56 protein-coding genes (2 of these 56 cut by a window edge) are annotated in these 57,671 nt (G+C 30.0%); 7 read left to right on the top strand and 49 right to left on the bottom strand.

Annotation, left to right across the window (positions count from 1 at the left end; translation table 11 throughout):
* From wecB to OIO11_RS09775, 13 genes are all read right to left on the bottom strand, one after another.
* Positions 1-46, bottom strand: partial view of a non-hydrolyzing UDP-N-acetylglucosamine 2-epimerase gene (gene wecB, locus OIO11_RS09715; RefSeq protein WP_268071253.1) — the start only. Its footprint begins 1,070 nt before the window's first position; the window shows 46 of its 1,116 coding nt (coding positions 1-46); its start codon is at positions 44-46; its stop codon lies off the left edge, out of view.
* A gap of 20 nt (positions 47-66) precedes the next feature.
* The gene (locus OIO11_RS09720) at positions 67-1,095 is read right to left on the bottom strand and encodes an MraY family glycosyltransferase (RefSeq protein WP_268071254.1); all 1,029 of its coding nucleotides are present in this window, start codon (positions 1,093-1,095) and stop codon (positions 67-69) included.
* A gap of 30 nt (positions 1,096-1,125) precedes the next feature.
* Positions 1,126-1,614, bottom strand: coding sequence for a deoxycytidylate deaminase (locus OIO11_RS09725; protein ID WP_268071255.1), 489 nt, complete (start codon positions 1,612-1,614; stop codon positions 1,126-1,128).
* A gap of 414 nt (positions 1,615-2,028) precedes the next feature.
* On the bottom strand, positions 2,029-2,658 hold the full coding sequence (upp, locus tag OIO11_RS09730; protein ID WP_268071256.1) for a uracil phosphoribosyltransferase: 630 nt from the start codon (positions 2,656-2,658) through the stop codon (positions 2,029-2,031).
* Positions 2,659-2,682: 24 nt separating this feature from the next.
* Positions 2,683-3,132, bottom strand: coding sequence for a ribose 5-phosphate isomerase B (gene rpiB / locus OIO11_RS09735; RefSeq protein WP_268071257.1), 450 nt, complete (start codon positions 3,130-3,132; stop codon positions 2,683-2,685).
* A 52-nt stretch (positions 3,133-3,184) separates the two neighbouring features.
* Positions 3,185-3,634, bottom strand: coding sequence for a low molecular weight protein arginine phosphatase (locus tag OIO11_RS09740; RefSeq protein WP_268071258.1), 450 nt, complete (start codon positions 3,632-3,634; stop codon positions 3,185-3,187).
* 58 nt (positions 3,635-3,692) lie between these two features.
* Positions 3,693-4,742: an L-threonylcarbamoyladenylate synthase gene (locus tag OIO11_RS09745; RefSeq protein ID WP_268071259.1), complete on the bottom strand. Its 1,050-nt coding sequence runs from the start codon at positions 4,740-4,742 to the stop codon at positions 3,693-3,695.
* Positions 4,743-4,790: 48 nt separating this feature from the next.
* Complete coding sequence (locus tag OIO11_RS09750; RefSeq protein WP_442781287.1) at positions 4,791-5,519, bottom strand: ZIP family metal transporter; 729 nt, start codon at positions 5,517-5,519, stop codon at positions 4,791-4,793.
* Between the two features lie 54 nt (positions 5,520-5,573).
* Positions 5,574-6,146, bottom strand: a complete 573-nt coding sequence (locus tag OIO11_RS09755) for a hypothetical protein (protein ID WP_268071260.1) — start codon at positions 6,144-6,146, stop codon at positions 5,574-5,576.
* A gap of 28 nt (positions 6,147-6,174) precedes the next feature.
* The gene (gene prfA / locus OIO11_RS09760) at positions 6,175-7,251 is read right to left on the bottom strand and encodes a peptide chain release factor 1 (protein ID WP_268071261.1); all 1,077 of its coding nucleotides are present in this window, start codon (positions 7,249-7,251) and stop codon (positions 6,175-6,177) included.
* A gap of 85 nt (positions 7,252-7,336) precedes the next feature.
* Positions 7,337-8,197 (bottom strand): peptide chain release factor N(5)-glutamine methyltransferase, encoded by an 861-nt coding sequence (prmC, locus tag OIO11_RS09765; RefSeq protein WP_268071262.1) that lies wholly within the window; start codon positions 8,195-8,197, stop codon positions 7,337-7,339.
* Between the two features lie 117 nt (positions 8,198-8,314).
* Positions 8,315-9,352, bottom strand: a complete 1,038-nt coding sequence (locus OIO11_RS09770) for a DUF1385 domain-containing protein (RefSeq protein ID WP_268071263.1) — start codon at positions 9,350-9,352, stop codon at positions 8,315-8,317.
* A 116-nt stretch (positions 9,353-9,468) separates the two neighbouring features.
* Positions 9,469-10,059: a thymidine kinase gene (locus OIO11_RS09775; RefSeq protein WP_268071264.1), complete on the bottom strand. Its 591-nt coding sequence runs from the start codon at positions 10,057-10,059 to the stop codon at positions 9,469-9,471.
* A 220-nt stretch (positions 10,060-10,279) separates the two neighbouring features.
* Here OIO11_RS09775 and rpmE point away from each other — a divergent pair, with 220 nt between their 5' ends.
* Positions 10,280-10,486 (top strand): 50S ribosomal protein L31, encoded by a 207-nt coding sequence (gene rpmE / locus OIO11_RS09780; RefSeq protein ID WP_268071265.1) that lies wholly within the window; start codon positions 10,280-10,282, stop codon positions 10,484-10,486.
* 28 nt (positions 10,487-10,514) lie between these two features.
* On the opposite strand, the gene rho is transcribed toward rpmE, so the two are convergent.
* The 11 genes from rho to ilvA form a co-directional block, all read right to left on the bottom strand.
* On the bottom strand, positions 10,515-11,933 hold the full coding sequence (rho, locus tag OIO11_RS09785) for a transcription termination factor Rho (RefSeq protein ID WP_268071266.1): 1,419 nt from the start codon (positions 11,931-11,933) through the stop codon (positions 10,515-10,517).
* Between the two features lie 259 nt (positions 11,934-12,192).
* Complete coding sequence (locus tag OIO11_RS09790; RefSeq protein WP_268071267.1) at positions 12,193-12,537, bottom strand: hypothetical protein; 345 nt, start codon at positions 12,535-12,537, stop codon at positions 12,193-12,195.
* 246 nt (positions 12,538-12,783) lie between these two features.
* Positions 12,784-14,394, bottom strand: coding sequence for a CTP synthase (locus OIO11_RS09795; protein WP_268071268.1), 1,611 nt, complete (start codon positions 14,392-14,394; stop codon positions 12,784-12,786).
* A gap of 166 nt (positions 14,395-14,560) precedes the next feature.
* On the bottom strand, positions 14,561-14,854 hold the full coding sequence (locus OIO11_RS09800; RefSeq protein WP_268071269.1) for a ribose-5-phosphate isomerase: 294 nt from the start codon (positions 14,852-14,854) through the stop codon (positions 14,561-14,563).
* A gap of 59 nt (positions 14,855-14,913) precedes the next feature.
* Positions 14,914-15,330, bottom strand: coding sequence for a DUF1934 domain-containing protein (locus tag OIO11_RS09805; protein ID WP_268071310.1), 417 nt, complete (start codon positions 15,328-15,330; stop codon positions 14,914-14,916).
* A gap of 17 nt (positions 15,331-15,347) precedes the next feature.
* A complete protein-coding gene (locus OIO11_RS09810) occupies positions 15,348-16,331 on the bottom strand; it encodes a tRNA 4-thiouridine(8) synthase ThiI (RefSeq protein WP_268071270.1) in 984 nt (327 codons plus the stop codon).
* A gap of 35 nt (positions 16,332-16,366) precedes the next feature.
* Entirely contained in the window at positions 16,367-17,398 is a 1,032-nt protein-coding gene (locus tag OIO11_RS09815) for a D-alanine--D-alanine ligase family protein (RefSeq protein ID WP_268071271.1), read from the bottom strand.
* 217 nt (positions 17,399-17,615) lie between these two features.
* Positions 17,616-19,256, bottom strand: a complete 1,641-nt coding sequence (locus tag OIO11_RS09820; protein WP_268071272.1) for a SulP family inorganic anion transporter — start codon at positions 19,254-19,256, stop codon at positions 17,616-17,618.
* Positions 19,257-19,668: 412 nt separating this feature from the next.
* A complete protein-coding gene (gene ypeB / locus OIO11_RS09825; RefSeq protein WP_268071311.1) occupies positions 19,669-21,030 on the bottom strand; it encodes a germination protein YpeB in 1,362 nt (453 codons plus the stop codon).
* A 95-nt stretch (positions 21,031-21,125) separates the two neighbouring features.
* Positions 21,126-21,785, bottom strand: a complete 660-nt coding sequence (gene spoIIR, locus OIO11_RS09830) for a stage II sporulation protein R (RefSeq protein ID WP_268071274.1) — start codon at positions 21,783-21,785, stop codon at positions 21,126-21,128.
* 185 nt (positions 21,786-21,970) lie between these two features.
* Positions 21,971-23,194 carry a threonine ammonia-lyase gene (ilvA, locus tag OIO11_RS09835; protein ID WP_268071275.1) on the bottom strand — a complete coding sequence of 408 codons (1,224 nt, stop codon included), beginning with the start codon at positions 23,192-23,194 and terminating at the stop codon, positions 21,971-21,973.
* Between the two features lie 706 nt (positions 23,195-23,900).
* On the opposite strand from ilvA, the gene OIO11_RS09840 reads away from it, so the two are divergent.
* Entirely contained in the window at positions 23,901-25,088 is a 1,188-nt protein-coding gene (locus OIO11_RS09840) for a dicarboxylate/amino acid:cation symporter (protein ID WP_268071276.1), read from the top strand.
* Positions 25,089-25,137: 49 nt separating this feature from the next.
* On the opposite strand, the gene OIO11_RS09845 is transcribed toward OIO11_RS09840, so the two are convergent.
* The 10 genes from OIO11_RS09845 to OIO11_RS09890 form a co-directional block, all read right to left on the bottom strand.
* On the bottom strand, positions 25,138-26,316 hold the full coding sequence (locus OIO11_RS09845) for a Ger(x)C family spore germination protein (protein ID WP_268071277.1): 1,179 nt from the start codon (positions 26,314-26,316) through the stop codon (positions 25,138-25,140).
* Positions 26,313-27,407 (bottom strand): GerAB/ArcD/ProY family transporter, encoded by a 1,095-nt coding sequence (locus OIO11_RS09850; RefSeq protein WP_268071278.1) that lies wholly within the window; start codon positions 27,405-27,407, stop codon positions 26,313-26,315. The genes OIO11_RS09845 and OIO11_RS09850 overlap by 4 nt, the downstream gene beginning before the upstream one ends.
* A 25-nt stretch (positions 27,408-27,432) precedes the next feature.
* Positions 27,433-28,893, bottom strand: coding sequence for a spore germination protein (locus OIO11_RS09855; RefSeq protein ID WP_268071279.1), 1,461 nt, complete (start codon positions 28,891-28,893; stop codon positions 27,433-27,435).
* Between the two features lie 86 nt (positions 28,894-28,979).
* Positions 28,980-29,171 (bottom strand): CLC_0170 family protein, encoded by a 192-nt coding sequence (locus OIO11_RS09860; protein WP_268071281.1) that lies wholly within the window; start codon positions 29,169-29,171, stop codon positions 28,980-28,982.
* Between the two features lie 208 nt (positions 29,172-29,379).
* The gene (ispE, locus tag OIO11_RS09865; RefSeq protein ID WP_268071283.1) at positions 29,380-30,222 is read right to left on the bottom strand and encodes a 4-(cytidine 5'-diphospho)-2-C-methyl-D-erythritol kinase; all 843 of its coding nucleotides are present in this window, start codon (positions 30,220-30,222) and stop codon (positions 29,380-29,382) included.
* Positions 30,223-30,310: 88 nt separating this feature from the next.
* Positions 30,311-31,873 carry a DUF3794 and LysM peptidoglycan-binding domain-containing protein gene (locus tag OIO11_RS09870; protein ID WP_268071284.1) on the bottom strand — a complete coding sequence of 521 codons (1,563 nt, stop codon included), beginning with the start codon at positions 31,871-31,873 and terminating at the stop codon, positions 30,311-30,313.
* A gap of 130 nt (positions 31,874-32,003) precedes the next feature.
* The gene (locus OIO11_RS09875; protein WP_268071312.1) at positions 32,004-32,240 is read right to left on the bottom strand and encodes a Veg family protein; all 237 of its coding nucleotides are present in this window, start codon (positions 32,238-32,240) and stop codon (positions 32,004-32,006) included.
* Between the two features lie 233 nt (positions 32,241-32,473).
* Complete coding sequence (yabG, locus tag OIO11_RS09880) at positions 32,474-33,361, bottom strand: sporulation peptidase YabG (RefSeq protein ID WP_268071285.1); 888 nt, start codon at positions 33,359-33,361, stop codon at positions 32,474-32,476.
* 153 nt (positions 33,362-33,514) lie between these two features.
* Positions 33,515-34,456 (bottom strand): DUF975 family protein, encoded by a 942-nt coding sequence (locus OIO11_RS09885; RefSeq protein WP_326497933.1) that lies wholly within the window; start codon positions 34,454-34,456, stop codon positions 33,515-33,517.
* Between the two features lie 140 nt (positions 34,457-34,596).
* A complete protein-coding gene (locus tag OIO11_RS09890; RefSeq protein ID WP_268071286.1) occupies positions 34,597-35,601 on the bottom strand; it encodes a CotS family spore coat protein in 1,005 nt (334 codons plus the stop codon).
* Positions 35,602-35,743: 142 nt separating this feature from the next.
* Here OIO11_RS09890 and OIO11_RS09895 point away from each other — a divergent pair, with 142 nt between their 5' ends.
* Entirely contained in the window at positions 35,744-36,871 is a 1,128-nt protein-coding gene (locus tag OIO11_RS09895) for a glycosyltransferase family 4 protein (RefSeq protein WP_268071287.1), read from the top strand.
* Between the two features lie 61 nt (positions 36,872-36,932).
* Here the strand turns inward: OIO11_RS09895 and mnmA are convergent, their stop codons facing one another.
* From mnmA to OIO11_RS09915, 4 genes are all read right to left on the bottom strand, one after another.
* Positions 36,933-38,048 carry a tRNA 2-thiouridine(34) synthase MnmA gene (mnmA, locus tag OIO11_RS09900; RefSeq protein ID WP_268071288.1) on the bottom strand — a complete coding sequence of 372 codons (1,116 nt, stop codon included), beginning with the start codon at positions 38,046-38,048 and terminating at the stop codon, positions 36,933-36,935.
* Positions 38,021-39,199 carry a cysteine desulfurase NifS gene (gene nifS / locus OIO11_RS09905; RefSeq protein ID WP_268071289.1) on the bottom strand — a complete coding sequence of 393 codons (1,179 nt, stop codon included), beginning with the start codon at positions 39,197-39,199 and terminating at the stop codon, positions 38,021-38,023. The genes mnmA and nifS overlap by 28 nt, the downstream gene beginning before the upstream one ends.
* Before the next feature lie 135 nt (positions 39,200-39,334).
* A complete protein-coding gene (gene cysK / locus OIO11_RS09910; RefSeq protein ID WP_268071290.1) occupies positions 39,335-40,264 on the bottom strand; it encodes a cysteine synthase A in 930 nt (309 codons plus the stop codon).
* A gap of 156 nt (positions 40,265-40,420) precedes the next feature.
* Positions 40,421-40,858 carry an RrF2 family transcriptional regulator gene (locus OIO11_RS09915; protein WP_268071291.1) on the bottom strand — a complete coding sequence of 146 codons (438 nt, stop codon included), beginning with the start codon at positions 40,856-40,858 and terminating at the stop codon, positions 40,421-40,423.
* A 231-nt stretch (positions 40,859-41,089) separates the two neighbouring features.
* Between OIO11_RS09915 and OIO11_RS09920 the strand changes: the two genes are divergently transcribed.
* On the top strand, positions 41,090-41,221 hold the full coding sequence (locus tag OIO11_RS09920) for a hypothetical protein (protein ID WP_268071292.1): 132 nt from the start codon (positions 41,090-41,092) through the stop codon (positions 41,219-41,221).
* 269 nt (positions 41,222-41,490) lie between these two features.
* On the opposite strand, the gene pfkB is transcribed toward OIO11_RS09920, so the two are convergent.
* From pfkB to OIO11_RS09950, 6 genes are all read right to left on the bottom strand, one after another.
* Entirely contained in the window at positions 41,491-42,429 is a 939-nt protein-coding gene (pfkB, locus tag OIO11_RS09925; RefSeq protein WP_268071293.1) for a 1-phosphofructokinase, read from the bottom strand.
* 58 nt (positions 42,430-42,487) lie between these two features.
* Positions 42,488-43,468 (bottom strand): type I phosphomannose isomerase catalytic subunit, encoded by a 981-nt coding sequence (locus OIO11_RS09930; protein WP_268071294.1) that lies wholly within the window; start codon positions 43,466-43,468, stop codon positions 42,488-42,490.
* Positions 43,469-43,668: 200 nt separating this feature from the next.
* Positions 43,669-44,697 carry a CotS family spore coat protein gene (locus OIO11_RS09935; protein WP_268071295.1) on the bottom strand — a complete coding sequence of 343 codons (1,029 nt, stop codon included), beginning with the start codon at positions 44,695-44,697 and terminating at the stop codon, positions 43,669-43,671.
* Between the two features lie 15 nt (positions 44,698-44,712).
* Positions 44,713-45,471: a spore coat protein gene (locus tag OIO11_RS09940; protein WP_268071296.1), complete on the bottom strand. Its 759-nt coding sequence runs from the start codon at positions 45,469-45,471 to the stop codon at positions 44,713-44,715.
* Positions 45,472-45,482: 11 nt separating this feature from the next.
* Positions 45,483-45,686, bottom strand: coding sequence for a hypothetical protein (locus tag OIO11_RS09945; protein ID WP_268071297.1), 204 nt, complete (start codon positions 45,684-45,686; stop codon positions 45,483-45,485).
* A gap of 1 nt (position 45,687) precedes the next feature.
* On the bottom strand, positions 45,688-46,689 hold the full coding sequence (locus tag OIO11_RS09950) for a CotS family spore coat protein (RefSeq protein WP_268071298.1): 1,002 nt from the start codon (positions 46,687-46,689) through the stop codon (positions 45,688-45,690).
* A gap of 191 nt (positions 46,690-46,880) precedes the next feature.
* On the opposite strand from OIO11_RS09950, the gene OIO11_RS09955 reads away from it, so the two are divergent.
* Positions 46,881-47,999 (top strand): glycosyltransferase family 4 protein, encoded by a 1,119-nt coding sequence (locus OIO11_RS09955; RefSeq protein ID WP_268071299.1) that lies wholly within the window; start codon positions 46,881-46,883, stop codon positions 47,997-47,999.
* Between the two features lie 73 nt (positions 48,000-48,072).
* On the opposite strand, the gene OIO11_RS09960 is transcribed toward OIO11_RS09955, so the two are convergent.
* The gene (locus tag OIO11_RS09960; RefSeq protein ID WP_268071300.1) at positions 48,073-49,455 is read right to left on the bottom strand and encodes a radical SAM protein; all 1,383 of its coding nucleotides are present in this window, start codon (positions 49,453-49,455) and stop codon (positions 48,073-48,075) included.
* Positions 49,456-49,815: 360 nt separating this feature from the next.
* Positions 49,816-50,571 (bottom strand): ATP-binding protein, encoded by a 756-nt coding sequence (locus OIO11_RS09965; RefSeq protein WP_268071301.1) that lies wholly within the window; start codon positions 50,569-50,571, stop codon positions 49,816-49,818.
* Positions 50,572-50,723: 152 nt separating this feature from the next.
* Between OIO11_RS09965 and OIO11_RS09970 the strand changes: the two genes are divergently transcribed.
* A complete protein-coding gene (locus OIO11_RS09970; protein WP_268071302.1) occupies positions 50,724-51,401 on the top strand; it encodes a Crp/Fnr family transcriptional regulator in 678 nt (225 codons plus the stop codon).
* Between the two features lies 1 nt (position 51,402).
* On the opposite strand, the gene hcp is transcribed toward OIO11_RS09970, so the two are convergent.
* A complete protein-coding gene (hcp, locus tag OIO11_RS09975; protein ID WP_268071303.1) occupies positions 51,403-53,055 on the bottom strand; it encodes a hydroxylamine reductase in 1,653 nt (550 codons plus the stop codon).
* Between the two features lie 273 nt (positions 53,056-53,328).
* On the opposite strand from hcp, the gene OIO11_RS09980 reads away from it, so the two are divergent.
* Positions 53,329-56,103 (top strand): calcium-translocating P-type ATPase, PMCA-type, encoded by a 2,775-nt coding sequence (locus tag OIO11_RS09980; protein ID WP_268071304.1) that lies wholly within the window; start codon positions 53,329-53,331, stop codon positions 56,101-56,103.
* 73 nt (positions 56,104-56,176) lie between these two features.
* Here OIO11_RS09980 and OIO11_RS09985 read toward each other — a convergent pair whose 3' ends face one another.
* Positions 56,177-57,562: a sensor histidine kinase gene (locus OIO11_RS09985; protein ID WP_268071305.1), complete on the bottom strand. Its 1,386-nt coding sequence runs from the start codon at positions 57,560-57,562 to the stop codon at positions 56,177-56,179.
* Between the two features lies 1 nt (position 57,563).
* On the bottom strand, positions 57,564-57,671 hold the 3' portion of the coding sequence (locus OIO11_RS09990) for a response regulator transcription factor (RefSeq protein WP_268071306.1). The gene runs 585 nt beyond the window's last position; only the last 108 of its 693 coding nucleotides appear in the window; its start codon lies off the right edge, out of view; its stop codon occupies positions 57,564-57,566.

Here is a 57,671-nt window from a genome sequence, read left to right on the forward strand (position 1 = left end):
CTTCAGGTCTAGTTCCAAAAATGCTCATAACCTTTATCTTATTCATAATTTCAACTCATACCCTTTCTATTCTCTATGTTTAAAAAAGCCACATTTCCATGCCGTAAAAACTATTATTAATATAACAATAGTCAATAAAAAATATGACCTTGTTGTGCTCATCTGCATAGCTATTATTGAAATTCCACCCAAAACAGCACTAGTAAGATACATAATTATAACTACTTGCTTTTGACTTAATCCCATATCCAACAATCTATGATGTAAATGCCCCCTATCCGCCTGCATAATAGGTTTGCCATTAATTTTTCTTCTTATCATAGCAAAAAGTGTATCATATATAGGAAGTCCAAAAGCCAAAATAGGAACAGCTATTGCAAAAGCTGTTGCTGACTTTATTGTACCTTTTAAAGATATAGCAGAAAGTAAAAAGCCTAATAACTGCGCTCCCGTATCTCCCATAAAAATAGAAGCTGGATTAAAATTATATGGAAGAAATCCAAAAATAGCTCCACTTACTATAGCTGTTAACAAAGCTGCTTCTCTTCTACCATTTAATACAGCTATAATAAAAATTGTGGCCGAACAAATAAATGCCACTCCTGCTGCAAGTCCATCTACTCCATCTATTAAATTAATAGCATTTGTTATACCCACAACCCAAAATATCGTTATTGGTATAGATAACCAACCTAATTTTAAAAATAAGCTATTTGATGGGAAGGGATTTGTAACAACTGCTATCTCAACTCCAAATAAAATAAGAACTACAGCAGCAAGTACCTGAAATAAAAGTTTTTGCCATGGCCTAATATCTTTTAAATCATCAATCAATCCACCAATCACAATAATTGTAGCACCTATCAGTATTCCTATTTCAGATTTAGCCAAACTTCCTTCCTTCAAAAGCATTGTGATTACAAAAGAAATATATATTGCCATACCTCCAAGAAGAGGAATAGGTTTTTTATGTATTTTTCTTTTATCTTTCGGTATATCAACAGCATTAATGCGAATTGCAAAATTCTTAATAAAAGGCGTTAATATAAATGATATTACCGTGGAAATTATCGTCAAAATCTTTATACTATCCATAATTAAATTCTAACCTTCCTTTTGTTAACTTTAGTAAGAACCTTCTCCTATTAATGAATCATCTTTATCTATCCATTCCTGCACATCCGTAATTCTAAATTCTTTATCTGTATCTCTTACAATAACTCTACATATTCCAGCATTTATTATAAATCTTTTACAAAGTAGACATGGTGCAGCTTTTTCTACCAATTCTCCTGTATTCATTTCTTTACCAACAAGGTATATAGTTGATCCAATCATATCTTGACGTCTGGAAGATATGATTGCATTTTGTTCAGCATGAACTGACCTACACAACTCATATCTTGTACCTCTTTCAACTTTTAATTCTTCTCTTCTACAATATCCTAAATCCGAACAATTTTTTCTCCCTCTTGGAGCCCCTGAATAACCTGAAGCTATTATCTCATCATGCTTAACGATGATAGCTCCAAAATTTCTTCTAAGACAAGTTCCTCTTTCAAGTATTGTTTCACAAATATCTAAATAATAATTATGTTTATCTATTCTCTCCATCTTAAATCCCTCGTTTTTTTGTAATATATGTATGTATTTAAGCAATCATTTATATTTTATACTATAAACGCTATAATTGAAAGTGTTATAATATGTGTTAATAAAAAATAGAATAAAATTGCAACACACTTTTATTCTAGTAACCAGTAGCCAGTAAATGTTGATTTTCTTCCTTATGTCAGAAAATCTTTAAACTTAAAAGAACTTTTCACTCTTTGCGTAATCCGAAGGGCGTTGAGATTAGATAAACCTTTCTTTAATTAAAGAAATAGTAAAAAAGCTAGTGAAAAATCAAATTTTTCACTAGCTTTTGTTTTTTTAATTTAATTGAAATATTTTCTGACCTAAGGAAGAAAATATTCCTTCACTGGTTACTGGTCTCTGGTTACTAAAGAATGTTGCTTTGCAGCATTCCTATTTTGTTCCAAAAAGTCTGTCTCCAGCATCTCCAAGACCTGGTACTATATATCCAAGTTCATTTAATTTTTCATCAATAGCCGCAACATAGATATCAACATCTGGGTGTGCATCCATAACTGCTTTTATTCCTTCTGGTGAAGAAATAAGACACATTAATCTTATATTTTGAGCACCTCTCTTTTTAAGTGCTTCTATAGCATCTATAGCAGAACCTCCTGTTGCAAGCATTGGATCTGTAACTATAATTTCTCTTTCTTGTATATCTTGAGGTAATTTACAGAAGTACTCAACTGGTTTTAAAGTTTCTTCATCTCTGTACATACCTATATGCCCAACTTTAGCAGCTGGTATAAGTCTAAGCATTCCATCTACCATACCAAGGCCAGCTCTTAAAATAGGAACTATAGCAACTTTCTTTCCTGCAAGCATTTTACATTTTGTTTTGCATATAGGTGTTTCTATTTCAACTTCTTCTAATGTTAAATCACGAGTAACTTCATAAGCCATAAGCATAGCAACTTCTTCTACAAGTTCCCTAAAATCCTTTGAACCAGTTTCCTTATTTCTTATAAAAGCTAATTTATGTAAAATTAGCGGATGTGCTATTTGTGTTACTTTACTCATTTTAAATTCCTCCTATACTGATTATTATTTTGAATATTTTTTTTCAATATCTTCAATTTTATTAATTCTATTTTCATGTCTTCCACCTTCAAATTCTGAATTTAGGAATGCATCAACAATATCAAGTGCAAGACCTTCTCCAACAATTCTCTGTCCCATAGTAAGTATATTGGCATTATTATGCTGTCTTGTAGCATGTGCACTAAATGTATCATGGCATAATGCGGCTCTTATTCCTGGAACCTTATTTGCAGCTATACCTATTCCAATTCCAGTACCACATATTAATATTCCAAAATTAAAGTTTTTAGCTGCAACTTCCTCAGCAACTTGTAAACTATAATCTGGATAATCACATGATTCTTCATTAAATGTTCCAAAATCCTTAACTTCTATGCCTTTCTTCTCTAAATGCTTTATAACTGCATTTTTAAGTTGAAATCCACCATGATCAGATCCTATTGCTATTTTCATGTAAATTCCTCCTATTTTGTATTTATTGCAAAAAAAGAAGATACTAGCATCATCAAATACCATTATCTTCCTTTATTTTGTTTAGTAATAAACCTATACTCTTTTTAAGTATATCAAAAGTCTTTTGATATACTTCCATATCGCCCCCAAAAGGGTCAATTATATCTTCTTTAAGATCAACATATTCATTCAAAGTAAATAATTTATTTTTATATTGAGGAAATCTATCAACTAAAGCATCTCTAATATATCCAGTCATAGTCAATATTAAATCACTTTCAGATAGCATTTCTTCTTGTAATTGCACTGCATTTCTATCACTTAAATCCTTTGAAAAATTATCTTTTATTAAGGCAACAGTATTTTTAGATGCTTTAGTACCTGAAATAGCTGCAATACCTGCTGAAATAGCTTTAACATCATAATCTGACATTTGATTAAATATTGCTTCAGCCATACAACTTCTGCATGTATTTCCTGTACATATAAATAAAATCTTCATACTGTCCCTCCTGTCATCGTTAAAATTATTTTAAACTATATTATTCTCTAAATTTAGCTTAAACTTTTATTATGTCAAATCCAGCAGCCTTTTTTAATCTATTCATAATTGCAATTCCCATTTCTTTTTCTTCAAAGGCTTCAGATACTATTATATCCACATTTTCATCATCAAATTCTCTTAAAACTTTAAATAAGTTCTTTCCTATTCTATCTAACTGTTCTCTACTTCCTAATGATTTGATTATTGCATTAGAATAGTGCTTTGCAGTTTCATCTGTTGCCATTATTCCAACCTTCATACCTGCATCTATATAATTTTGCACTATTTCTTGTATTTTTGCAACACTTTTTTTCAAATCTCCAGCTATAATTTTTACCGGCGCCTTTGGAGCGTAATGTCTATACTTCATTCCAGGTGCTTTTGGCTTGAAATCCTTTTCTGGTTTTTTCATTATAGCAGGATCAATATATATTCTGTTATCAATCTCACTTAACATTTCAAGAGTAATTCCACCCGGTCTCAAAACACATGGCGGTTCCACTGTGCAATCAACAATTGTAGACTCAAGACCTACATTACACTTTTCTCCACCAATTATATAATCAATTTTCCCATTCAAATCCTGAATACATCCTTCTATATCTGTTGGACTAGGTCTTCCTGATATATTAGCAGAAGGTGCAGCTATTGGTACTCCCGCTTCTTTTATAAGCTCTCTTGCTATCTTGTTTGAAGGCATTCTTATTCCGACACTCTGAAGTCCAGCACTTGTTACATCAGGAATTTTTTTTGATTTCTTCATTATTAAAGTTAATGGTCCTGGCCAAAATTTTTCTATCATTTTTTTTGCTATTGAAGGAATTTCTTCAACAAATTCTTCAATATTAAAATCTCCTACATGAATAATAAGGGGATTATCTTGCGGTCTTCCTTTAGCTATAAATATCTTTTTTACAGCTTCATTATCTAAAGCATTTGCTCCAAGTCCATAAACTGTTTCGGTTGGAAATGCCACGAGTCCACCTTGACGAATGACTTCCCCTGCTTTTTCCAACACTTCTATATTAGGATTTTCTTTGTCTAATAACTCAACTTTTGTTTTCATTCACATTCACTTCTTTGCTAATAGAATTAATCATTACTTTGTATTTTATTATAATATATTAGTAATTACAAGTCCCAATATTATTCCGAAAAAAATACTAAAGGTTATATCCCTCCCACTTCTAAGCTTTAATGCCTCCGGAAGCATTTCACCAAATATTACATAAAGCATTATTCCAGAAGCAACACTTAAACAACCTCCTAAAAATGCAGGAGATATATTACCTAAACAAACTCCAAGCCACCCCCCTATAACAGTAGGTAATGCTGTAATAAATGCATATCTGATTATTTTTGAAATTTTAACCTTAGCCGCCATTAAAGGAGCTGCTATAGCAATTCCTTCTGGAATATCATGGATTACTATAAGTAAACTCATCTTGATTCCTAGATCTCCTCTAGCTAAAAAACCTACCCCCATTATAATACCTTCGGGAAAATTATGAATCATAAGACCTGCTGCTGCCATAAAGGCTATCTTGTTATGACTTGTCTTAAATGTTGCTCTGCCAGAACTCACTATATCTATTAAAGCAATACTCAAAACCCCAGCAAAGGATAAAAGAATAGAACTCAAATAATTAATGTTTATAATAGCCTCCGGTATCAAATCCAACATAACAATGGATAGCATAAGCCCTGCTGCAAAAGCATTTATATTACCTATTATCTTATTTGTTGGTTTTTTTATAATTATCCCTATAGATGCTCCAAGCATAGTCCCCGCCAAAGAAAATATACTTGCTATTGTTACTATAACTGTAAATTTATTAAACAAATAAATACCCCCCGTTTCTATTTTATAATATTTTAGTAAACGGGAGTTTATTCTCTACTTTCTATATTCTTTTATTTTCTCTATTGCTTCATCTGTAAAATAAGCCTTAACACAATACCTATATATCAGATTTAAAAGTTCATACTTATAATATCCACCTTTATTTATTATTATATAATAATATTTTTTTTGTAGATTTTCTACTTTAGAATTAATCTTATACCCATTTTTCAAAGTGTACTTTTCCATAAATTTCAAATCTATCATGTTAATATTTTTATTTCTCATTCCTGACTTCAAAATCAGTACTATTTTCATATCTTTTTTATCATTTATAGTATGAACAAACATAACATTATTACATATAATACTATATTTACCACACCAAAGACCGTTTTGAATCTTCAACTTACCGCTATATTCAAATTTTAATGTTTGTGTGTGAATGTGTACTAAAATAGAAATAACTATCAAAAACTCAATAACCACTAAATAAGTTATAATAAAAAAAGAAGCTTTTCTGGTTATAACTACCGAAATTGGAAGTAATAAAAAAATAAAGCTCATAGATAGCCAAAACCTTTTAAAAGACTTCTTTTGCTTTCTAATAGCTTTATTTATATTCATGATTCACCTCTATAAAAATTAATCAAATTTATTCATTGTTTCCCATAGCCTTCATTTTTTCAGCTTGTTCAACAGTTATCAATGCATCAATTATTTCGTTCATATCCCCATCAAGGAAAGAATCTAATTTATATAATGTAAGACCTATTCTATGCTCTGTAACCCTACCTTGAGGATAGTTATATGTTCTTATTCTTTCACTTCTATCTCCTGAACCAACCTGACTTTTTCTATCAGCAGCTATTCCAGCATTTCTTTCTGCTTCTGCCTTTTCATAAAGTCTAGCCTTTAATACCTTTAATGCTTTTTCTTTATTTTTAAGCTGTGACTTTTCATCTTGGCATGATACTACAATTCCTGTTGGTAAGTGAGTCATTCTAACAGCAGAGTCTGTAGTATTTACACACTGTCCACCGTTTCCAGAAGCTCTGAATACATCTACTCTTATATCATTAGGATCTATATCAATTTCAACATCGTCAACTTCCGGCAGTACTGCAACAGTTGCTGTAGATGTATGAATTCTTCCGCTTGATTCAGTATCAGGTACTCTTTGAACTCTATGAACTCCACTTTCAAATTTCATTTTACTGTAAGCTGAATCTCCTCTAAGCATAAATACAACTTCTTTAAATCCTCCAATATCTGTCTCATTGGAACTCATAAATTCTGTTTTCCATCCATGACGCTCAGCATATCTTGTATACATTCTGAAAAGATTAGCAGCAAACAATGCAGCTTCATCTCCTCCTGCACCTGCTCTTATTTCAATAAATACATTTTTATCATCATTAGGATCCTTTGGAAGCATTAATATTTTCAATTCTTCTTCAGATTTACTCTTATTTTCTTCAAGCTCTTTTATTTCTTCTTGAAGCATTTCTCTTAATTCTCTATCATTTTCTTCTTGAAGCATTTCCTTATCTACTTCTATATCCTCTAAAGCCTTTTTATATTCCTTATACTTATTAACTATAACTTCTAGTTCAGCATGTTCTTTACATAACTTTCGCCACTCATTTTGATTAGCCATAACTGATGGGTCACTAATTTTTATAGACAATTCATCATATTTATTTTCTATAAATTCCAGCTTATCTAACATTACTATATCACTCCGTATTCATATTTTCACATTTTATTATTATATCATAACTACATAGACTTTGACAATTCACGCTATAATCCTCTTAATTTTTAACTCTCAATATTCCTGTAACTACTCTGTCTAATCCTGCTAAATCTTTGATACATCTTATTTCTTCAAATCCATTTCCCATCAAAATATTGTATACATCTTCTTTTTGGTCATGCCCTATTTCAAAACCTATCATTCCGCCTTGTTTTAATATCTTTAAGCTCTGTTTTGTTATCTTCTTATAGAATTCTAATCCATCATCGCCACCACAAAGGGCTATATATGGCTCATAATTCTTAACATCTTCCATTAATGTAGGAATAACATCCTTCCTTATATATGGTGGATTTGATAAAACCACATCAAATCGTCTTTCACTTTCTATAGCTTCCTCTAATAGATCACTTTTATAAATCTTTATTCTATCTTCAAGATTAAATTTATTTATATTTTCTAAGGTAACTTCATAAGCTGTATCCGATATATCATAACAATAAATTCTAGTATTTTCTAAAATTTCCCCTATCGAAATACCTATTGCACCACTACCACAACATACATCACATATGTCTATATAATTATTTTGTTTTATTTTATCTAAAGCTTCTTCCACTAAAATTTCAGTATCCCCTCTTGGAATAAGAACACCTTCTCTTACATTAAAATTTATTCCCATAAACTCACATTCTTCTAATATATATTTTATAGGCATTTTATTCTTTCGAAGTTCTATTAAACGAAAATACTCTTTTATATCTCCCTCATCAACTTCCAATTCTCTATTTAACATTATGAACAATTTGTCTTTTTTTAAAACCTTTTGCAGTAATAATTGAGTATCCAACATATATGTCTCAATATTTTCACACTTCAAAACATTATATCCCTTTATCAATAATTCTCCTATTTTCAAAATACCACCTCTTTGTGAAAAGCATTGAAATAACAAAAACATACTAAAAAACAAACATCTTTAGCAATAATGAATTCTTATTATCATTAAAAATCACTTGCATACGCAAGTGATTTTTTATAGTAGTTTGCTTTCTACTTTAAATTCAGTTTCTTTCATTTCTATCTCTTCTCTTCTTATTTCTTGTACCTCTTTTTCAACTGTTTCTTTATTATTTATTTTTCCCTTTATACTTTCAACTGTTTCTATTCCTTCTGCCACTTTAAGCGATACTATTGCTACCTCCAGCTGACTTAAATCTGGTTCCCTAGTTGTAAGCTTTTGAAGTTTAAGACCTGGATAAGCTAATACTCTTGAAAGCATACCTTGGCTTTTTCCCATCCATTTTATCAACTCATAAGTTATTCCAGAAACTACTGGCAAAAGAACTACCCTATACCCTATTCTCTCTATTATTGAATTCCAAGGAGTTAGAGAGAATAAAACAATGCTTACTATCATTACCAAAAACAAAAAATTAGTACCGCATCTTGGATGTAATCTTTCCTGCTTTTGAGCATTTTCCGGTATTAATTCTTCATCTTGTTCATAACAAAATATAGTTTTATGTTCCGCACCATGATACTGAAAAACTCTCTTTATATCATCCATCTTTCCTATAAGATATATATATATTAAAAATATACCTACTCTTATAATGCCTTCAAAAATATTTAGCAATAAATTATTTTGAACATTTAATTTTTTAACTCCACTTGCCACAAAAGTAGGAAGTATAAAAAATAACAAAACAGAAAACATTAGCGATAAAACAAGTGAAAACCCCATTATTACATCATTAGTTTTATCCTTAAATATCCCCTCTACCCATTTATCAAATTTTGTTGCTTCTTCAGTTTCATTCTCTTCTTCAAAAAATGAAGCTGAATAATTTAATGTCTTTATTCCTAAAATCAAAGAATCAATAAGTGTAATAAATCCTCTTATTATAGGAAGTGAAAAAAACTTATTTCTCTTGGTAAGAGGTATCTTTTCTTCAAATTCTACTTCTATTTCTCCATTTGTTTTCCTAACAGCAGTAGCAACCCCACAGTTTCCTCTCATCATCACACCCTCGATTACAGCTTGCCCTCCTACCGAACATTTTTTCTTCATAATATGCACCTCTTTTCATACATAGGCCTCTGTAGCTTTTATAATACAACACTTCATATTATTTTTCAAAGGAATTTGCGATTAATATTGTTACATAACTGTAAATTTTATGATTGCTATTTATATTTTTGTTTATACTTAAAATAGCAGCTTGCACAAAGTGATTGATATTCAACATTATCTTCTTGGTCAATAGCTATTTGCTCTCCCTCAAAAACAAATTGTCCATTTATTTTCCTACCATTCAAAATAGCTTTTTTACCACATTTACAAATAGTCTTTAGTTCCTCTATACTATGTGCTAATAATAACAATCTTGAGCTTCCTTCAAATCCATTCATCTGGAAATCTGTACGAAGACCATAACATATTATTGGTATATCTATTTTTACCGCTATTTCAAATAACTGATCGATTTGCTCTTTTTTAAAAAACTGCACCTCATCCGCCAACACACAATCTATTTTTCCATTTTCTTTTATCCACTTTTCTACTCTTTCATATATATTTTCATAGTTTTCGAAAAGCATATCTACCTTTCTCCTTATACCCAGCCTTGAAACCACAGTATCTCCACCCTTTGTATCTGTTTTGGGTTTGATAATAATTACATTCATTCCTCTTTCTTTATAATTATGAGCAACTTGCAGTAAATTGGTTGATTTACCACAATTCATCGCTCCATATCTAAAATATAGTTTACTCATATTTTTATGCCTCCATTACTTGTTGGTTTAATAATTTACTAATTCATTTTACATGGTTAATCCTTCAAGTTTCAAGTGTAATCTTTAACAATCTCTTTGACATAAAAAAGCCTTATATATTATTGCTATTTTATATTCTCTATGTTATAATTTTAAGAGTTGACAATGCGGTTTGAATTATTCTAATAAAGAATAATCTTTGTAAGTGAGGTGAAACGAAATGAAGGAAGGTTTACATCCTGAATATAATCATGATGCAGTAGTTAAATGTGCATGTGGAAATACTTTCACTACTGGTTCTGTTAAAAACGAACTTAAAGTAGATGTATGTTCTAACTGTCATCCATTCTATACTGGAAAACAAAAAGTTTTAGATACAGGTGGAAGAATTGACAAATTCATGACAAAATACAATTTAAAGAAATAAAACATAGTAAAGAAAAATGGGAAAGATTTTATCTTTCCCATTTTTCTTTACTAAACAAATCTAAAAATTCTCTATTGTTTTTTGTTTTGCTCATTAAACCAATCAGTTTTTCTGTTACATTTCCAATATTACCTTCATTGTACATAACTTTCCTTATTCTAAATGAAGCATCTAATTCTTCTTGTAAAAGCAATAAATCGTCTCTTCTTGTACCTGATTTATAAATATCTATTGCTGGGAAAATTCTTCTTTCTTCAAGTTTTCTATTTAAGTGAACTTCCATATTTCCAGTTCCCTTAAATTCTTCAAAAATCATATCATCCATTCTACTTCCAGTATCAACTAAAGCAGTTGCAAGGATTGTAAGACTTCCACCTTCTTCTATATTTCTTGCAGCTCCAAAGAATTTTTTAGGCATTATTAATGCTCCTGGATCAAGTCCACCTGATAAAGTTCTTCCTGTTGGATTTATAGTCAAGTTATATGCTCTCGCAAGTCTTGTTAAGCTATCTAAAAGAACTATAACATCTTGTCCCTGTTCAACCATTCTTTTTGCTCTCTCAAGTACCATATAAGCAACCTTTGTGTGATGATCCGGTTCCTCATCAAAAGTTGAATATATAACCTCACCATTAATAGATCTCTCCATATCAGTCACTTCTTCCGGTCTTTCATCTATCAAAAGTACTATCAATTTAGACTCTGGATGATTTTCAGAAATACTGTGAGCTACTTTTTTTAGAAGTGTAGTTTTACCTGCCTTAGGCGGTGCAACTATTATCCCTCTCTGTCCCTTACCTATTGGAGAAATTATATCCATCAATCTTGAAGATAAATCTGATTGATTAGTTTCCAATCTCAATCTTTCAGTTGGGTAGATAGGCGTTAATGTCTCAAATTTTTTTCTTCCAACAGCTTTTTCTGGATTTTCTCCATTTATCTTTTGAACATATAAAAGAGCTTGGAATTTTTCTCCTTCTTTTGCTGTTCTAACTTTACCTTCTACTTCATCACCTGTTTTTAAATTAAATCTTCTTATTTGTGATGGTGATACATAGATATCTTTTGGTCCCGTTAAATAATTTTGTCCTCTTAAAAATCCATAGTTATTATTTTCTATGATTTCTAAAACTCCTTTTGCAGTATCAGACTCATGTATCATCTCTTTAAGGTTTTTACCTTTATCTTTATCTTCATTTTCATTATTCTCTTCTTCAACATCACTTTGGTTCTCTTTAGTTTCTGCTAACTCTTTTTTATGTACAGCTTTTGGAGCTATTTTTTCCCTTAATACAACCCCTTCTTTATTTATAGCTAAAGGTGAAGTCTTATTTATACATTCAATCAGTTCTGATTTCTTCAACTTAGAAGTTCCTTTAACTCCTAATTCTTTAGCTATTTGTTTAAGTTCGACAACCGTCATACTCTCTAATTCTTTGTTTGTCAAACATAGCACCTCCATATTAAATTAATTATATATATTAACCTTTGGGAAATAGATAACAGAGAAATATTTGAAAGGTATTACCTTTTAGATTATAACCTATTTTTTATTTTTTATCTACTTTTTTCATAAAAAAAGTAATCTGGATGCAAACAATCATCTCAGACTACTTTATATTTATATAGATATTACATTTATCAATACTCATTGTTCAATAATCAATTTATAAAAAAATTTCTTCTTAATTATTTTCACTTGTTTTTTAAAGCATTGCGTAAATTTTTTTATTCACTTCCATATATTTATTAATTTTTTCTTCAACTTTCTCAGTTTTACCTATAAAAAATATAGGTGAACCAACTTTCTCACATCCTCCAATTACCATAGCACCTTTTATTAGCTCATTTATTTTGTAGGTATAATAATGGTATTCTCTGCATATAGGGCATTTTACTTTTACTTCAATTTCTTTATTATTAGTGTACACTGTATCAACCACGTCAAAATATTTAGACATATCTACTATCTCAAATATAGATATTTTTTTTAAATCATACTGTCCACTGTAATTCTTAAAAGCAACACTAATAACAGAATCTATAAACAACAGTTACACCCCCCCATATTCTAATTCTAATTCTAATTTATTTAATAAATTCTATTTTAAATCTATATTTCCTTCAAAATCACACAAAAATTTTCATAAAAATAAGTTTAAATGTACATCCTTTGTCCCAAAACTATAAACAAATAAAAATAAGCATAAAGTCATATTTCATCTAACTTTACGCTTATTTTTATCTGTTTATATTATTTTTGCTTGATTTATTTATACCTTGAAATTTATTTTCTTCTAAACTTCTTTGTTTAAGGCTGCTTTTATAAATTCTCTAAATAACGGATGTGGTCTATTTGGTCTTGACTTAAGCTCTGGATGAAATTGAGTAGCTACAAACCAAGGATGCTCCTTAACTTCTACTATTTCAACCAATCTTTCATCAGGACTTACACCTGTTATTTTAAGCCCAGCTTCTGTTAATTCTTTTCTATATTCATTATTAAATTCGTATCTATGTCTATGTCTTTCATATATAACCGGCTGTCCATAAGCTCTAAAAGCATTAGAATCTTCTTCTAATTTACATGGATATAATCCAAGTCTCATTGTTCCACCTTTTTCGTCAACATCTTTTTGCTCTGGCATTAAATCTATTACTGGATGAGTTGTTGTTTCATCAATTTCCGAACTATTTGCATCTCTGTATGCTAACATATTTCTAGCAAATTCTATTACCGAGCACTGCATTCCAAGACATATTCCAAGGAAAGGAACTTTATTATTTCTTGCATATTTTATAGCCTCTATCTTTCCTTCAACACCTCTATCTCCGAAACCACCTGGTACTAATATTCCATCTACATCTTTTAGGTAATCATTGATGTTTTCAGAATTTATATCTTCTGCATTTATCCATTTAATATCTACATTTGAATCATTAGCAAATCCACCATGATTTAAAGATTCTACTACTGAAATGTATGCATCATGAAGCTCAACATACTTACCAACAAGCCCTATAGTTACATTACTCTTTAAATTTTTAACTTTACGAACTAGCTCTATCCATTCAGAATTATCTATTTCATTACAATTTAAACTTAATTTATTACAAACTAATGTATCTAACCCTTCTTCATGAAGCATCATTGGTACTTCATAAAGATTTTCCGCATCTAAATTTTGTATAACTGCATTTGCATCTACATTACAGAAAAGTCCTATTTTTTCTTTAACCTCATGAGGTAAAGCTTTTACAGAACGGCACACCAATATGTCTGGTTGAATTCCTATTCCTCTTAACTCTTTAACTGAATGCTGAGTTGGTTTAGTTTTAAGTTCTCCCGCTTTTCCTAAGTAAGGAATTAAAGTCAAGTGGATAAAACAAACATTTTCACGACCAACTTCATATTTTATTTGTCTTATTGCCTCTAGAAATGGTAACGATTCTATATCTCCAACTGTTCCACCAATTTCAGTTATAACTATATCTACATCTTTTTCTTTTGCAACTCTATAAACTCTTTCTTTAAGTTCATTTGTTATGTGAGGTATTACTTGAACAGTACCTCCTAAATAATCTCCGCGTCTCTCTTTAGATAAAACTGACCAATATACCTTACCAGTTGTTACATTACTATTTTTACTTAAATTCTCATCTATGAATCTTTCATAATGTCCTAAATCCAAATCCGTTTCAGCACCATCATCAGTAACAAAAACTTCTCCATGTTGATATGGACTCATAGTACCAGGATCTACATTTAGATATGGATCAAATTTCTGTATAGAAACCTTAAGTCCTCTATTCTTTAATAATCTTCCAAGAGAAGCTGCTGTTATTCCTTTTCCTAACGAAGATACAACTCCACCAGTTACAAAAATATATTTAGTATTAGTGCCCAAAAAAAATTCCTCCTTTGAATTATGTAAAAATCTATTGACAAATTATATACTAGCTACTATAATAGAAATTACCCTATAAAATAGTTTAAGTATGCCCTAAAACATATTTACTATGATATCACATTTCTTGTTGTTGTGCTAGTCTTTTTTTATTTTATTTTTTTGCTTAATTTACTTCATCAAGCTTATCTTGAATCTCAAAATATATCTCTCTAAATCCCTTGTTTATAAGAAATTTTTCTTCACCCCTTTTCTCGTTATATCTAATACTTCTTTTATTATTTATGGAAAAATCTCTATTTATTTTATGCAAATCATCACATTTATATTTCTTTAACAACAAAAATAAAAGATACTTACATTCCTTATCTTTCATTATTTTATATATTTCTTTTCTTTCAATTTCTTTCATACAACAAATAATTTTAATTATTTCCTCATATTTGTCTATATTATACATAAAACCACCTCACTTGAATTATTATCCAAATGAGGTTTTATTAAACACAAGCTCCATATTTATTTAGTTTTGATATCAATATTTAATATAGTTTTCAAAGTTTTTTGTCCCTGTAGACTCATGTCATAATCAATAAAAACTTTTCCACCTTCATTATTTATATCTATATTAAGCTTATTAGTTTCTATTAATAATTCCAATGTGCCGTAAGGAGTATTATACATAGATATTTCTTTTTTATTATTCTTAAACTTCATTTTAGCATTTGTTGTTCCCATTCTTATTAAAGAAAACTCATTAGGCTCAATTTTTAGTGTTGTAGTAGTTCCTTCCATGCCAGATAAAGCTGTTTCTTCATAAACTGCATAATAGCAGTTCTCTTTTTCATAAAACTCTCCTTGAGTAATAATCTCTATTGCTTCATCCTCATTGCCTATTTGTTTACTTCCAACAGATATTATGGCTTTTTTACCCATCCACACCTTCACTTCCTTTATCCTATTATATATTGAGTTATTTCTTCTTCAGTAGCCGGTTTTACATCAATAACTTTATCATATGGTTTTGTATACTGCCCATACATAGCACTTACTGCATCTTCATCTTTGCCCTTAGAATATCTTCCAGCAACCTTTGCTGCAAATTCAATATCTTTTTCCGTGTAATCCCCAACTATCGCCACCATAGAACCTCTAAAATTCTTCACTAAAAATCCAGTATCATCAGATGTCAGTAGTTTTTTTAGTTCATCAGCTTCCGCTGCTGTTCTTGCAGATATTATTTTGCAGCCTTCAGTAACTCTGAAATGTCTTCCAACCCTTAAGAGCTCAAGTTCCCTTTCAGTAACTTCTTCTGTATGTTCAAAAAATTCTCTAAGCCTTATAGAATAATTAGGTTCTGTCAATTTACAGCCTCCTGCTGGTGATGGATAATCATTTATTCCCCACTTTTCAGCAAGTTCCATTTGAACCTTTCTACTTCTTCCTGATATTCCAAGTAATTTTTCTCTATCTACCAATCCATTTAACTCCATCTCAGTTGGTGGCAAAACTTTAGCACAAAGAGGTCTTAGTATTTTTTCTCCAATTCCAGATTCTTTTTTCACAACATTTAAAGAAGCCTTATTTTGAGACATTGGTCTTTGGTTTAAAACTTCTCCAGTAATAATAAAATCTGCATCAAATTTTTCTAAAAGCCTTCCTGCATCTCTCATCATCATAGCATGACAATCAATACAAGGATTCATATTTTTTCCATGCCCATGCTTTGGTTTTTTAACAGTTTCTAAATGTTCTTCCGAAAAATCTACAACTTCTAAAGGTATATCTATTTGTTTAGTCATTCTTTTTGCATTTTCAGGCCCAAAAAAATATGACTTGAAGCATATACCAATTACCTCTATTCCTTGTTCTTTTATAAGTTTAGCAGCAAGTATGCTATCTAACCCACCAGATATAAGCGCTAATGCTTTTGTCATGCGTTTCTCCTTTCTCAATCTCTTTTTTTATTCTATTATCTATTATTTCTCTCTACAGCAAATTCTATAAGTTCAGTTATAAGCTGGCTATAACTTTTTCCTGATGCTTGCCACATTTTTGGATACATACTTATCTTGGTAAATCCCGGTAAAGTATTCACTTCATTTAAGTATACTTCTTCTGTTGTCTTATCAACTAAAAAATCAACCCTAGACATACCAGCACAATCCAAAATCTTGTATATCTTAATAGCTTCTTCTTTAACCTTTTGAAGTTTTTCTTCACTTAAAGCAGCAGGTATTAAAAGTTTAGATTCTGCATTTGAATATTTTGCCTCATAATCATAGAATTCATTAGCTGGTATAATCTCTCCAGGTACAGCAGCAACTGGTTCATCATTTCCAAGTACAGCAACTTCAATTTCTCTTGCATTTATACTTTCTTCAACTAAAATCTTTCTATCAAACTTTAGTGCAACTTCAAGGCCTTTTTCTAACTCTTCTCTATTATTGGCTTTACTTATTCCTACAGACGAACCACTATTTGATGGTTTTATAAATACTGCATATCCTAATTTATCTTCAATTCTTTTCAATATTTCTTCTTTATTTTTTGTATATTCATGAGCATTTACCACAACATACTCAGCTTGTTTTACCCCAAAATTCTCCAGAACATATTTTGTGTATACCTTATCCATGCACACAGCAGAAGACATAATCGACGGTCCTACACACGGTAATTCTACAAGCTTACACAGTCCTTGAATTGTACCATCTTCTCCATACATACCATGCATCACTGGGAAAACTACATCTACTTCTCTATTAAAAAGAATTTTTTGTCCATTTGCCCCCTTACAAAACTCATCTTGCTCCCATTCTCCACTTTCTATTTTATCTATGGAACCTGTATATTCAAACCATTTTCCGTCCTTAGTAATACCTATTGGATGTACATCGAATTCACTCAAATTAATATTTCTCAATACAGAAGCAGCTGAAACACGTGATACTTCATGTTCCGTAGATTGCCCTCCAAATAATATAGCTACTTTCTTTTTCATATTATTCTCTCCTCACACAACTTTTCTTATCAATAAATATAATATTTATAATTTATTCTTCATCTAAGAAAATTACAAAGTAATTTTCTTAGATACTAATTATCACCACTTCAAATTATATACCAACATCCTAAATATGTGAACTTTTAAATGTACTTTACTACTTGGAATAAATTTTAAAATTAATCTTTTGTTATGTTTTATTTCTATTGTGAAATTATACCAATAATTCATCCGCTCTTCTTACCGATTCTTTGATATTGGGGCAAAAATTTTCATGTCCTAATTTTTCTATAAAACCATATTTTTCAAGCATCTGCATTGGTTGTTCTTGAAGTTCCGAAATAATAAGCTTTGTCTTATTTTTATTACAAATATCATATAACATTTCCATAGCATGAAAAGCTGTAGAATCCATTGCCGGCACACTTCCCATCTTTATTATTAACACCTTGGATGGTACTCCTATTTCTCTAATAGTGTTAACAAATTTATCTGCCGCTCCAAAGAAGAAAGGTCCACTAATTTCATAAAAAGAAATTTGTTCTAAAGCAGCATTATCCTCTAAAATTCTAGCACACTCATCATTTTCTCTTACATCTAATTCATATGTAACATCTGTAACTTCTGCCATTCTTCTCATAAATAAAAAAGACGAAAGTACAACCCCAACACCTATTGCTACTACTAAATCCAAGAAAATAGTTAAAGCAAAAGTAGTTAAAAACACCAAAACATCACTTTTAGGTGCTCTGTTCATTTGTTTAAACGCTTCCCATTCTCCCATATTATAAGATACTACAATTAATATAGCTGCCAAAGATGCCATAGGTATCAATTTAACCAAAGGCATAAGAGCTAACATTATAACTAAAAGACTTACAGCATGTACAATTCCTGCAATAGGAGTTCTACCTCCATTTTTAATATTAGCAGCAGTTCTTGCAATCGCCCCCGTTGCTGGTATTCCCCCTAAAACACCCGAAAAAATATTAGCAACTCCTTGAGCTACAAGTTCCATATTAGAACGATGATTTCCCCCAATCATCCCATCTGCAACCACCGCTGATAGGAGAGACTCAACCCCACCTAAAATAGCTATAGTTATTCCTGGCATAATAAGTTCTCTTACCATATTAATATTTACTTTAGGAATTACAGGTATGGAAAAACCACTTGGTATATCTCCAAAACGACTACCTATAGTCTCAACATTCATTCCAAAAGCCATAACTATAACTGTACTTACGATAACAGCAATAAGAGTTCCTGGCACTTTCTTATTTATTTTAGGCCAAAATATTATTATCAAAAGAGATAACGCACCTATAAACAAAGCTGTTAAATTTATAGAATTTATACTTTTAAAATACGTCATCCATTTACAAATGAACTCAGACGGAACTTTATCTATTGTCATTCCAAAAAAATCTTTTATTTGAGTTGAAAATATAGTTACCGCAATACCACTAGTAAATCCGGTAGTTATAGGATACGGTATATACTTTATCATAGCCCCGAATCTAAATAAACCCATTATAATCAAGAAAACACCTGCAATTATGGTTGCTATAGTTAACCCTTCAATCCCATATTTCTCTATAATTCCATAAACAATAATTACAAAAGCTCCTGTAGGTCCTCCAATTTGAACCCTACTCCCACCTAATAAAGATATTATGAATCCTCCAACAATAGCTGTATACATACCTTTTTCAGGCGAAACACCAGAAGCTATAGCTAAAGCTATCGATAAAGGAAGAGCGATAATCGCAACTATAATTCCCGCAATTACATCTCTTATAAACTGCTCCTTACTATAATCCTTTAAACAAGTAAATAATTTTGGTACTAACACTAATAAACCCTCCAACCTTTTATTATTCTTTTATATACTTTTACTTTAAAACAAACCCCATATAATTATAGACCCATTTTTGTATTTTTCAACATTAATTTAGATTTCTTCAAAAATTAGCCTAAACACAATAGAATAAAATTGTGAAGCAATTTTATTCTATTCACCAGTCCCCAATCACCAGTCCCCAGACAATGACGTTTTGCTAATGCAAAACTAAAATTAGAATAAAGCAAACTAGGCTTAAAATAGAAGTGCTCTATTTTTAAGTCTAGTTTTTTTATTTTATTTAATTGTTTTTAATTGTTTTTAATTGTTTTTAATTGCTTTTAATTGCTTTTATGTTTTTTCTTTACGCTGGGGATTGGTGATTGGCGACTGGGGAATATAAGAATGTTGTGTCGCAACATTCTTATATTGTAAGTTCTCCATTCTCAGTACTAATAATTTGAAGTATTTTTTGCTCATACCCTGTATCTGCATTAATATATACTATAAAACTATCATCATTATAGGTTCCATTAAATTCATAACATAAAACTTCCTTTTCCATCTCAGTTGGTATTATAGCAAGTCTTATTGAAGATATTTTTAATTTTTTTCCTACCTTTTCTCTGGCTTTACTTTCACTAATTTTAGGTTTAGGTATAGTTCTATGGGATATATGAGCTATCAAATACTTTTCACTCTCGACTCCAACTATACTTCCATTATCCAAAGCTATTTTTAACTTTATCTGTTCAGGATAGACAGGAACTTTTTCTTGATTATAAACATAACTAATTATTACTGTATTTTCACCCTTTAATGTATATGTAGACTTCATATTCTTATATCCTATATTATTTAAATACTTACTTCCTATATCAGCAGCCTTCTTTACATCTATTTTAGCTTCACCTATATTCTTATTATCTAATAAATAAACAATTTTTCCTCCATTTTTACTCACTTCTAAAACAACCGTCTCTCCTTTTTCTCTTCCTTTAAGAGTAACCTCAAAACTATAAGCAGGTATTCTGGTTTTTCCATCTTCCTGTTTTTTCACTACATTTAACACTTTATCTTTTCCCAAAAGATTTTTTACCACATTTACAGCTTCCCCTTCAGTAATTCGCTTTTCAGAAGCTATTCTTGGTTTTATATCCAAAACATTATCAGAAAATGGACCATCATATATAAACGTAGGATATTGAACAACTTGTTTTTGTATAGCCTTAAATTTATCTGTAATTAAATTTTCATCACTTTTTTTCAATATACCGCTTACCTTTTTTCTTATCTCTCCCCACTTCACTTTACCTTCATTTATATTTGCCTGAATATCCGTTAATTGTATCAACAAATAATCCGCTTGATTTTTTAATTCTTCTATATTTCTATAATCATCCTCACTTAATTCCCTTCCCTGTGTTGAAGCCTTAGCAAGGCTATAAGAAAAATCTCCAACCTGAGATAAAAATTTGCTTGTTCCTTCAATAGATTCTTGAGGTATAGGAAGAGAATGTATCTTATCATTTGCTATATCAGAATATCTAAATATATCCCCAAACACAACTATACTCTGTTCTCTTGATCCTACTACAGCTGATTTAGCCAAATCAGACTTTATACCCCTCACCGAATCCATTAATTGATACATATTTTTACTATATTCGCCTTGTAAATAATTCCTATAATCCATTCTCTCTAAAGTCATCAAAATAGCAAAAGTAGTTGAAAATACCACAATAAATGCTACAGCAATAGTATAAACAATTCTTTTTTTACTCATTTTCATTTCACTGTTCCTCCCTTCGTTTTTCCTATGGCATCTTATGTTATTATTTGTTGTATTAATTTTAGATATACGCAAAAAATCCAAGAGAATTATTTCCCTTGAATTTTCTTATATAAACTTTTAGCTATTTCTGCAAACTTAAACTTCACAACTATTTTCTTACCATTTATTGTATTAGTATCTAAGTTGTTTACGAGCTTATATTCTTCAGGAGTTAGAACTTGCTTCATTTCTTGTTCCGTTTCTTTGTAAGCAACTTCCCCTTTTGTTATATCCGTGAAGCACAAAGGTGGAAACATAACACACCACCAATTATGCCCTTCGCCACTTCCTATTATTATTCTGTAAGCTTCATAATTTCCTTGTGGAAGAGTTATATTACCATAACTTTTAACCGGGAAGTTTTCATGAGATAACATAGTTACCACTCCATATTTATATCCATTCTCTTTAATAACTTTTCTTGCTATTTCTTTTATCACTTCATTATTCTCTTCTAAGATTTTTCTTGATTCATCTATATCTTTTGAATCCTTAAGCTTAGGAGATATATAATTTAAAACCTCATCTCTAACCATTAGTTTCAACGCTTGATCTTCTGTAGTATCACTATTAGCTATAACATGAAATCTTATAATTTTATCAGAAATAGACTTTTGACTTGCATCAGCTTTCATATAGGATATTCCTAAAATGCTTCCTAACACAAGGATTAAAAATAATATAATGGCAATAAATTTATTTTTCATACTACTTGTCCCCCTATTTTTTTATCTTTTATTCGAATTATTGCCACTACTTATTTTTCTATACAATTGGTTTAAAATAAATTGGAACTAAAATTGAGATGAAGTAACAACTCCATCTCAATTTTAGTTCCAAGAATATACAAATTTCATATTTCTATCTTTTTTAATAGGAAGTATTATACTTATTAATCATTTAATAAATTTACACCATCTAATCTATATCCATTTTTCTTTAAGGAATTAATTATTTCATGTGAATGTTCCCTTGATTGAGATTCAATTTCCACAAGTACATTTGCACATTCCAAGCCTTTTTCTTCCCAATTCTTTTCTTGTCTTATCTTTACTATATTAGCCCCTAATTTACCTATAGCATTTATAAGCTCACCCAGCTGTCCAACTTTATCCTGTAATTCTACTGAAAAACATAATCTTCTTTTTTGAACTATCAATTCTCTTCCTATTATCTTGGATACCATTGCTATATCTATATTTCCTCCACTGATCAACACCGCAACCTTCTTACCATCTATTTTTATTTTATCAGCTAATAATGCCGCTAACGGTGTAACGCCTGCCCCCTCAGCTATTAACTTACTTCTTTCCATAAGTGTAAAATTAGCATATGATATTTCATCTTCTGAAACAGTTACAACTTCATCTACATATTTTTTTATATATTCAAATGTAATATCTCCTGGTGTTTTTACCGATATACCATCCGCTAGAGATTTAACTCCAGGAACTGTTACTATTTTTCCTGCCTCTAAAGATGCTTTAGTTGAAGCTATTATTTCAGCTTGAACCCCTATTATCTTAACTTCCGGTTTTATACTCTTAGCCGCAACAGCTATTCCTGATATTAGTCCACCGCCGCCAATAGGAACCAATATAGCATCTACATCTGGTAAATCTTCTAAAATCTCAAGTCCTATAGTTCCTTGTCCCGCCATAACATCTTCATCATTAAAAGGATGAACAAAAGTAGCTCCCGTTTCTTCCTGTATCTCTAAAGCTTTTCCATAACATTCATCGTAAACCTCTCCAAATTGAACCACTTCAGCGCCATATCCTCTTGTTGCTTGAACTTTAGCTTGTGGTGCAGTATCTGGCATAACTATTGTAGATTTAATTTCAAAAGCAGTTGCCGCATACGCTACTCCCTGAGCATGATTCCCTGCTGATGATGCAATTACGCCTCTTTCTTTTTCTTCTTGTGTTAAGCTAGCTATTTTATTATAAGCGCCTCTTATTTTAAAAGCTCCTGTTTTCTGTTTGTTTTCACACTTTAAATAAACCTCATATCCACTTTGCTTTGAAAAAGTACTTGAATAAAATAGTGGAGTTCTTCTTGCTACTCCTTTGATATTTTCTTGCGCTTTCTTTATTTTGTTTAAATCAAGACTCATTGTTTTTCCCCCTCACTCATTATTTTTAAGTATAAAAAACTTTCTAAAATCGTTTTCATATTAATGATTCTGGATAATTATTAGATTGTTTTACTTGATTTGATATTTTCAGAATTTTCTTTATTTTGAATTATTCAAACTAAAACATTTCATAAAATAGTCATTTTTATGAATTCATAAAATATCCCTCATACTTTTATTATAAATTAAAATCACAAATTGTCACTACTTTTCCTTGAAAAAATTGTATAAATATAAAATTTTTTCTTATGAGAAACACATGTATTTTATTCAAAAACATTAGTCAATCTTTTTTTTAACTCCATGTTTTTTCTTCTCTCACAGCGGATACTTGTCTTTGTATCACGGATTTCTCTTTTAAAAGTAATCATTTTCCAAAAGTAGATTGCATTATGTTTTTTTATGTGATATACTTTTTTCACGAAGAATCTTTTACAATACATTACATTTATGATAACGATTCCACTATTAGTATTTTTTTATCATATGAAGTTTCAAATTACTAAACATTCATTTTTGTATGAAATACACCTTATGAATATTAAAGGATAATTTTAAAATAAAATTCATTACTTATATATAAACTCCAAGAAATACCATTGAATTTTTTATACATTGGTAATTGAATAATGAATATTGATAACTTCAATATATATTTTATTTATTAATATAAGGAGGAATGTAAATGAAAAAATTAGGTTTAATACCCAAAATCCTTTTAGCAATTATTCTAGGTATCCTTATTGGAAAATTTGCTCCAATATTTGTTACACGTGTCTTTGTAACATTTACTTCTATCTTTGGACAATTCTTAGGATTTGCAATTCCACTAATTATTTTAGGATTTATCGTTGCTGGTATTGCTGACTTAGGTACAGGAGCAGGTAAACTTTTAGGTGTTACAGTTGGATTTTCTTATTTATTCACATTATTATCAGGCTCATATGCTTTACTTGTTGGAAAAACCATATTGCCAAAAATCATAAATAGTTCTGCTATTTCTGATTTAGACAAAGCAAAAAAAGCATTAAAACCTTTTTTCGTAGTTGAAATGCCACCAATCATGGCAGTTATGAGTGCACTTATATTCGCTTTTGTTTTAGGATTAGGTATAGCCAAAACTCAAAATAAGACTTTAAAAGATGCAGCTATAGGCTTTCAACAAATAATATCCCTTGTCATTGAAGATGTTGTTATTCCACTACTTCCATTTCATATTCTTGGGATATTTGCTAACATGACCTATACTGGAGAAGCTTCAACAGTATTTTCAGTATTCTGGAAAGTATTCTTAATAATACTTTGTCTTCATTTCACTATGCTTGTTATCCAATTTGCAATTGGATGTTCTTCAAACAATCAAAATATATTTAAAGCACTTAAAACTCAAGTTAAAGGTTATGTAACTGCCTTAGGAACTCAATCTTCTGCTGCTACTATACCAGTTAACCTACAATGTGCAGAAGAACTAGAAACTACTAAAGGCATAAGAGAATTTGTTATTCCTCTTTGTGCAACTTGTCACTTATCAGGAAGTACAATGACAATAACAACTTGCGCAATCTCTGTTATGATGTTAAATAATATGACTGTAAGTATACCTCAAATGTTTGGATTCATAGCGATGCTAGGTGTAACAATGGTTGCTGCTCCTGGAGTACCTGGTGGTGCAATCATGGCTGCTCTTGGAATCTTACAATCAATCTTAGGATTTAGCGAAACAATGACAGGATTAATGATAGCTTTATATATAGCACAAGATAGCTTCGGAACTGCTTGTAATGTTTCTGGAGATCAAGCTATTGCTATGATAGTTGATTCTATTCAAAAGAAATGGGATAGAGCATCTGGTAAAATTAAAGCTGCAAGCTAAACCAATTCAATTAAAAAACCCCCTATAAAAAACAGGGGGTTTTTCATTATTATTTAGTTATTCCAATTCTTCTAATCCTTGTTTGTATGTTTACATCTATATTTGCATTTTTATAAACCTCTTCCCAGTCATCTTTTATTTCCTTATACACAGATGGATGGAACTTTTCAATGTATTCCCTGAATCCTATAGGATCTACTAAAAGCTTTTCTTGAGTTATTCTCGTAACTTTCTCACACTGTCTTTCAATAACATCATCAAAATTACTCTGAATCTCTTCTAAACGACTCTTTAGAAAAACTTCCTCTCCAGTAGTATATCCCTTTAGCATACCTTCTAATTTTACATCAACCTTCAATTCCAGTTTGTCTTTATTTTCATCTATCAGCTTTATCTTTCTGTCTACACCACCTATTTCAAATTCAACTGGATGCCCATCTATAATTACAGTTTCCTTTCCACCTTCTATTTTACCTCTTAATATCTCCAGTGCTGCTGTTTCCATTCTGTCTAAATTCCCCTCTAATTTATAATCCTTTATAACCACTACTCCCGATATAGCAATCTCATCTTTTGCCTTTTCATAATTTATAGCTGGAACTATGGCATTACCATTTTGATATAATAAAATCAACAATTCATTTAATGTCATAGGAAATATACTTGAATTTTTTGTACTATTCTCCATTAGTCCAGTTATATAGTATTCAATATTTTTTTCCATTTTAGGTTGATATTTAACGTAATCTTCCGCTCTGCCCTTTGCAACTACTACCAACATAGTCTTATTAACAGAAGGATGCCTCTCAAAATAATCAAATATTTCCTTAAGAGTTTCTGGATAAGCCATCACTTCTTCACTTAATATTAAAAGTTTTAGATGACCAAAATGAATACTTCTACTTGTTTTAGAAGCCATTTCATTAAATCCATCATGCATTGAATAAGCATCAGTAGTAATAAACTTTGCCTCAGCAGTCCCCCCTTTTTGAGGTCCAAGTTCACTTATATCTGGAAATCCATAAGTTATACTCAACTTTTTCAATTCCTCTTGCTTAAAAATTTCATCAGATTTTATTTTTTTGAACTCTTTCTCTTTACTAATATCTTTTCCCACATCTATAGCAATAGTAGATATAAAACTCTTCCTATCTATCTCAACTTTATCCCAGCATCCACTCAATAAACAACAGAGCAACATCAAATGTATAATTTTTTTACACTTCATTTTTTAACTCTCCTTGTCTTAAAAAAAGCAATAATCAGCAGTATTACAGGTATTACTCCAATAATTGTGGTATCAATATATGGTATAACCTTGCTTTGAATATCATAAACTTCTGCTATATTTTCTGGATATAAAGCTGCAATATAAATAAAAGGAATCACCAGCATTAAAGCTATCTTTATATCTTCTAGATGAAAAATGTCCCTTATTATTTCTGAATTAAAATAATAAATATTCACAAAAGTAGTAAAATAAAATATTAACCAAAATATCATAGCTATCCCTTCCCATCTTTCTACAAAACTTCCTGGTATATCAACAGTAGAAATCATAGTTATAGACGGCCATAATAATTGAGAGTTATATTCTTTAGAGAAAACCATCAACGACATTAATGTTATTATTAAATAAAAAACCACAATAAACCCTAAACTTCCAAGGGTAACTTTAGAAATTTTGCTCTTATCTTTTGCATAAGGAAATAACATATATATTACTGAAAAACCCGAAAAACTCAGAAAGCTTACTTTACTAGCTTTTAAATATTCTATAGGTTCATGAGTAAATACAGGTAATATATTTGTATAATCCACTCCTTTCAATATAAAAGGTATTGATAGTAAAACAGGTATAAACATAAGCCCAAAAGCTATCTCATTAAATCTTATAATACTTTCAAACTCTCCACGTATTAAAAAAGTTCCTGTTAAAATCATCAGCAAAATCAAAAACTCTGTAGGAGTCTTTTCCAAAAGATACATTTTTATAACCTCTATAAATGTTCTCATTTGAAATGAAATAATAAAAGCTCCTGCTGCAGCAATAAAAAAAGCAATGATATTACCTAAAAGATTTCCAAAATTACTATGCAAAATATCTAAAAGTCTACCATAGTTATTTACCTCTATAGCTTTATTCAATAAATAAAGCAATAACGCTGTAACAACTCCACTAAATAAAATAACAATCCATCCATCAGTCCCTACCATGTTACTTAGTTGGCTTGGATACGCAAAAATTGCCGTTCCAACAACAGTTACTATAATACTTACAACTAAATCATAATCACTTATAATATTTTGATTATCCACAGATCGCCTCACCTCTTCTTTAATCCTATTTTTGTCTAATCTTATCTTTTGTTTTCATATATTCAGGTCTTTCCTTAAAAAATTTAAACGGTAACCTAGTGTACATATCTTTAAAATCTCTAACATTGGGATTAACAGCAGGTGCCAAGTAGGGTATTCCAAAGCTCTTAAGTCTAATTAAATGAATAAGCACAACTAATAGTCCTAGCATTATGCCATAAAGTCCAACAACAGCTGATGCAATAATAAGTAGAAATCTTATTAGCCTTAAAGCTGAAGTTATTCCATAATTCGGGGTAATAAATTCTGTAATTGCTGTTACCCCAACTATTATTATCATTATAGGACTAACTATTCCTGCACTCACCGCAGCCTGCCCTATAATAAGACCTCCTACAATACCTATAGTTGCTCCTACAGGCTTAGGAAGACGAATAATAGCCTCCAGTAATAATGCCAAGCTAATTTCCATAATCAAAGCTTCAACAAATGCAGGAAAAGGAACTCCTTCTCTAGAGCCTGCTATCGAATATGCCAGCTTTGTAGGAATAATAGCCGTGTGAAAAGATGTAACAGCTACATATAATGCTGGTAAAACAATTGATAAGATAAGTGCAAAAATTCTTATACAGCGTATTACTGTGGAATGTATCCATCTTTGGTAATAATCATCCGGTGACTGCAGTAAATTAGGCAACGTTGCAGGTACTATAATTGCAAAAGGAGAGTTATCCACCAACACTGCCACCCTTCCTTCATATAAAGCTGCCGCTACAACATCCGGCCTTTCTGTACTTTGAATTTGTGGAAAAACAGAAAAAGTATTATCCTCTATCATTTGTTCAACATAACCACTATCCAACACAGCATCTATATTTATTTTATCTATCCTTTTTTTTAATTCATCCAAGACATCCTGATTTACAATATCATCTATATACATTACTGAAACATCTGTTTTAGAACGTGCCCCCAATACTTTGGGAACTATTTTTAATCTTGTATCTCTTATTCTTCTTCTAATAAGAGCAGTATTGAATCTTATGGTTTCTGTAAATCCATCTCGTCCTCCTCTTACAACAGTTTCTCCCGATGGTTCATTAACACCTCTTGCCGGCCAAAAACGAGTAGCTAAAATATATGCTGCCCCTAATCCATCAATTAGCATTAAAGTATCACCAGATAACATAGCATTTATTCCTTCTGAAAGGTCAGAAACCTCCCTTAAATCTGAAACAGCTAAAATCCTTTCCTTAATATCCTCTACCTTTTGTATATCTATATTTTCTTCCATCAGAGGTTCTAATACAAAATTATTCAATAAAATTTTATCTGCCATCCCATCTATATATACAAAGGCTGCTTTCCACTGATATACATAAAACTGTCTGAAAATCATATCTGAACTGTCCTTAAACAATTCTTTCATATAATTAATATCATCATCCACATTAAGCGAAATACTTTTTTTTACCCATTCTTCCAATCAGTTCACGCCCTTCTTAATTGGTTTGCAATTTAGTTTCCGCACTCTCCAGTCTCCATTCACCACTGATAATTCTACTTTTCTTTTTAAATAACTTTACGTAAAACAAATAATATTACTGCTATAATGATTGACCCTCTTCCTACTACTTTTGCTTTTTTAGCTACTTGATTTAGCTTCTCTTTTTCAAAGCTTTTAACATCATAAAAACCTAATATAAAACCTTGTATTAAAATTAAAGCTAAAAAATATTTTCCAAACAAATCTAAAATTTTCATAACTTCACCCCTACTTTACTTAAAGTATTTTTTGCTTTAGTATTTGAAAATATACACTTTTTAAATAAGAGTTTAAAGAATTTAGTGACTAGCACAAAGCTTTTTTTGACTGAATAAAAAAGCAAAAATTAATGAATGCTTTATATAAAACTTTAAAATAACCTAAAGAGGCGTGAAGATAGATACTTTCTACCTTCACGCCTCTTTTTTATATGGTTCTCGTTATAAAAACTTCTTTATACTTTTCTTTAAAGTGTTCATAACATCTTTGAGCTTTCAGCATATCATCAAAGAATCCAAATATTGATGGTCCACTACCACTCATCATAGAACCCACAGCTCCCATTTTAACCATTCTTTCTTTTATATCTTTTAAAACTACATGCTTCTTCAACGTAACATTTTCAAGCACATTTTTCATATTTTCACTTACATATTTAATATCATTTTGTTCTATTGCTTTAATTAGGGATTTAGTATCTGGATGTTTGTATATTTTATCTATATCTAAAGTTTTATACACATCCTTAGTAGAAACTCCAAAATTAGGTTTAACTAAAACTAAAATATGCCCTTTGAAAGGATTTAATATAGTTACTCTCTCACCTATTCCTTTACACAAAGCTGTTCCACCAACAATACAATACGGTACATCAGCGCCTATTTGTAATCCCAATTTGCAAAGTTCTTCACGAGAAATATTCATATCATATATTGTTCTCATTCCAATTAAAGTAGCCGCAGCATCAGCACTTCCCCCGGCAAGTCCCGCTGCTACTGGAATATTTTTATTTATCCTTATATCAATTCCACCTTTTATATCATATGTATCCATAAAAAGCTTGGCAGCTTTATATACCAAGTTACGTTCATCAGTAGGAATATAGTGCTTATTACACTTTATTTTAATTTCATCCTCATTCTTATCAAATGTTAGAGTATCATACACTTCTATATTTTGCATTATCATTTCTAATAAATGATATCCATCTTCTCTTTTTCCAACTACATCTAAAGATATATTTATTTTAGCATAGGCTTTAACTATCATAGTTCCACCCCCATAAAACTAGTTTAAAAATTAACCCATTTATTATAACATAAAAAAAAACGGCAAAGCCGTTTTTAAAGATATTTTTTTATATAATAGCTCTTCCAGGTATAATCATTTTTTCACCTACCATAATATTATCTGCATTTTCTATTTCATTTATTTTTACTAATTCTTCTACTGTTGAACAATATCTTTTAGCTATTTTCCAAAGGGTATCCCCCTCTTGAACTACATATATTATAATACTAGCTTTTTTCTCAACAACTCCATCTTCTATTGGAATAACATCAGTCAAAAATTCTTTATGTGTTGTATAATTAACTCTAGCATAAACACTTGCTACAGATTTTACTGCAATAGTATTTGCTTCAACAAATGCTTCCATACTCTCTAAATATACTTTAGCAATACACATCATATCAATCTTAGCACCTGGTATTTCTACTACACAACTAAATGGGATATCTTCACTTACTTTGCAAACATATTTTTCTTTATCATCAGTTTTATAGATAATATCTACATTTAATAACCCTTCAACTATAGCTTTATCCTCTACTAATTTTTTTTCTGTTACACAAATATTACCACTGGACATAATAACTTCTGTTGGTCTTGCAGTTTTATCTTCTAATTCTATATTTTCTTTAATTATAGTCTCACAATCGTTTTGTCCAAGCATTACATTTAACTGATAGTTTTTCTTTTCCATTTTGAGCATTCTAGAAGGAGAATAAGCATCTTCTATCATATCTATGTCAGCTTTATACATAACTTTTGTTTGACACTTTACTAAAGCTTCTACATCAACTACACGATTTTCTCCTAAATCATCTTCTTTAATATCGTATACTACATCATCAACTCTAAACTCTGAAGAACTATTCATAAAATAGTCTACACCTTCAAACTCAATCTCATCACTAATAAATACATCATCTTCTAAATGGTAAAGTTCTCTACTGCCCGCTGCTTTATACAAAAGAGATATATGAGTAAATGCTTCCATTTGAACTTTTCCTTCTAATAACCTAACTTCTCTTTTATGAATATTAACATCACACTTTAATATTTTACCTATTTCTGGTTTATCCATGGATACCTGCATATGAGCCTTACTTATTAGCTCCCCTTGTACCATACCAACAATTTTATCAACCGAAGAAGGATTTTTTAATAACTGAAGGTCTTCTAAATCTTCAACGCTCTTTACAACTTCAAACTCATATTTTTTATATACTGAAGACTTTAACTGTACTATACCTTCAACAGCAATCTTCCTCTCATTTATTACATTACATTCCATATGTTCAATATAACATTCCGCAGTACAATTCATGTCAGCTTGAGCTCCATTGATTTCAATATAGTTTGAAAAATCTTTAGTATAAACTACATTGTAAACTTCACTTTCTTCATCAACATTGGCAAGATACAAAGCATTACATTTTATCTGCCCTTCTACATAAACCTTATTTTGCATTATTTCTTTATTTATTATAATTGGTTTAGCATCTAACATAAGTATCTTTCTTACATCTGGTTGAATATCTGGTATAACATACTCTTCCTTTACTACAGTATCTATAGTCTTTTCTCCAAATAGTTGCTCATACTCTATATTCTCCTTAATCAATTCCATAGCCATACACATCGTCCCTCCCATAAAATACCTACTAACTAATGTATATATAAGCTATGGTAAAAATATGTTAAAATTTATTAATATTCTCATTTTTATATAAAAAAAGAGATACTGAAAGATCCAGCATCACTCTTTATCCTGCGAAGTCTATTTGAACTGTTTTAGTCAAAACATCTGAATAACTATATGTGACTGTCCTTTGGGTGTCGTCTTCTAATCTAACAACGAAAATGCTAGTGTATGTTTTTTCAAGGATTCCATTGCTTACAATTATTTTTCTTCTTCCGTTATTAGCTCTTAGCGTTACTTTTTCTCCTATATGATCATCAATCTCATTTTTGATAGCCGCTAAAACATTAACTTTATCCACAGCAAGCACCCTCTTTCTACATTATATATTATACTACCAAATTACCTTTTTGTCAAATTAACTAATTATTTTATCACCACTACACTAGGTTTGTCAATGTAAAATTTCTGTAAACAAATGGAGCTTCAAGCGTTATTTTTAACTTGAAGCTAATTAAAACCATCTCAGCTAATATATTATTAGTATTCTCACTTTTTCCATTAATATGCACAAATATATTAAAAAACTTATTTTTATGAGTATTTTGATTTTGGAAATCCTTCTCTATATTTACCTCTTGTTTGAAGACCTCCAATACCCTGCATACCTGTAATAGTACTTCGAATGACTTCTTGAATAGATACTATTTTTTCAACATTAGTGTACGCAATCTTTTCTGAAATAAAAACCGGGTCTAAACAATGAATTAAAACTCTATTTGGCGAACTTGCAAAATTAGCACCTGCATCCAATATAGCCTCATAACAAGATTGACATGCCCCAGCAAATATAACCAAATCATCATAATTAGGTTCATAATTTCTAAGCTCTATAACAGTATCTACAAAATATTTAGAATTTTTATAGTTATTTAGATTCATGTAGTCCTTTGATCCCTTAATTATGGCATCGTGTCCAGTTAAAACAACTATATCGGGTTTTAACTGTTTGACAAATTGTAATACTGTATTGGGCTGTTGTTTTTCAGCTATTACATGCCCAACTGCTTCCATCCCTAATTGTTTATATGTTTTCATGCATACATCAAGATATTCTGCATCTCCATCTATATGCAAAATTCTTCCTGGTCTGCCAAATAGCATAGATTCATTATTAGTAATATCTTTTGTAATTTTATTATTTTTACTTTCTTTAGCTGATCTATATTTGTTTGTCTTCATTCTATTTATCAGTATTTTTTTTATATTGTCATTAACCTTTTTATTAAATACAGCATTTTCTTTACCCATACATTCTTTAGTAGCAAACTCCAAATCACCCTCCGGCGAATCTGCAATTATTCTTAAGTTAATTCCTTTAAGAACATAGACACACCCTTCCTCCCCCTCTTTTATATCTATAATCTTAAAAGTTATATCTTTTCCGTAGGATTTTCTTACTACAATATCACCTATCTTCAATCTATCAACTCCATTTTAATCAATCCTATTCTATTGTATGAAAAAAATATCAAATAAGTGAAACTACTAAAAAATAAGTTTCAAAAACATAAAAAAAAGAAATGAGGATAAGTATCACACTTATATACTTATCCTCATTTTCTTCATTCGCAATTATTTTTCAGTAAATTCGTCCTTTATTCCCCAAGTTTCATTAGGAATATTAACCTTATTTTCCATATCTATTTTTTTTGATTTTTCTTCTCCAATTAAATCAACATAAAAGCTAGCTCTAGTTGCATACTTATATGGTATTACCCCTAAGTATGCTATACCTAAAGTAAATATAGATAAAATATCCCATCCTATAAAACTTAGATTCATTAAAAAATATCTCTTCTTATGTCCTTCCATCATTGTTTTACTGGCTTCTATACACTCCATAGCACTTAAATTCTGGTTATCATTTAAAATAAAAAAAGCCATGGAATAACGAGCTGTAATAATATAAATAATTACAGCACATCCTATCAGAATAATAACTGCCAATATAACTCCTAACACTTCTAATAGCGATATAGAGGCGCCAGAACTGCTAGAAATACTAATAATAGTTATAAGTATTACTGCTGGAATGTATACAACAATCCCCCATAAGAATGTAAAGATCATTATAATAAGTTGAAGTAGAAAATTCTTTACAAAATGTTTGAAACCAGAAAATACATTTTCTATTTGAGGATTATTTTTTCTAATTAGATTTAGAAAAAATCTATATATTCCATAAGTAACGACTCCTCCTATTAACAAGTTAACAAGTAATCCTACATTAGATAATATAGTTGTAGTTGCAGTACCTTGTGCTAACTGCTTCCAACTTGATTGTGAAGTGTAATTGCCACGTAAAATAAAAGCAAATATATTACTCATACTTGATACATAGGAAAAAATGCCATTAAGTAGCAAAACAACAATGTATGCTAAAATAGCTGCCATCCAGTTCCCCCTAAGCCTTTGAAGTGCTTGTTTCTTCAATGACCTTATGTTTTTACCGGTTTTTTCCATCATTCCGCTCTTAACACTAAAAACTTTAGTGTTGAGCTTCCCTCCCAACATTCTATATTTTATCCGTAAGTTATAAAGTGTAACTTAGTTATAAATACTATACTAATATATTTTACATTTATACACAATAAGAAATTAAAAATAATAGAACCATGTAAGCACCTTTATAACTTACATGGTCCTATCATAGTTCATTCTTGTTGTCCATAAGCTTCTTTAAAATCTTCAATAAACTTCATATATTGTTCTTGCTCAGAAATTAAAGTTTGAATTTTTTTATTGAAAGTATTATTAGCCCAACTTACTTCATTGTAATAATATCTATTACCTAATCTCCAGAATCGTTGTGGAAACAATAAGAATGCAAATAATACTCTGTATTCTTCTTTACTTAATGGACTAACCTCATTATATGCATCAATAATTATGTTTGCACATTGTATATTCCACTCCCTTCTCTTTAACACTTTGCCCATAAAATTAGATATATCATATACTCTTACTTCTCTTTTACAATAATCAAAATCTATTATATTTACTTGATTATTTTCATCCATAATTATGTTATGGTAAGTATAATCATGGTGACAAAAACTCTTTTCTTCCTCTGTAACTCTGCATATATCCAAGTAATTTGAATCATTCAAAACCTTTAATGCTCTTTTGCCTAATTTTTTGTAAAATTCAACACTCTTCACATAATTAAAATCAAAGTCACCTTTTCTGCTCCTTTTTCTGGACATATCTCTCATTTTGTCTAAAGCTCTAACTCTTTTTTCCATTAGATGCGGCCATCTTCCTAAATCTGTTTTTAATTTGCTATTTTCAGGAGGATCATATCCTTTAGAAGCTAAGTGCATATGTGCAAGAGCTTTAGCAGCCATTATAATGTCATCATTATCATGAAAATCACATTCCCTTCCTTCAAGCCACTGGGATAAGGTATATACATCCTCATTCACAAGAGCATATGGTTCTCCTTCAATATTCAAATCATACTTATCTACATATTCAAAACCATTATTTATTAAATGTTCTTTAGCCGCATATACAAAATATAATTTTTGAACTCCATAATTAATTCTTTTTAAGCACTTCATTCCTTTATTAGTTTTTAAAAAATATACTCCTTTATTAGGCTTAATACTTTCAATTCTAATATCAAATTGTCTCTCTATTTCAAACTCCCTCATCATTTTTACCGCCTCCCCTATAAATTTATATGTAAATAAAAATTTATTTAGAATATAATTTTTATTTATAACTAATTAACATTTTTTATAAAGCATCAATATAATGAAATTATAATAAACTATCACTTTTTTGAAGGGATGCAATATGAAAATAGGAATAGATTCTAGAGCTGCAAAATGCTATAGAGGAACAGGTATTGGTACCTATTCATATCAGCTGATTAATTCACTAAATAAAATAGATTCACATAATGAATATTTACTTTTTATGCCTGAAAGTAATAACCTTTCTATAAAATTTAATCAAAATTTTATTATTAAAAATATTAGTCAGAATATGAATGGTAACTTTTGGGATGAAGTTAACATTCCCAATATCCTTAAAATTAAAGATATTGACTTATATCATGTTCCTCAAAATGGCATTGGTTTACCAAAAACAAAAGCATGCCCCTTTGTAATTACTTTACATGATATTATCCCATATAAAATGCCTGAAACAGTTGGCGAACAATATCTAAAGATATTTACTAAAGAAATTCCAAGGATAATTCCTATGTGTGATGGAATTATAACAGTTTCTCATTATTCTAAACAGGATATTGTAAACTATTTTAATTTTCCACCTGAAAAAATATTTGTAACTCATCTAGCTAATGAAGATATTTATAAGCCATTAAATAAACATACTTGTAAAGAATTTATAAAAAAAACTTATGCCATAGAGGATGATTATATTCTGTACGTAGGAGGGTTTAGTCCACGAAAAAATATCGTAGGTTTAATTGACGCCTTTAGTAAACTTATTTCCAAATCTAAAAATACAAAAATTAAATTAGTTATTGCAGGTTCAAAAGGGAAATCCTACAGCAAATACAAAAAAAAAGCCGAGGATTTAAGAATAGAAAACAATGTTATTTTTCCTGGTTTTATCCCTCTAGAACATATGCCGATTCTATATAACGCCTCTAAAATTTTTGTTTATCCTTCTCTATATGAAGGCTTTGGCTTGCCTCCAATTGAAGCTATGGCTTGCGGCATACCAATAATAGCTTCTAATCTTACCTCCATTCCAGAAGTAGTAGGGGATGCAGCTATGCTTATAAATCCTTATGACATAGAAGAACTAAGTAATGCTATGTATTATATAATCGAAAATAAAACTTTAGAAAACCAATTAATAAAAAAATCTCTACTGCGAAGCTCTCATTTTAACTGGATAAAAACTGCTGAAAAAACTAAAAAAGCTTATGAAAGTATTATCACATACTAAAACTTAATATAAAATAAGTACCAAAAGTGAACTTTTGGTACTTATTTTATGCTTATAAATATTAATCCAAAACAATCTTATCAATTATACCACCACCAAGCATATAATCTCCATTATAAAATACAACAGACTGTCCTTTAGTTATTGCTCTTTGCTTTTGTTCAAAAACAACTTTAATACTTTGATTTTCCATAGGATATATGACTGCTTTAGACGGCCTTGCTGAATATCTTATTTTAACTTCTATCTCCAAAGGCTCTTTTAAGGCATCAAAAGGAATAAAATTTATATCTTTTGCAATAAGCTTAGTATTAAAAATCTCCTCTTCACTTCCTAGAACAACTTCATTTTTCCATGGAATTATGTCCGTTACATACATAGGTGTACCTGAAGCTATTCCTAGACCTTTACGCTGACCTATAGTATAATAAACAATTCCCTTATGTTTTCCAAGTATATTTCCATCTTTATCAACAAAGTTTCCTTCCTTAACTTTATCTCCTACTTGGTCTTTTATATATTTACCATGATTATTATCATATATAAAACAAATCTCTTGACTGTCTTTTTTATTGTGAACTCTCAATCCGATTTCCTTTGCAATTTCTCTGATTTCACTTTTACGATACTCACCACAAGGCATTAAAGTATGTGCCAACTGATATTGAGTTAAGTTATATAAAGCATAAGTTTGATCCTTGGTATCATCTTCTGCTTTTTTTATTAAATATCTGTCCTCAGCCTTTTCAATTCTAGCATAGTGTCCAGTAGCTACATAATCAGCTCCTATAGCTTGAGCTTTCTTTAAAAAAGCATCAAATTTTATAAATTTATTGCAAGCGATACATGGATTAGGAGTTCTTCCTTCCATATATTCATCGATAAAATAGTCTATAACATCTTTTTTAAAAGCTTCTTTAAAATTCATAACATAGAAAGGAATTTCCAACTTATCTGCTACTCTTCTCGCATCATCTACTGCACTTAAAGAACAGCATCCACCTTCCCTTATTTCTGCTTCTTCATCACTTTGCCATATTTGCATAGTAACACCTATAACATCATAACCTTGTTTTTTTAAAAGATAAGCAGCTACAGAACTATCTACACCTCCACTCATACCAACCACTACTTTTTTACTCACTTTTTTCACCTCTGTTTGTTTAACTCTTGCCATTCTGAACTTAGTTTTCTAATTCTTTCAATTATATTTGGTATTTCTTCAAGTAAATAATTTATCTCTTCCTCTGTAGTTTTTTCACCCATAGAAAACCTTACAGAACTTTTCAACATATCCTCAGGTACTTCTATTGCGGCAAGTACATGAGATGGTTCAACTGCTCCAGCTGAACATGCACTTCCACTTGAAGCATGTATACCTATACTGTCTAAAGTTATAAAAAGAGCTTCTTCATCTACGAATTTAAAGCTTATATTTACATTGCTGGGTAGTCGACTTTCTCCTATAGGTCCATTTAATTTAACATAAGGTATTTTTAAAAATCCATTTATTAATTTATCTCTTAGATAACTTAATCTGTTCATTTCTTCACTTAAATTTTCTGAAACTAATTGTATTGCCTTTCCCATTCCTACGATACCAGCCATATTTTCTGTGCCGCTTCTTTTACCTCTTTCTTGACTTCCACCATGAATCAAATTATGTATCTTTATTCCTTTTCTTATATAAAGAGCTCCAATACCTTTTGGTCCATAAAACTTGTGAGCAGACATAGATAATAAATCTATGTTCATATCCTGAACACTTACTGGTATATGCCCTACTGCCTGAACTGCATCTGTGTGAAACACCACATTTTTTTCTCTACAAATTTTCCCTATTTCTTTTATAGGCTGAATACTCCCAATTTCATTATTGGCAAACATTATAGAAACTAAAATAGTATTCTCCTTAATTACATTTTTTAATTCGTCTAAATTTATCATACCTTCTTTATCTACAGATAAATAAGTAATTTCAAATCCCTGGCTCTGCAAATACTCACAGGTATTTAATACAGCATCATGCTCTATTTTTGTAGTAATAATATGATTTCCTTTATCCTTATTAGCAAAAGCTACTCCCTTTATTGCCCAGTTATCTGATTCAGAACCTCCTGATGTAAAAAATATTTCCTCCTCAAGTGCATTTATAGTTTCTGCAATCCTCATTTTAGATTTACCTATAGCTTTTTTCGACTTTCTCGCCATCCTGTATAGAGCAGATGGATTTGCAAACTCTTCTTTTAAATAAGGGAGCATTTCTTCTAAGACTTTATCCTTTATATAAGTTGTAGCAGCATAATCTATATATATCTTCTCTTTCATTTTATTTATAAAGGCTGCTTAAATTTGCAACCTTCTGTCTCTCCTTTCTTATATCTAAATTAATATTTGTAAGAAAATAATATGGAAGAAAGGATACCTTATAATAATATTCCTTTCTTCCATTATTGTTCCCTTTTATTCTTCAAATAAATCAGTTGATAAATATCTTGCTCCTGTATCCGGTAACAATACAACTATATTCTTGTCTTTATTTTCTTCTTTTTTAGCAATTTCCTTTGCTGCATAAAGTGCTGCTCCTGAAGAAATTCCAACTAACATTCCTTCTGTTTTAGCTATTTCTCTAGCAGCTTCATAAGCCTCATCATTACTTACTTTAACTATTTCATCTATTACATTAGTATCTAAAACACTTGGTATAAAGCCAGCACCTATTCCTTGAATTTTATGAGCTCCTGCTTGTTCTCCTGATAATACCGCTGAATCCTTAGGCTCAATAGCTATAATTTTTATATTTGGATTTTTCTTTTTTAAACCTCTGCCAACTCCTGTTATAGTTCCACCTGTTCCAACTCCAGCAACAAAAATATCCACTTTGCCATCTGTATCGCTCCAAATTTCTTCCGCAGTTGTTTTCTCATGAGCATCTGCATTTGCAGGATTGTTAAATTGCTGTGGAATAAAAGAATTTTCTATTTCTTTATTTAGTTCCTCAGCTTTTTCAATTGCTCCTTTCATACCTTGTGCTGCAGGAGTTAAGACCAATTCTGCTCCATATGCTTTTAGCATTTTTCTTCTTTCTATACTCATAGATTCTGGCATAGTTATTAGTAATCTATTCCCTTTTACAGCCGCAGCTAAAGCTAATCCTACTCCAGTATTTCCACTGGTAGATTCAATAATTACAGTATCTTTATTTATTATTCCCTTCTTCTCAGCTTCTTCTAACATAGCAAAACCAACTCTATCTTTAACACTGCCTGCTGGATTAAAATATTCTACTTTAGCAATCAAATTTGCTTTTAATTCATTATTATCCTTATAATTAGCTAACTCTACTAAAGGCGTGTTTCCTATTAATTCAATTAGATTTTTTGCAATTTTCATTTTCAATTCCTCCCGAATTATTTTTATTATTCCTATAGTTTTTATAGGTTTTATTTTTAAAATTTTTTACTAACTATACATATAACTTTAAAGATTATCTTTTATAAAAACTTTACAAATGCAAATATCTTTCACTTTAAATTTAAAGTCCTTTATCTAAATATAATACATATATCCACCAGAAATAGATTTATTATACTCAGAAACCAAATCCTCTAAAGTAATTGAATTGACTACCATATCAATACTTTCATTAAGTTTACTCCATATACTATTGTTTATACATTCTTCAATTTTATCATCTATCATATCTTCCGAATTTACTACATGCAAACTTCCTTCAAGAGCTCTTAATATATCTCCTACTAATATTTCATGTGTATTTTTTGAAATTATATATCCACCTTGTGGTCCTTTTATACTATTGACTATTCCATTTTTCTTTAAAGCAGAAAATATTTGTTCAAGATATCTTTCAGATAAATTTTGTCTATCCGCTATATTCTTTAATGGAATGGGCTCTTCCCCAGTAGCATTTACAGCAAGATCAACCATTGCCCTTAATCCATATCTTCCTTTAGTAGAAATTTTCATATCTAGCTCCTTTCCCTACAACTCCTATCAATTTACTATGATTATAATTCTATAACGCTCTCTTGTCAACTATAATCTATATTATTTCAACATCAATTTTTAATATATAAGTTTCAACGAATACCCTTAATTGCATTAAAATTCAAAGGATATAAATGATTACTGGACAGTCAAAAGAAATCTTAACATAAACTCTAATATACTGTGGGATACAATATCAACTATTCTAAATTGGAAAAATATAAAGAACATCCAAGAGATATTCGTCTTAATACTGAAAAAGCTGCAAAAGCAGGACTAAATTTTTCTAATACAGAAGCTGCTATAAAAAAATGTATAAAAGATTATAACTTTAACTTTTAATAAAAATATCATTAAATAAGAATGTTGCGTAGCAACATTCTTATATTACCCAGTCGCCAATCACCAATCCCCAGCGTAAAGAAAAAAAATAAAAACAATTAAGAACAATTAGATAAAAATAAATTAAAATAGACTTAAAGATAGATTATATCTACTTTAAGTCTATTTTGCTTTATTTTAATTTTAGTTTTGCATTAGCAAAACGTCATTGTCTGGGGACTGGAGATTGGCGACTGGTGAGTAGAATAAAATTGTTTCACAATTTTATTCTATTCTTCCTCTTTAGTTTCTACTTCTATTTTTTCAAGCATTTCTTGAACCTGTTCTAAAGTACAAGCTTTTGTACCATCCAAAGTAACCGCGGCAGCACCACATGCAGTAGCAAATCTTAAAGCTTCATTAGACTTGTAGTTATTTAATTTACTGTAAACCAAACCTGCTACCATGGAATCTCCAGCACCTACAGTACTTTTCACATCTACCTTTACTCCTTTTGAATGATAAATCATTTCATCGGTTACAAACAACGATCCTTTTTCTCCAAGAGAAATTAATATATTGGATACTCCTTCGTTTTGAAGCATCCTTGCAGCTTTTATTAGTTGTTCTTCTGAATCTGATTCTAAATTTAAAAGTCTAACAAGTTCATGATTATTAGGCTTTATTACATCAGGTTTTCCTTTAATTCCTTCTTTTAATAGTTCTCCATCTGCATCTAAAATAACAAAAGCTCCTTTTTTCTTAGCTATTGTTATAAGCTGTGCATATATATCTTTAGGCACCGATGGACTTACTCCTCCTGCTAAAACTACTATATCATCCTTATTACACAAATTTTTAAATTCCTCTAAAAATCTATTCAATTCATTTTCGCTAATTTCAGGTCCAGCTTCATTTATATCTGTATAAACTTTATTTGCAGTATCAACAATTTTTGTATTTGTTCTAGTATTTTCTTTTATATGGATAAACCGTGTATCTATTCCTCTAGCCTTCAACTCTTCTATAAATGTTTTTTCCAAATTTCCACCTAAAAATCCTGTACAAATTGAATTAACATTAAAATTCTTCAATACCTTTGATACATTTATACCTTTTCCACCTATGTCATATCTTAAATTAGATACTCTATTTACCATTCCTAATGTAAAATCCTCTATGCTTAAAGTCTTATCCATGGCTGGATTTAATGTCACAGTAATTATCATAATTTTTTCTACAGCAAAATATTGCCGTTTCCCCCTCTATATTTTATCCATAATTTTATTATTTCCTAACTTCTCTCAAAATCTCTTCTTCAACCTTTTTAACATCTGGTACATAACTTTTTAGAAGTTTCATCTCACCTTTAAATGTATATCCACCTAAAACAGCAGGAATTAATACACTATCGCCTTTTTTTATTTTTTCAATTCCTTCTTTGTAATGAATTTCTCCTTCACCCTCTACACAAGTAAATGCATAGAATCTTTCTCTATCACTAATTTCAGTAAAAGATATTTGTACATCATATAGTTCTAATGAAAAATCTTTACCTAAACATAAATAAGATTTGCTGTATCCATCTCTCTCTACTAAAATACCAGTACTTTTATTTCCACTCAAGTTAAGGTCAACAACATCTAAAGCCTTATTTATGTGAAGTTCTCTTCCTCTATTATAATCATATACCCTGTAAGTAGTATCGCTATTTTGCTGGATTTCTGCAATAATAACTCCCTCACCGATAGCATGAATTAATCCACTTTTAACAAAATAAACTTCACCCTTTTTTACAGGAATTCTATTCATGTATTTATCTAAAATTCCTTCTTCAATGGCTTTTTTAAATTGTTCTTTAGTACATCCTTCTTTAGTTCCTACAATCAGATTAGCACCTTCAAAAACCTCAACTACATACCAAACCTCGGTTTTTCCCATTTCACCTTCAACTTCTTTTCCATACTTATCATCTGGATGAACTTGAACTGATAATTTATCTTTAGCATTTATAAGTTTAATAAGTAACGGGAACCATTCCTTAGAAATTTCAGTTCCTATAAGTTCTTCTCCTTTTAATTCAATTAGCTTGTCCAATCTAACTCCTTTAAATTCTCCATTTGCAACCACACTTGTTCCATTTGAATGACAAGCTATATCCCAGCTTTCTCCTATATTTCCTTCAGGTAAATTATCTCTAAATAACTTTAGATCTCTACCGCCCCATATTTTTTCATAATATAAATTTTCAAATTTTAATGGATACATTTTCATACCTCCAATCATTAATGTTAATATTCACATATTTACCCTAAATTTATAAACTTTCACATTTTATCATATCACTTTTATTTAACAACAGCCACATATCAATGTTCAATTTACTTCCGTATCAATAATGTGGAAACTTTAGATTTTAACATAAAGAAACATTTAAAAAGAAGCTTCTTTTTAAATGTTTCTTTATGTTAACCTATAAGCTTTTTAAAGTTTTCTAAAAATTCCTTTCTATCTTCCTTAAAAGCATTCTTCTTGATAAATTTAGTCAAGAAAGTTTGGTAATTCCAATCCTTTGTACGTGTATAATGTTCCTTAACTATAGTATATATATCCTGTGGGAAAATTAACATCCCATATAAAACTTCTAGCTCTTTTTTATTAAGTTCATTAAACATACAATAATTCTTAATAATTATATCAGCTTTCTCTATATCATAAGCAGAACTTTTTTCTACTTTTGTTATGAAGTTGCACAAATCATGTACCTTTAAATCAATAATTGAATAATCAAAATCTACAAAATAAGCTTTGTTATCTTTTATCAATATATTATGATGAGCTAAATCATGATGGCATAATACTTTCTTATCCTCACTACTGCATAATTTATAAAAATAAGACTTTTCTAAAACCTTAATACTTTCTATCATTTCTTTTTTATAATCTTCTATATTACTTAAGAATATTTCATCAAATTCATCTTTTTCTTTATTTAAAGAAGCTATATTTTTAAACAAATCCATCTCTTCTAATTTTCTTTTAAAACTCTCCAGTATATTACCACAAAAACATCTTTCTCTTTTTTCATAGTTGAAGCCTTCACAAGCTTTGTGTAATTCTCCTAATCCTTGTGAAGCTATAGTTACATCAATTGGATTGCTGTATTCACTCTCTCTTCCTTCAATTAAATCCATAACACAGTAAATACCATTTTTGAAATTTACATACACTTTATTATCCTTTGTCCTTTGAAAATTAAATATTCGTGTAAAACCATTTCTTCTTATATAATCAATACCTGTATTAATAAATTCTAAATCATCAGTATCATAATCTATTTTCTTTAAAATTTTATTGCCTTTGTCCGTAATAAGTATAAATACTTTTCTAACAGGTATTACATCTTCTACATTAAAATCATATTCCTTATAAATATCTAAATTTAAATCATATTGAATCAATGCCTTCTTATCTTTATATTTTCCTTTTTCCATCATCCCCTCACCCTCTTTCTATAAAATAAAATTCTTATCATCAACTACTATTTTTTCTAGCTTTGTTCTATATTTTTCTTCTTTAAGATAACCATTATTTTTTTTATACCTCATACAACATTTCATAAACTCATAAGGATATAACAACAAAGCTTCTATAAACTTTTGACTTTTTAAACTTAAATTTTCAAACTCACAAAATTTGTTTATTAATTCTTCCAAACTTAATATATTAAATTTCTTTTTTATTTTTGCCAGAAAATAAACAGCATCCAGTTCTACCATATCATAGCAGCACCCTTGGAGATTTACTATCTCCATTTGGTCCCTTTTATTTAAATTTGTAAAATAAGTATCACCCAAACACACTTCTACTCTATTCATACTTCTTCTGATAAGCTCTAAGTAATCATTTTCATATATTTCATCTATACAATTTTGTGCTTTATCTAAATACCCTTCTGCACATTGGAGAAATAATTTTTCGAAACTATTTAATGCCGATTTTTTCTTTACAACTTCAAACTCTCTTCTTATTTTTTTTATATAAATTTTATATTCTTCAACAGTTTTCCCTCTTTTGTCCTCTAATTTATGTCCTATATAATTATCGTAACCCATAACTTTACTGTGAAATTCACTCATTAAACAAAGCTGATTTATTATATGTTCTTCATTTATTTTAATTGTTAGTTCTTTTTTTTCCTTAGAATTTATGATTCTTATTCCTCTTTCCATAACATATTCTGAAAAAGATTCTCTAGGTGAGTTTACCATAAGCCTCACCCCTACTTATCTTTCTTTTTCATTTTACTTACCAAATATTCTCTTTCTCGTTCTAGTTTTTTTAACTTCTTTTGCCTTCTTTTTATCTTCTTCAATCTTTTTATATAGCTTTTTAGGTCATCCAGTTCCTTGTCATACTCATCTACATCTACCTTCTCATGTTCTTCAAATATGCTTTCATAATTTTCATTTTCTTTTTTACTCATACTACTCCTCCCACTTAAATTCATTTAAAAATTCCTGTTTTTGCTCTCTATCTTCAATATATTTTTCTAACTTTTTTAAAAAGAATTCTTCTCCCCAATCTTTTTTTTCCCAATAATATTGAATACCTCTTTGCCAATAATCCTGTGGAAATTCCATAAAAGCTTTTATAATTTCAATAGAATTACTTTTTACTTTATTGATAGAATTATAAGCATCTATTACCTCTTTTGCATTTTTATTATCCCATTTTCCATACTTCATTCTTCTTATAAGCAGACTTGCTAAATCATGTAGATACGTATCTAAAATACAGTAGTCAAAATCAATTATGTTTACATTATTTTCACTATCAATTAAAATATTATGATTTGCATAGTCATGATGGCAAAAAACTCTATTTTTAATCTGAGTTTTCATTTCTGAAATATAATCACTTTTTATTAAATCTTGGATTGATCTATCAGCTCTTTTCAGTTCTTCCTCCATTATGCTGAGATAAACTTCATCGAATTTTGACTTTTTATCTTTCTTTTCTATCCTATTTTTAAAATCTAAAATCTCATTTTTACGTGTTTTATAGGTTTGTATCCATTTTAACCATCCTATTCTAGGTTTCATTTCTCTTGTTACATTAAATCCTTCACTAGCTTTATGAAGCTCCGCAAGCTTTAAAGCAGCTAGCTTTACATCTAGAGGATTATCATAATTGCAAAGTCTTGCATTTATCCAAGGAGTCAAATAAGCATAATAGTCTGTAAGCTTTATATAATCAAGACCATCTTTTGTTTTAATTATTTGGGGAATTTTTTGAAATCCGTTTTGTTGAAGATGTTTTATAGCACTAATAATAAAAAGGAAGTGTGGAAATTCATATTTTATAACTTTAAGGCAAAATTCATCCTTAGATGTACTAAGTTTATATACATTTTTCACCTTTTCTATGGCATTAATATGCAGCTTAAACTGTTTTTCTACTGTTGTTTTTACCTCATTTATATCCAAATGCCATTCCTCCATAAACTACTTCTCTTTCTAGTATATGAATATGTTTTTAGTGTGTGAATAATTGCTATCTTCAACCTTATTCTTAAACCTCTTTCTCTTTTAATTCTTAAAATTTAAAACCCTTATCACATTTTCACATACTCTTTAATATGTATATATATATAGGGATTGTTTAAGGAGAGGGTTCAATGAAAATTGCAATTGATGCTAGAGGTATCAATTGGTACAGAGGCACCGGAATTGGTACTTATACAGAAAATGTTGTAAAAAATTTAATTGACATAGATAAAAATGATTATTTTCGCCTCTATTGGTCAGGTAAAGATTTTGAAAGTTTTCATAGACAAAATGTAGATATAGTTATGACTTCACGTAGACACCATAGATTTTTTGAACAGACTTATTTTCCTTATGATTTAGAAAGGGAAAATATAGACATTTATCATGTACCACAAAATGGAATTGGATTAATTGAAGAAATTAAATGTAAAAAAATAATTACTATTCATGATTTAATTCCCTATATAATGCCTGAGACTGTTGGAAAAGGTTACTTACTAAAATTTTTAAGAGAAGTTCCCTACCTTATACAAAATGCAGATGGAATTATAACCGTTTCAGAATACTCAAAAAAAGATATATTAAAATTTTTCCCTATAGATGAAAATAAAATCTTTGTAACTCCTCTAGCAGCTGACAGCATTTATAAACCTTTAAATAAAGAAGTTTGTCTTAACTTTCTAAAAGAAAACTACACTATAGAAACTCCCTTTATATTGTATATAGGTGGTTTTAGCCAAAGGAAGAATGTAGAAACGCTTATAAATTCATTTATTAAAATAAGTTCCAATTTTGATAAAGACTATTCTTTAGTTATTGTTGGTGCTAGAAAAGATTTAGGTACTTTTCTAAGTCGTAAATACACTAACTCTTCTAAAATAATTTTCACTGGCTTTGTTCCTCAAAATGATTTACCATATTTTTATAATGGCTGTGAAGTTTTTGTATATCCATCACTTTATGAAGGCTTTGGTTTACCACCTCTTGAAGCTATGAGCTGCGGTACTCCTGTGATAACATCCAATATTACATCTATCCCAGAAGTTGTTGAAAACAGTGGTATACTTATTAATCCTTATGACGAAGATGAACTTGGAAAATCCATAGAAAAAGTATTAAGCGACAATCTTCTAAAGCAATCATTAAAAGAAAAATGTCTTAAGCAGGCTTCTAAATTTTCTTGGATTAAAACATCTCAAGCCACACTTGAAGCATATAAAAACATATTCAATTCCACCACCGTATAGGCAAAATAAAACTGCAGTATGTATATAAAGCTATACATCTGCAGCTTTCATTCTTAATATTTATTTAGAATCATTACCCTTTAGAGAACGCATCATTACCTTTTTCGTTGTAAACCTCTTTCCACATCTTATCTGCATATGGTACCCAATCATCTGCAATTTTTTGAATATTTTTTTTGAATTTAGAATCGTAGAGCATAGTTTTTCCACCTTCATCAGTTGGTTTTGCTCCTACTTTTTTACAAACTTCTCTAACTACATGTGGATTATCAATCATCATACAAGGTCTTAACATATTTTTATTGTATGGCTGTCTATGTCTTAACTCCCTAAAGAATGGATCTCTAAATACATCTATTAACTTCTTGTTTTTTAAATTTTGAGTTGCAAAATGAGCAAAAATGCATGGTTCACAATCCCCATGTACATTTACATGAAAGAAGAATTTTCCCGCAATACATCCTCCAACAAATGGAGCATCATTAAAGAAATCCATTGTAAAATATGGTTTTGTATTCCTTATTTCATGAGTTCTCTTACCTAGATACACCCTTTGTTCTGGCGTTAACATCAAATCATAATCTGGATTTTTTGTTCCGCATGGCATAAATAAGAAGTACCAATTTACCTTAGCTCCTTTTTCTACTAATTTATCGACAAATCTGTCTGATAAAACCGAATCTATGTTCAATCTTGTAACCGCTGTGGATACACCAAATAATACTCCTCTTTCATTTAACAAGTCCATTGCATGCATAACCTTTTTATATGTTCCTTTTCCTCTTCTAGCATCTGTCTCTTCTTCCTCACCTTCAACAGACAACATTGGAACTACATTTCCCAAGTCTCTTATCCTATCTGCAAGTTCTTCATCAATCATTGTTCCATTAGTAAAAGGTGAAAACATCATATCATCATATTTTTCATACAAATTAAGCATCTCTTTATAAAAGAAAGGCTCTCCCCCCAAAACTATTACCCAGTATATACCTAACGCTCTAGCCTCTCCTATTATTCTATCTACTTCTTCTATAGGCATTTTAGGTTGGTTTAACAAATCTGCTGCATAACATCCCTTACATCTTAAATTACACTGCATAGTTGGACTTATAAGCATTGTAAATGGTATTTTGGTATCTTCTTCCTTTAAATATTTAGACCTTTTAGAACCTCCATACCAATTAGCATTTGATAGAAAATTAGTAAATAATTTCTTTAGGCATTTTTTATTTGTTTTACCTAAAACATTTTGCACCAGCTGATGTGTAGCTGGCTGTGTTTTATAATAATTATAAACCACTTCTATTTGTTCTAGCTGTTGCTTATCTTTAGTAACCTTTTTTATTGCTTCAAAAATCCTATCAACATTTTTTTCGGGATTTTTCTCCATGATGTCTACTACAGTGTTAATAATTTTTTGTTTTACACTCTTCTCTAAGCTGTCTTTTACACTCATTACAACTCCCCCTAATAATTGAAATATTGAAAATATTCCTTAATAATTTAATATGCAAGTTCATTGCCATTATATTCCTAATTAATTGAAGCTAAATATTTTTAGAAAGATGTTTTCAAAGTAATGATACATAAAAAAAGAATGTTGCGACGCAACATTCTTATATTCCCCAGTAGCCAATCACCAATCCCCAGAGTAAAGAAAAAAGATAAAAATAAATTAAAATAGACTTAAAGATAGATTATATCTACTTTAAGTCTATTTTAATTTATTCTAATTTTAGTTTTGCATTAGCAAAATGTCATTGTCTGGTGACTGGGGATTGGCGACTGGTTACTAGAATAAAATTGTTTCACAATTTTATTCTATGATGTTTCCTTCCGTCCCAATTATAACTTCACTATATGGAACGATTATATTGGATTCAAGCATTGCTCTTTTAACTGAATTTACAATACCAGTACAGCATGGAACTGACATTCTTACAACCTTTATACTTCTTATATTATTATTTCTTAATATCTCTGCTATCTTATCTTTGTAGTATTCATTATCATCAAGTTTTGGACACCCTATCATTGTTATATGATTCTTTATAAAATCTTTGTGAAAATCAGCATAAGCATAGGCAGTACAATCTGCTGCAATTAATAAATCTGCATTTTCTAAAAAAGCTGATTTAGGATTTATTAATTTTATTTGAACAGGCCATTGTCTTAATTCAGATATATTTTTAATTTCTGTTCCTCTGGAATTCTCTGTTACTGAACTTTTATCATCATGAGTTTTACTTGTGATATCTTCTCTTTTAATCATCTTCGCCATAGTTCCTGGACAACCACAAGGCATTGGTTTAGCAACTTCCTTCTTTTTCTTCATTTCTGCCATTCTATCTTGAACAGCTTCTTCATTATATTCAGATGCTTCTCTTTCTATAATTTTTATGGCATCTGTAGGACATGCTGGTAAACAATCTCCTAATCCATCGCAATATTGGTCTGATACAAGTCTTGCCTTTCCATCTACAAGTTCTATTGCTCCCTCATGACAAGCTGTAACACAAAGTCCGCATCCATTACATTTTTTTTCATCTATTGAAATTATATTTCTTTTCATTTTAAATTCCTCCATTCACATTTTTATCTATCAATTAGTATTCAAAATACTGTTTACTCATTTCTTGATTTAATTATAATAAATCTTATATAATTAATACGTAACCTATGTTACAAAACTAGAAATTTATTTTAAAATTTAAGGAGAAACATATGAATTCTATAGTTAACGATTTAAAATTTTGTATGTTATTTAGTAATTTTTCTGAAGATGCACTATGTAAAATACTGACAGATATCAGTTATAAAACATCTTCTTTCAATAAAGATCAAACAATAGCCTTGGAAGGAGATCCTCTATCCAACATAGCAATAGTTCTTGAAGGAAATGTAGAAGTACAAAAAAATTATCCTTCTGGAAAAACTGTAACTATAAATAAAATCAAACAAGGCGGTATCTTTGGAGAGGTTATAATATTTTCAAATATGAAAAACTATCCTTCAACAATAATTTCTACTGATAACTCAAAAATACTCTTTATAGCTAAAACTGACATAGTAAATCTTTGTAGTTCAAATACAATTTTTCTTAATAAATTTATGGGATTATTGTCTAACAAAATACTTATGTTAAATAAAAAACTTAAGAATCTATCCTATGGAACTATAAGAGAAAAAATAGCCAGCTTTCTTCTTGATGAGTACAAGAAGCAAAAAAATCTAACTATAAATATAAAATTCTCCAGACAGGAGCTTGCTGACCAATTTGGTACAACTCGTCCATCCCTGTCTAGAGAATTAATCAACATGAGAGATGATAATTTAATTGAATTTACTCGCACTACTATGACTATCGTAGATTTAGATAAATTGGAAGAGTGCTTATTCTAGCTTATTCTTCACCCATGAATAATTTAATATCATCTTCCACACTGCCAATACCTGCAATACCAAAATTCTCTACTAAAACCTTAGCAACATTTGGTGATAAAAAGGCTGGTAGTGTTGGCCCAAGGTGAATATTTTTAACTCCTAAATGCAATAATGCAAGTAGTACTATTACGGCTTTTTGTTCATACCATGCAATATTATATGAAATTGGAAGTTCGTTTATATCCTCTAAACCAAATACTTCTTTTAATTTTAGAGCTATTATGGCAAGTGAGTATGAGTCATTACATTGACCTGCATCAAGTACCCTTGGTATTCCACCGATATTTCCTAACTCCAACTTATTGTATTTATATTTAGCACATCCGGCTGTAAGTATTACAGTATCCTTTGGCAGTGCTTTTGCAAAATCTGTATAGTAATTTCTACTCTTTATTCTTCCATCACAACCAGCCATTACAAAGAATCTCTTTATAGCACCACTCTTTACTGCCTCTACTACTTTATCGGCTAGTGCTAACACTTGGTTGTGAGCAAATCCTCCTATTATTTCTCCTTTTTCAATTTCTACAGGAGGCTTACATTTCTTAGCATGTTCTATTATTTTTGAAAAATCCTTGGCTTTTCCATCTACTCTATCTGGTATATGTTTTACTCCTTCAAAACCAGCTTCTCCTGTAGTATATACTCTATCTTTATAGGAATCCTTTGGTGGAATTATGCAGTTTGTTGTCATCAGAATTGGTCCATTGAAGCTTTCAAATTCTTCGTTTTGTTTCCACCATGCATTACCGTAGTTACCTACAAAATGGTCATATTTCTTAAAAGCAGGATAGTAGTGTGCTGGCAGCATTTCACTATGAGTATACACGTCTATCCCAGTTCCATCTGTTTGTTTAAGAAGTTTCTCAATATCCTTTAAGTCATGGCCGCTTATTAAAATTCCTGGATTACTTCCAACGCCTATGTTAACATTTGTTATTTCTGGATTTCCATAAGTTTCAGTATTAGCTTTATCTAATAATGCCATTACATCTACGCCATATTTTCCACACTCTAATACAATACCTGTCATTTCATCCACAGTTAATCCACCATTAGTTGTTGACGCTAATGCTTTTTTTATAAAAGTAAATATTTCATTCTGTGTATATCCTAAATTATGTGCATGATGGGCGTAGGCTGCCATTCCTTTAACTCCATAAATTAAAAGCTCTCTTAAAGATCTTACATCTTCATTTTCTGTTGATAAAACTCCTACACTCTTTGCTTTTTCTTCAAATTCTTCTACAGTGCTTCCTGTCCAAAGTGCAGAATCATGACTTATATCCTCTACATTTTCTCCAGCTTTTATTAATGCTAATTTTAATTCTTCTCTTAATTCTAAACCTTTTTTTATTTTATCTACAAAAACAACTTTATCAAAATTTGCATTAGTTATAGTTGCAAAAAGTCCATTCATTATAAATTTATTTATTCTTTCTGTTAGTTCTTCTAATTTTTCAGCTTTTACAGCATATAATGAAATCCCTTTGATAGTATACATTAATAAATCTTGTAAATTTGCTACATCATCTGTTTTTCCGCAAACTCCTCTATTGGTGCAGCCTTTGCATCCAGCTGCCTCTTGACATTGATAACAAAACATACTCATAGGTAACCCCTCCATTTATTTTTATTAAAATACTGTTCAAAATTCATCTTATGCTTAAATTATAAATAGATATAAAAAAAGAATCTGTAACATTTGTTACAAACTCTTGCTTTATTTTAAGAATGGATATTTTTTCTTTTTCTTAAAAACATTTTGTTAATTAAGTAGGTTAATATATTTTCCACCTCCTATTTATGGTATGATATAATATAATTTAATTGGTTTTATTCTTATAATAAAACCTTACTAAAAACAAAGAAAAAGGTGGATGGTATGAAATTCTTTAATGAAAAAAGTTCTAAAGTATTAGAAGAATTAAATGTAAATTCCAGTACAGGATTATCAGTTTCAGAAGCAAAAACTAGACTAGAAAAGTATGGTCCTAATGAGTTTACAAGACAAGAAAAAGGCTCCCTATGGGATGACATCAAAGAATCCTTAACAGAACCTATGATGGTAATTCTTTTAGCAGCAGCATTAATTAGTGCCTTAATTGGAGAAGTTCATGATGCTATTGGAATTGTATGTGCTGTAGCCATAGGTATAACAATAGGTATTGTAACAGAAGGTAAATCACAGAAAGCTGCAGAAGCCCTTTCAAAAATGACAGAAAATATCGAAGTTAAAGTCCTTAGAAACGGAAACGTCATGCAGATAAGTAAAAATGACTTAGTTCCTGGAGACATTGTATTTGTTGAGATGGGAGATATGATTCCTGCTGATGGAAGATTAATCGAAAGTATTGATTTAAAAGTTAGAGAAGATATGCTAACTGGAGAATCCGAAGATGTAAAGAAGAATTCAGATACCGTAATTGAAATGGAAAAAATTGAATCTAAGGGTAATACTATTGTACAAGACCCAATTCCAGCTAAGCAAATAAATATGGTATTTGGTGGTACTCTTGTTGCCTATGGAAGAGGAAAATTTGTAGTTACGGCTACTGGTGACAACTCTGAAATGGGTAAAATTGCAAGTAATCTTGAAGATGGTGATGTTGAAACCCCACTGCAAATTAAACTTGGAGATTTGGGTGGAAAAATTTCAAAGCTATCTAGTGCTATTGCAGCTATTCTTTTCATAATTATGCTTGTTAAAATGATTTTAGCACACACACTATCTGTTGATATTTCTGGCATCATGCCATTCTTAAACTCTATTGAACCAATTAAGACTTCATTTGTAGTATGTGTTGCCTTAATAGTTGCAGCAGTACCCGAAGGACTGCCTACTATGATAAATATGACTCTTGCAATAACCATGCAAAAAATGGCTAAAATCAATGCACTTGTCACTAAAAAAGAAGCTTGTGAAACTATAGGTTCTGTAAGTGTAATTTGTTCTGATAAAACAGGTACCCTTACACAAAACAGAATGTCTGTTGAAAAAGTTTATTTAAATGGTAAGTTTAGACAAAGAGAAGAATTAAGTGATAGAAGTAATTATTTTATAGATAACTGTTTGATTAACTCCACAGCCGATTTAGAAAAATCTGATGGAGAAGTTAAGTATTTAGGTAGTGCTACAGAAGGTGCTCTTCTTTTATATAATGATTCATATGATTATGTAAAAGAAAGAGAAAAAGCAACTATTCTACATCAAATTCCGTTTACTTCTAAACGTAAAAGAATGAGTACAATTATTACTGAAAATGATGGCTGCACAGTTTTAACCAAAGGTGCACCAGAAGTTATTTTGGATTTATGCAAATATGAACATGTAAATAATTCTACAATAGAATTAACAGAAGAAAGAAGACAAGAAATACTTAAAGAAATTGAAGGACTTCAAAAACATTCTATGCGTGTTCTTGGTTTCTCATATAGAAGTATTAATGAAGAAGTTGCAATGTCAACAGAAACTGGTGTTATAGAAAATGATTTAGTATTCACTGGATTTGTTGGAATAAAAGATCCATTAAGACCAGAAGTTAAAGAGGCAGTACACACTGCTAGAACTGCAGGAGTAGCTACTAAAATGCTTACTGGTGACAACATTAATACTGCTATTGCAATTGGAAAAGAACTTGGTCTGCTTCAAGATGGACTTAGAGCTGTTGAAGCTACTTATATAGATACTTTATCCGATGAAGAGTTACAAGAAGAAATTAAAACTATAGCTATAGTGGCACGTTCAAAACCTGATACAAAAATGAGAATTGTACAAGCATTGCAGACAAATGGAGAAGTTGTTGCAGTTACTGGTGATGGAATAAATGATGCTCCAGCTTTAACTAAAGCAGATGTAGGTATTGCAATGGGTATCGCAGGAACAGAAGTTAGTAAAAATGCAGCTGATATAATATTAACTGACGATAGTTTTGGTACTATAGTTAAGGGGATAAAATGGGGACGTGGAATTTATGAAAACTTCCAAAGATTCATTCAGTTCCAAATTACTGTTAATATTGTTGCCTTCTTAACAGCTATTTTATCAGTAATATTTGACTTTGAAATGCCGTTTACTACCATACAATTATTATGGGTAAACATTATAATGGATGGACCTCCAGCATTGTCTCTTGGTCTTGAACCTGTTCGTAATGCAGTTTTAAATAGAAAACCTACAAATAGAAATGCTAGTATAATAACTAAAACAATGATTAAATCTATGATTTTAAATGCAATATATATAACAGCAGTAATTATGATACAAATGGTCTTTAACCCACTTGGAGCAGAAGTTGCACCTGAAGGCTTTAAAGGCCCAAGTGAAATGGAAACAGTATTATTTGCATTATTTGCATTTAACGCATTATTTAATGCATTTAACTGTAGAGAATTTGGCACAGACAGTATCTTCCCTTACTTTAAAGATAATACTATAGCTTTAAAAATAATAGGAATTACTGCCGCTGTTCAAATATTTATAACAGAAGCATTTTCTGGATTCTTCAATGCAGTACCTTTAAGTCCTGTAATGTGGCTTAAAATAATTGCATCTTCGTTCTTAGTAATAGTAATAAATGAAGTTGTTAAGTGTATACTTAGAATGCTTAAAAAAGAAGAACATGTATCTTCATCTTCTGATGAAAATATTGCAGCATAAAACAGATAAATTAAAAAGAAGAGCTGAATTTAACTAGCTCTTCTTTTTAATTTATCTGTTATTTTTTAACCTGCTATATTGGCAAAATAACTTTAAACTCCGTGCCCTGTTTTTCCTTACTTGAAACAGTAATTTTTCCTTTGTGAGCTTCAACTATTCTTTTAGTTATAGTTAATCCAATTCCTGCTCCCCCTGTTAATCTTGTTCTCGATTTGTCTGCTCTATAAAATCTTTCAAATATATATGCTATATCACTCTCAGCTATACCTATCCCATTATCTTTTACACTAAATTCTATAAACTCTTTCTTTTTATCTAATATTATTTCAATTTTTCCTCCTTCCGTTGTATATTTAAAAGCATTAGAAATAAGATTTATACACATTTGGCTAATCTTGTCCTTATCAGCATAAATCATTTGTTTTTTACAAACATATTTTACTTCTATATTTTTACTAAGAAACTTACTTTCAAAATTCAATATAATATTTTTTATCACTTCACTTACATCAAAGTTAGATTTATTTAAAACAAAATTTTCACTTTCATATATAGTCAACTTTTCTAAATCACTAACTAAACGATTTATTCTAATTATTTCTTCATAACAACTCTTCATTCTATCCATTGTAGGTTCCCAAACTTCATCTATAATGGCCTCCATATGACTCTGAAGCGTAGTCAGAGGTGTTCTTAGTTCATGAGATACATCTTCTGTTAATCTTTTCTGCAGCATTTCATGTTCCTGTAGCGTTTTTGCTAAATAATTTATTGTTGTTGTCAGCTTATTTATTTCTTTAATATCTGATTTTTCATTAATTCTTTCAGTATATTTACCATCTGAAATTTTTTCTGCTGTGTCAATTACTCTTGAAATAGGCCTGCTCAACCCTGAAGCTATTATTACACCTAAAATTACTGCAATAAATAAAGATACTGCACCTACTGCTATAAGAATTTTATTTAAAGTATCTAAAAATACCATATCATTATCATTATAATAAAAAGGGCCATAATGTCCGATTTTAACTATACCTACTTTTTTAGACTTGCTTAATAAATTATATTGAGTTTCTTTATATCCTCCCTGCCAATTGGAATAATGTTCTGTCATATTCTTAGCCATATGGGCTATTATTGATTCACATTTTCCATTATTATATATATTAGCATCCCATATTACTTCTCCTTGTGAATCCTGAATACTTATAATTAGACCATTTTCTAAAGCATCTATTCCTATGCTCTCAATTCTATTATAATTCCATTTTCCTTCTGAGCTATATTGCTGACTTACCATAGAAACAATATCCTTGCTCTTACTTTCTATGGTTTGGATTATATAATTTTCAAACTGTTTTTGTAAAAAAATATTGGCGCCAACACTTATTAAAAGTATACAAACTATAGCTACAAACATATGTGAAAATGTTAGTTTTCTTCTTAAACTCTGTTCCACTCTATTCACCACCAAATTTATAACCTATTCCATGAATAGTAAGTATATACTCTGGTTCTCTAGTATTATCTTCTATCTTATGTCTAAGATTTTTAACATGTGTATCTAT

The sequence above is a fragment of the Clostridium sp. ZS2-4 genome, from assembly GCF_026719745.1.
Taxonomy (GTDB): domain Bacteria; phylum Bacillota; class Clostridia; order Clostridiales; family Clostridiaceae; genus Clostridium_H.

What these genes read in the sequence shown, in the direction of transcription:
- OIO11_RS09720 (WP_268071254.1), bottom strand. Translation starts at nt 1,095, where the DNA reads ATGGATAGTATAAAGATTTTGACGATAATTTCCACGGTAATATCATTT.
- OIO11_RS09725 (WP_268071255.1), bottom strand. Translation starts at nt 1,614, where the DNA reads ATGGAGAGAATAGATAAACATAATTATTATTTAGATATTTGTGAAACA.
- upp (WP_268071256.1), bottom strand. Translation starts at nt 2,658, where the DNA reads ATGAGTAAAGTAACACAAATAGCACATCCGCTAATTTTACATAAATTA.
- rpiB (WP_268071257.1), bottom strand. Translation starts at nt 3,132, where the DNA reads ATGAAAATAGCAATAGGATCTGATCATGGTGGATTTCAACTTAAAAAT.
- OIO11_RS09740 (WP_268071258.1), bottom strand. Translation starts at nt 3,634, where the DNA reads ATGAAGATTTTATTTATATGTACAGGAAATACATGCAGAAGTTGTATG.
- OIO11_RS09745 (WP_268071259.1), bottom strand. Translation starts at nt 4,742, where the DNA reads ATGAAAACAAAAGTTGAGTTATTAGACAAAGAAAATCCTAATATAGAA.
- OIO11_RS09755 (WP_268071260.1), bottom strand. Translation starts at nt 6,146, where the DNA reads ATGAATATAAATAAAGCTATTAGAAAGCAAAAGAAGTCTTTTAAAAGG.
- prfA (WP_268071261.1), bottom strand. Translation starts at nt 7,251, where the DNA reads ATGTTAGATAAGCTGGAATTTATAGAAAATAAATATGATGAATTGTCT.
- OIO11_RS09770 (WP_268071263.1), bottom strand. Translation starts at nt 9,352, where the DNA reads ATGAAGAAAAAATGTTCGGTAGGAGGGCAAGCTGTAATCGAGGGTGTG.
- OIO11_RS09775 (WP_268071264.1), bottom strand. Translation starts at nt 10,059, where the DNA reads ATGAGTAAACTATATTTTAGATATGGAGCGATGAATTGTGGTAAATCA.
- rpmE (WP_268071265.1), top strand. Translation starts at nt 10,280, where the DNA reads ATGAAGGAAGGTTTACATCCTGAATATAATCATGATGCAGTAGTTAAA.
- OIO11_RS09800 (WP_268071269.1), bottom strand. Translation starts at nt 14,854, where the DNA reads ATGTATAATATAGACAAATATGAGGAAATAATTAAAATTATTTGTTGT.
- OIO11_RS09805 (WP_268071310.1), bottom strand. Translation starts at nt 15,330, where the DNA reads ATGGGTAAAAAAGCCATAATATCTGTTGGAAGTAAACAAATAGGCAAT.
- OIO11_RS09810 (WP_268071270.1), bottom strand. Translation starts at nt 16,331, where the DNA reads ATGACAAAAGCATTAGCGCTTATATCTGGTGGGTTAGATAGCATACTT.
- OIO11_RS09815 (WP_268071271.1), bottom strand. Translation starts at nt 17,398, where the DNA reads ATGAAAAAGAAAGTAGCTATATTATTTGGAGGGCAATCTACGGAACAT.
- ypeB (WP_268071311.1), bottom strand. Translation starts at nt 21,030, where the DNA reads ATGAGTAAAAAAAGAATTGTTTATACTATTGCTGTAGCATTTATTGTG.
- spoIIR (WP_268071274.1), bottom strand. Translation starts at nt 21,785, where the DNA reads ATGAAAAATAAATTTATTGCCATTATATTATTTTTAATCCTTGTGTTA.
- ilvA (WP_268071275.1), bottom strand. Translation starts at nt 23,194, where the DNA reads ATGAGTCTTGATTTAAACAAAATAAAGAAAGCGCAAGAAAATATCAAA.
- OIO11_RS09840 (WP_268071276.1), top strand. Translation starts at nt 23,901, where the DNA reads ATGAAAAAATTAGGTTTAATACCCAAAATCCTTTTAGCAATTATTCTA.
- OIO11_RS09845 (WP_268071277.1), bottom strand. Translation starts at nt 26,316, where the DNA reads ATGAAGTGTAAAAAAATTATACATTTGATGTTGCTCTGTTGTTTATTG.
- OIO11_RS09860 (WP_268071281.1), bottom strand. Translation starts at nt 29,171, where the DNA reads ATGAAAATTTTAGATTTGTTTGGAAAATATTTTTTAGCTTTAATTTTA.
- ispE (WP_268071283.1), bottom strand. Translation starts at nt 30,222, where the DNA reads ATGATAGTTAAAGCCTATGCTAAAATAAATATATCTTTAGATGTAGTT.
- OIO11_RS09870 (WP_268071284.1), bottom strand. Translation starts at nt 31,873, where the DNA reads ATGGCTATGGAATTGATTAAGGAGAATATAGAGTATGAGCAACTATTT.
- OIO11_RS09885 (WP_326497933.1), bottom strand. Translation starts at nt 34,456, where the DNA reads ATGTTGGGAGGGAAGCTCAACACTAAAGTTTTTAGTGTTAAGAGCGGA.
- OIO11_RS09890 (WP_268071286.1), bottom strand. Translation starts at nt 35,601, where the DNA reads ATGATGAGGGAGTTTGAAATAGAGAGACAATTTGATATTAGAATTGAA.
- OIO11_RS09895 (WP_268071287.1), top strand. Translation starts at nt 35,744, where the DNA reads ATGAAAATAGGAATAGATTCTAGAGCTGCAAAATGCTATAGAGGAACA.
- mnmA (WP_268071288.1), bottom strand. Translation starts at nt 38,048, where the DNA reads ATGGCAAGAGTTAAACAAACAGAGGTGAAAAAAGTGAGTAAAAAAGTA.
- nifS (WP_268071289.1), bottom strand. Translation starts at nt 39,199, where the DNA reads ATGAAAGAGAAGATATATATAGATTATGCTGCTACAACTTATATAAAG.
- cysK (WP_268071290.1), bottom strand. Translation starts at nt 40,264, where the DNA reads ATGAAAATTGCAAAAAATCTAATTGAATTAATAGGAAACACGCCTTTA.
- OIO11_RS09915 (WP_268071291.1), bottom strand. Translation starts at nt 40,858, where the DNA reads ATGAAAATTTCTACTAAAGGAAGATATGGATTAAGGGCAATGGTTGAT.
- pfkB (WP_268071293.1), bottom strand. Translation starts at nt 42,429, where the DNA reads ATGATAATTACTGTGACATTAAATCCAGCCATGGATAAGACTTTAAGC.
- OIO11_RS09930 (WP_268071294.1), bottom strand. Translation starts at nt 43,468, where the DNA reads ATGTATCCATTAAAATTTGAAAATTTATATTATGAAAAAATATGGGGC.
- OIO11_RS09935 (WP_268071295.1), bottom strand. Translation starts at nt 44,697, where the DNA reads ATGATGGAAAAAGGAAAATATAAAGATAAGAAGGCATTGATTCAATAT.
- OIO11_RS09940 (WP_268071296.1), bottom strand. Translation starts at nt 45,471, where the DNA reads ATGGTAAACTCACCTAGAGAATCTTTTTCAGAATATGTTATGGAAAGA.
- OIO11_RS09945 (WP_268071297.1), bottom strand. Translation starts at nt 45,686, where the DNA reads ATGAGTAAAAAAGAAAATGAAAATTATGAAAGCATATTTGAAGAACAT.
- OIO11_RS09955 (WP_268071299.1), top strand. Translation starts at nt 46,881, where the DNA reads ATGAAAATTGCAATTGATGCTAGAGGTATCAATTGGTACAGAGGCACC.
- OIO11_RS09960 (WP_268071300.1), bottom strand. Translation starts at nt 49,455, where the DNA reads ATGAGTGTAAAAGACAGCTTAGAGAAGAGTGTAAAACAAAAAATTATT.
- OIO11_RS09965 (WP_268071301.1), bottom strand. Translation starts at nt 50,571, where the DNA reads ATGAAAAGAAATATAATTTCAATAGATGAAAAAAAATGTAATGGATGC.
- OIO11_RS09970 (WP_268071302.1), top strand. Translation starts at nt 50,724, where the DNA reads ATGAATTCTATAGTTAACGATTTAAAATTTTGTATGTTATTTAGTAAT.
- hcp (WP_268071303.1), bottom strand. Translation starts at nt 53,055, where the DNA reads ATGAGTATGTTTTGTTATCAATGTCAAGAGGCAGCTGGATGCAAAGGC.
- OIO11_RS09980 (WP_268071304.1), top strand. Translation starts at nt 53,329, where the DNA reads ATGAAATTCTTTAATGAAAAAAGTTCTAAAGTATTAGAAGAATTAAAT.